The organism is Streptomyces sp. NPDC002573 (assembly GCF_042889625.1).
Taxonomy (GTDB): domain Bacteria; phylum Actinomycetota; class Actinomycetes; order Streptomycetales; family Streptomycetaceae; genus Streptomyces; species Streptomyces gibsoniae.
The window spans coordinates 1-57671 of sequence record NZ_JBIARC010000051.1 but is presented as its reverse complement, the minus strand read 5'-3'; the positions used below and the strand labels follow the sequence as shown (position 1 = coordinate 57671).

The following is a 57671-nucleotide window of genomic DNA, read 5'->3' as shown; positions in this document are numbered from 1 at the left end:
CCAGGGGCGTCGGGTGTGGCTTTCAACCTTCTGCTGCTCGTGGTTGAGGGGGACCCGGCAAACTTGCCGGGTCCCCCTCAACCACGGGGGTAGGTCTGGAAACCGAGCGGCTATCACGCGGCGGGGGCCACCCGGAGCCCTGGGCACACCGTCTCCAGCAACGGTCTCGGGTGGCGCCGCCATTGGTCACAGGGAGCAGGTGAGTGCTCCGGAGCGGCAGATGATTTGGTCGGTGCGGTCCCAGTTGCTGCGGATCCCGTTGAGGTAGTTCTGGGCGTTGGTGCCGGGGGACTGGCTGCCGTTGATGATGGGGGTGATGTTGTCGACCCCGGCGTTATAGGCCATCGCAAGCAGTTCGTCCCGGGCGTAGGCGGTCGGCCAAGTGGCGGGCATTTGGGTCTCCAGGGCCTTGAGGTACCAGGCCTCGGCTTCGACGTCGAGGGCGGGGTCGTGGGCGAGGTCCTGCCAGGTCCGGCCCGCGAGGAGGCCTTCGGATTGCTGCTGGGCCTGGGTGAACGCATTCTGGCGCATGTTGGCGATGCCCAGGCTGGTGGGCAGGTGGGACCGCAGCTCTTCGCACCACGCGGTGTGGGGCATGCCGGGGAAGTGGCAGCCGTCTTCGTTGCGCAAAATGTTCATCATCAACCGCGGGTCGATGGTTGCCTCGTTCGCGTACTTGACGACGAGACCGAGGTACTTCACCGGGCCGCCGCAGGTGAGGGCGTCCAGGGGGATGTCTCCGACCGAGCAGGTGGCCGGGATGTCCGTGGAGTGCTGTACCGGGTCGCCGTCGGTGAGCTGGGTGGCGGCCAGAGTGGCGATGTTCTTGTTGCCGGTGGTGCCCTGGTCGAGGCGGGGGTCGTGGCCGCCGCCGGTGGTGGTCTTGGTGGGGCCCTCGCACGGCGGAGCGGTCTGGTTGACGGGCGCGTTGGTGTGGACGAAGGCGTCTGGTACGACGACCACGTCGCCGAGCGGAAGCTGGCCGGGCATGCCGGCGTTGGCGGCGTCGATCTGGTCCCAGTAGGGGTCCGTGCCGCCGGGTCCAGCGGCTTCGGGACCACTGACCGGAGTGTGGGCGGTCAGGTAGCAGGTGATGTGGACCTCGGTGCCGTCCGGGAACTGTCCGACGGTGGGCAGGCTGGTGGTCAGGGCCGGGCCGTTGGGGTTGATCACAGCGCCGGAGGGATAGCCGTGAACGGCAAGAGGATTGCCGGCGTTGTTGACGATGCCGTTGTAGGAGGCGGTGGAAGCGTCGTTGGCGACGGTGCGGATGGTGTCGCTGCTGTGCGGCGCGAAGCTGCCGACGGTGTGCAGGTAGACGCCGGTGGCGGCGATGGCTCCGGCCGCGAGGACGGCCACGCTGGCACGCCAGGTGGGGCGAGGTGCCGGGCGGCGTCGGAAGAGTCCGGGCATGGTGAGTCTCCCTGATTGAGTGGGACGAGCCGGGTGAACGAAGCACCACGGGGTGCTCCCGGGGATGTCGGGGGCTTCGGGCTGGGCAGGCCACGGGGTGGGCGCGGGGCGGTCAGTACCAGGTGTGGGCTTGCCAGAAGGCCCAGGCGTTGCAGGCGTTGCCGTAGCGGGCGTCGATGTAGGCGCGCATCCAGTGCAGTTGGGTGGCGGGGTTGGTTCTCCAGTCGGCGCCGAAGGGGGCCATCTTCGCCCCGGGCAGGGCCTGGCCGAGGCCGTAGGCGCCGGAGGAGGCGTTGGCTGCGGTCGGGTCCCAGCTGGATTCGCGGGCGATGATCTGTGCGGCGCAGCCGTACTGGGTGCCGAAGATGGCGGCCGCGAGCTGCTGTGGAGGGTCGGTGGGATGGGTGGGGGTGTGGATGGGCGCGATGGTGATGGCGGAGTGGGGGGCGGATGCGGTGCCGGGGTGACGGTAGGTGTCGACGGCATCCGGTGGGGGCAGTGGGGCGTAGCGGACCGTGGTTCCGGTGTGGGCGGCTTCGATGACGTGGCCGCTGCCGGCGTAGAGCTGGACATGGCCGAGGTGATCGGTGAAGACCAGGTCCCCGGGACGGAGGTGGCTGCGGTCGACGGAGAGCCCGGTGGTGGCCTGGATGTAGGTCGGGCGCGGCAGGTCGACTCCGGCCGCGGCCCAGGCGGCCTGTACCAGGCCGGAGCAGTCGTACCCGTGCTTTCCGGTGCCGCCGAACTGGTAGGGGACGCCCAGCTGCCGCTGTGCAAAGCCGACTGCGGCCAGGCCGGCCCGGTCACGGGTCGTGGGTGTGCTGGTGCTCGCCTGGCTGCGGGCGGGCGCCGACGGCATCGTCGTGACTGGGGTGCGGGTGGGGGGCAGCAGCAGGTGGTGGCCGGCGTAGATGAGGGTGGAGTGCCCGAGGTGGTTGAGGGTTTGCAGGGTGGCGACGGTGGTGTGCCAGTGCTGGGCCAGTGCCCACAGGGTGTCGCCGCCCCGTAGCAGAACCTTCGTGGGATGTCCGGTGGAGGAAGCCGTGGCATGGGCGGGCGCGGCCGGCTGTGCGGGGACCGGGGTGGTGAGGGGGGCCGGCCGGGCCGTGGCAGGGGTGTGCCGGGATGTGGCGGCCGAGCTGCTACTGGTGGTGGTGCAGGCGATCAGGGCGATCAGAACGGTGAGGGTGGCCAGGAGGGCGCCGAGGAGCCGTGCGGCGTCAGCCGGCAGAGCGGGTCGGTGGGCCGGACGCCTGTGCGGCGAGGTGGCGGGCATGGCGGTCTCCTGAACCGGGGTCGGCGGGTGGGGTGCGACTCCAGTTCAGGGCCGGATTTTTTGACCAGCCAGGGGCTTTTGTTGACTAGTTGGCTGGTCAGCTTGGTGACGGTCAGTACGTGGGCGGGGTGACCGACAGGTCCTTGGTCCAGCCATCGGGGGCTTGGATGCGCCCGGATGCGGTGACGGAGGTGTTGGCGCCGTAGGCCATGTTGGTCCAGGTGCACGTCATCCCGGGCGTGATGGTGCAGGTCTGCCAGGTGCCCATGGAGGTGCAGTCGCCCGGGTAGCAGTTGGTGTAGCTGCCGTTGGTGATCTTCACGCGGCCCTTGTAGTCGGGCTTGAAGGCGGTGACGGCCCAGTTGGTGCCGCAGGTCTTGGAGTAGTAGATGTCCACGTAGCCGACGACTCCGTTTCGGTCGGCCTCGGCGCGCTGGACGCGGTAGGCGTTCATGTGGGAGCAGCCGCTGTTGAACGGATCCTGTCCCTGGCAGCCCCAGCCGTTGGCGCCGGAGCCGCAGTTGTAGGTCGGGGCCGGGTCGCGCAGCCCGGAGTTGGCACCGCCTCCGGAGGTACCCCCGCTGCCGGTGCCGCCCGAACTGGTTCCGCCCGAGCCGGCGGTCCCACCGCCCGTGCCGGTGGTCCCACCGCCCGTGCGGGTGGTCCCACCGGACGTGCCGCCGCCGGAGCCGCCCACGATGCCGCCCTCGGTGCCACCTGCCGTTGCTCCGCCGCTTCCTCCGGTCAGGCCACCATTGGTCGGCACCGCGGGCGTCCCGCCACTGGATGACAGGGAAGGGAAGGGCGGGCCGGAGCTGAAGCCGCCGGACGCCCCTGTGCTCTGACCCGGGAGGGGCGCCACCGGTTTGCTGGGGCTCGGGCTGAGGGTGATCGCCTGCTTCCCGAACCCTCCACCGTAGATCATCAAGGCCACCACGGTGGCCACCGCGAGGACGACCGGCAGCAGGGCCGCGCCGGTCAGCCACCCCCGCCGCTGCGACACCACGGCCCCGCTGGTGTGGCCGGCACTGCCCGCACCGGTGGCGGCGAGCTGACCGGCTGAAGGGTCGGCGGGAATCACGGCACGGGAGGCGGCATCGCGGGCCTCGGCCTCGCGGCGCGCAAGATCCCCAGCGAGGGCCTTGGGCAGCCAGCCGCTTGATCCCCCGACCTGTGGCGCATCGATGCGGGAGACGACGTCGGCCGGGGCGAGCCGCTGGTTGAGGTTCTTGTTCAGGCAGTCCTCGATCAGGGCGGCCAGATTGTTGTCCACGCTGGTCAGGCCCTCAAGGTCGGGCTCGTGGTGGACCACCCGGTACAGCACGGCGCTGGTGGAGCCCTCACCGAACGGCGGCCGCCCGGTGGCCGCGTACGCCAGCGTCGCGCCCAGGCTGAACACATCCGTCGCCGGCGTGGCCTCCGTGGTGCCTTCTGCTTGTTCTGGCGCCATGTACGACGGGGTGCCCAGCTGGGCACCGGTGACGGTCAGTCGGCTGGCGTCAGCGGCGCGGGCGATGCCGAAGTCGATGACCCGCGGACCCTCGGCGGACAGCAGCACGTTGGCGGGCTTCAAGTCCCGGTGCACGATGCCGGCGGCGTGGATGTCGGCGAGCGCCCGGGCGAGGCCCGCGGCCAGCACCCGCAGCGAGGTGGGCGGCAGCGGCCCGAAGACCTCGACGGCCTCCTGCAGCGTGGGACCGGGAATGTAGGGGGTGGCCAGCCACGGCTGCGCGGCCTGCCCGTCGCTGGCCAGCACCGGCACCACGGCACCGCCGTGCACCTTCTGTGCGGCACGTAGCTCCTGGGCGAACCGGCGCCGGAAAGCGGCGGAATCAGCCAGCTCAGGGCGCACCACCTTCACGGCAGCCAACTGCTCCTCGCCGTCGGCCACCCCGAGGAACACCCGGCCCATGGCCCCGGCCCCCAACAGCCCCACCAGCCGGTACGGGCCGGCCAGAACCGGGTCGGACGCCGACCGCTCCCCCACCACCGCACCCGGCACCAGACCCGGTTGCGGGCTCCCGCGTTCGTCCGGGTCGCCGTCCGGGGCAGCCGGTACCGATGCGGCCTGCGGTGCGGCATCGGGCGGCAGCAGGCCGGGATGGGTGGCGCGCAGCTGCTCAGCCAGTTCCTCCCAGCGCTGCCGCCAGGCCTCCATGTCACCGCCGCACGCCCCGACGTAGGCCAAGGTCACATCCAGCGAGGGGAGCCGGTCTGCGGAGGCAGCCGCCGACAGCGAGGCCGGGGAGAAGCCGGCCCTGGCAGCCAGCTTGCGATAGCTCGGCGCGCCCGGCGCCTGGCGGCGTAACTCGCGCAGATCGAAAGCGAACCGGTGCAGCCGACTCTCGTCCGGGTTGATCTCTTTTTCCGGCCTGCCCACAGCCACGTCTCCCGCCCCCTTGAACACCACTGTCTCGGCCCGAGATTGACCACCACGTACCGCCGCTGAACACCAAGGGGTCGCTGGTCAACAATCCGCGCCGTACCACGGGAGTCAACCAGTCGGCGAAGCCGCATGACAGGGCTTCACCAAGGAAATGGAGGACCTCCCCATGCGCATCGTGGCGCGCCCACTCACCCTGCGGTCCATCCGCCGCAAGACGCCGCCTGGTTTCGGTCGGCGCGGGCGCGAGTGGACCCTGGCCCTGGTCACCGCGAGCCTGCTCGCGGTCCTGATCGCCGTGATGCGGCCAGGTGCCGACGCCCCGTCCAGCGTCGTGCTCCAGGCGGCTCCGGCCGACTACGCGGCGAACGACTACCCCGCCGACCCCGCTCGGCCCGGCGCGCCGCATGCCGACTCCCTCGACAGATGGGGCTTTTTCACCGGCGAGTGCACCTCCTTCGTGGCCTGGCGCATCCGCCAACACCTGGGCGTGCCCGATTTCACCAACGGCTACCACGGCGGTCTGTTCGGCTACGCCTGGCACTGGGCCGACAACGCGGACGTGCTGGGACTGCCTGTCGACGCCACCCCCACCCCCGGCTCAGTCGCGGTCTTCCCGCCCAACACCGCTAACGCCGGGCCCTTGGGGCACGTGGCCGTCGTCCTGTCCGTGAGCCCTGCCGGGACGGCACTAGTCGAGGACTACAACTGGCGCGACGCCTGGGACAACTACCAAGAGCACGCCTACAGCCAGCACACCGTGCCCACCGCGCAGCTGCAGTTCATCCACTTCCGCCCGCCCTCCCCTTCAACGCCCCGCCCCTCCGTCAAGCCGCTGACGATGACGCCGAAGACCACTGCCCCGGTCAAGCGGCCTGCCCCCGCCGCCCAGCAGCAGCCGCGCCCCCACGTTTTCCACGTCTACGCACCCGCCGGCCTGAGTGAACGCGCCGCACCCACCCTCAGCGCCCCCATCCGTGCCCGCCTTGCCGCCCACACGGCCGTCACGGTCACCTGCCAAACGACCGGCGATCGGGTCTTCGGAACCGGCGACAGCAGCACCGTCTGGGATCGCCTCGCCGACGGCGGCTACGCCACCGACTACTGGATCGACACCCCCACGATCGACGGCTTCAGCCCCGGCATCCCCCGCTGCTGACCCGAGCCACACCTGCAAGCAACCGACACCACTCCCACACACACGGATCAACGGAGGACACCATGGCCATCCGTCTGGCGCCCGAAAGGCTCCACCAGGTCAACCGCACCACCCGGCACGGCATCGCCGCCGCCCTCGCCCTCACGACCGCCGGCGCGGCCCTGTTCGGCGTCGCCGAACTGCGACATGCGCAGACCCCCACCACCCTCACCACACAGAACGCCGCCGCCGCCCGCCAGACCACCACCGGCACCGTCCTCGCCACCCAACCCCTCACCATCCGCGCCTACAACCCCCAGACGACGCCCCACCCCTCCACCCAGCTCCCCGCCACCGGCCACACCCTCACCAGCCCCAACCAGGTCACCATCGACTGCTACTACATCGGCCAAGCCGTCCCCGGCCTCGGCGCCCGGGGCGGACCCACCGACTCCTACTGGGACCGTCTCAGCGGGCCCGGCATCCCCCAACTGCCCAACGGGTCCGTCCCCGTCGCCGCCGACGCCTGGATCGATACCGGCGCAGACGTCACCACCCGCGTCGGCCCCTGCACCGACGCTCCCGCATCACCGCAGCAGGCGACCACACCGGTCAAGATCCCCCTGACCCAGGATGCGAACGTTTCCGCCGGCCTGGACCGCAACAACGACCAGTCCCCCTTCGCCGGCGGTGGCTCGCTGTACTACCAGGTCAACGGAGGCCCCCACGACGGCGGCATCGGACGATGCACCACCGGCTTCGGCGTGCACAGCACCGTGGACAACCGCACCTACCTCCTCACCGCCGGACACTGCGCCGCGATCGGCCGCACCACGTTCCACGCTCAGCACAACGGCACCTCCGACATCTTCGGGAACTGGCACTACGACAAGACCACCGTCGGCACCTTCACCCACGCCGACGCCAGCCAGGACATCGCCATGATCGAAGCACCCAGCACCAACACACTCTTCGACGGCGGCGGCGCACCAAACGCCTTCCAAGGCGATTGGCGGCTCGGCGACGGCATGCCCGTCGCCCACCCCGGCACCGTCGACACTCGCCGCACCTTCCTCAAGCCCGTCGACGGCATCTCCCACCCCGGCATCAACGACACCGTGTGCGTCTCCGGATCCGCCACCGGGGTCGCCTGCGGACTGAAGATCGCCGCCACCGGCATCTCCGTCACCTACCAAGACGACAACGACCAGCCCTACGCCGTGCACGGGCTGATCGCCGCCGAAGTCCCCGCAGGCCAGCAAACCGCCACCCACGGCGACAGCGGCGGACCGGTCTTCACCCTCAACCCGACGAACGGCCACGCCTACGCCGCCGGCACCATCAGCGGCGACTGCACCGACGCCATCCCTGCATCGGTCAAAAAACCAGGCGCCTGGTACCTCTGCTACGCCCCCATGGACGCCTACAGCAACACCTTCCACATCACCGTGAACACCCCCACCCAACCCCCCACCATCGGCCCCAACTGGTAACCCCCTCTCCCCCGCCCCGGATAGCGAGCTCTCAGGGGCGCCGTCCTACCGTCGCCCGTCGCTCCGCGGGGTTCTGTTGCCCTCCGGGCACTGGGACGAGCTTGGACGCTGGCACAGCGGTTCCGCTGGCGGTCGAGCAGGCCCAGAAGCCGATGTCGCTGGTGATCACGGCCGGACAGCGCGGTGACTCCCCGCAGTTCCAGGTGGTCCTGGGTCGCATCCGGGTGCCTCGGCTCGGGCCGGGCCGTCCGCGAACCCGGCCGGACAAGGTTCGCGCCGACAAGGCGTACGGCTCCCGCGCAAACCGCGCCTACCTGAGCAAGCGCGGTATCCGATGCACGATCCCGGAGAAGAGCGACCAGATCGCCAACCGCAAGAAGCGCGGTTCCCGCGGTGGCCGGCCACCACTGGGGGCAAGTGGAGGAAGCCCCGCAGATCGCTTGATCACACGATCGCGGACTCCACGAAACTCGGGGCAGCTCAGATCGCTGGCCGATCCTGAGCCTGGCGTGCGCACCGGTCACCGTCGCCCTCGCTCAATGAGACAGGCCGGGCCGTCACTACGGGGGGAAGCGACGGCCCGGCCTGCGTCCACAGTGCCACACCAACGGATCAGATGCAGCACGTCCGGACGCGAGTCCGGCACCAAGTGGATCACTTTTGATCCGCCGTCAGAGGGTCAGCGTTTCGGCCGTCGTCGAGACATGTCGGCAACGGGTCCTCGCTGGGACCATCCCCGCGAGTGCGGGGAGCAGTTTCCGGCACCCTGACCGATCAGCCGGACCTCGGGACCATCCCCGCGGGTGCGGGGAGCAGGAAGCCCGCGCCGAGGCCATCGAGGAGGAGTTGGGACCATCCCCGCGGGTGCGGGGAGCAGCGTGCTCCACAACCTCCCGCCGGTCCACGGCGGGGACCGTCCCCGCGGGTGCGGGGAGCAGCCGTCCGTGCAGATGCGCACGATCCTGTGGCCGGGACCATCCCCGCGGGTGCGGGGAGCAGTACCAGACCATGTTCCGTGCCAGCGTCTCCACGGAACCATCCCCGCGGGTGCGGGGAGCAGCGGCCCCGAGCCTAGGCCCCGGCAGGACGAGCGGGACCATCCCCGCGGGTGCGGGGAGCAGCGGCCCCGGCACCAGAACCACCCCGGTACCGAGAGACCATCCCCGCGGGTGCGGGGAGCAGCGCTGCGGGTGATGGCTGATGGCTGCCAACGGGGGACCATCCCCGCGGGTGCGGGGAGCAGTTGGCGCCGTCGGGCAGCCTCCGATAGACGATGGGACCATCCCCGCGGGTGCGGGGAGCAGACGATGACGGCGTTCGCCCGCGCACGCTGGGCGGGACCATCCCCGCGGGTGCGGGGAGCAGTGACCCTGGTACGTGCCGCGGAGCGTCAGATCGGGACCATCCCCGCGGGTGCGGGGAGCAGAGCTCGACGACGTAGCTCCTGCGCCCGGGCTGGGGACCATCCCCGCGGGTGCGGGGAGCAGAAGGTGATGCACAGGCCGAGCCAGTAGGCGGTGGGACCATCCCCGCGGGTGCGGGGAGCAGCCCTCGTGCTTCGCGGGCAGCTGCCAGGTGCGGGGACCATCCCCGCGGGTGCGGGGAGCAGTCGGTGCGGTTCTCGTGGGCGTCCAGACGCCTGGGACCATCCCCGCGGGTGCGGGGAGCAGAACGGACCGCGTAAAAGGAGCAGTTGTGGCGAAGGACCATCCCCGCGGGTGCGGGGAGCAGCGTGCTCTGCCTGCACGCGCAGGAGCTGGCCGCGGGACCATCCCCGCGGGTGCGGGGAGCAGTCGGCGAGGCGGCTGCGGTCGCCGGGCGCGGCGGGACCATCCCCGCGGGTGCGGGGAGCAGGGAGGTGTACCGCGGTGCGTACGGGTCACCGGGGGACCATCCCCGCGGGTGCGGGGAGCAGACTTCGCGACCTGCGGGTCTATGACCGCAGGTCGCGAAAATTGAGCACTTTCACAGAATCCGGCAAATGTTGTGAATTTGAGCATATCGGGCGTCCGGTTGATCAGCGATTGCCGAAGCGGCGGCGTTTGGCCGCTTTGCTCCAGTCCGGGCGGGGCGTGGTCGTCGGGGAGGGGGCGGAGGCGCGGTCGTTGGGGCGGCGGATGACGGTGAGGCCCTCGTGGTCGACGGGGTGCCAGGCGTGCTCGTGGGTGCGGAAGGTGAAGCCTTGCTCATTGTTGGTGGTGTGGGCAAGCAGGGCGCGGCCCTGACCGGAGTACTGGCGGACCTCGTGCCACAGGGCGTCGCGGACACGGGCGGAGGGGTTGCTGATGAAGACGCCGGGTGAGATTTCGATCAGCCAGCGGGTGAGGAAGCCGCGTAGGCCGGCGGGGCAGTTGGTGAGCACGATGACCGTCACCAGGAACTCTCCACGTCGTGGTTGACGCCCGCGGCGACCTGCATGCCCCGGTCGGACTGGAGAGTGACCTCGTCGATGTCGTCGTCGAACGCGGCGGGCGTGGCGCAGTCGGGCAGGAGCAGGCGGTGGATGTCACCGACGACGCGGTCCAGCAGCCGTAGCTCGTGGATGCGGTCGCGCAGCGCGCGGCGGGTGCGTGCGCCGACGTCCTCGGGTGAGGCGGCTGCAGCGTCGAAGGCGACGGGAATGCCGACTTCGGTTTTGTACAGGTCGGCGATGTCCAGTACGAAGGAGAGCTCGTGCCCGGAATGGACGAATCCGAGGGCGGGCGAGCAGCCCAGTGCGGCAACCACGGCGTGGGCGACGCCGTACATCGCCTGGGCGGCGGCGGTGATGGCCTGGTTGACCGGGTCGCCGGAGGCGAAGTCGCCGGGGGTGTAGCGGCGGCCGTGCCAGGGGACGCCGGTGCGCTGGGATTGAGCGCGGTAGCAGTCCTTGACACGGTGGCCCTCACGGCCGAGCAGTTCCTTGCGGGTGCAGCCGGAGGGGTCCTCGTCGGGGAAGCGCAGCTGGTACATCGCGCGGGCGATGTCCAGGCGAGTGCGGCGGTTGGCCCAGCAGGAGGCCTGCGCTTCGGCAAGGGCGGCCGAGCGGGACAGTGCCCGCCCGGCCGCGTAGTAGCGCACACCGTGCTCGCCGACCCAGACCACACCGGCCCCGGTCTCGCCGAGCACGCTCATCGCCTGATGGGTGATGCGGGTGCCGGGGCCGAGCAGCAGAGTGCCGATGGTCGCGGAGGGGATGTGGGTGGTGCCTTCGGCGTCCTCGGCGGTGATGGCGTTGGCGTCGCGGTGGATGGTGCAGCGCTCGAGGTAGATGAAACTGGCCCGGTCGGCGGCCCGGGCCAGTTCGCGCGGGCTGCTCGCGGGTCTGCGGCCGACGGTAGTCACCGGCTCACCCCACCGGGGCGAGCGTCATCAGCCCGCAGCCGTAGGCCTTGGGCCCGATCCCCTCCACCTTGCCGAGGTGCTCGGACTCGATGAGAAGACCGCGATGCGTTACGCCGACTCGACCCGTCAGCTGCTTCTGGCCTCGCCCGGTGAGCCCCCCGGCGGAACTGTCAGAGAAGCCGAATAAAGTCCAGTGACGTCCGTATCCAGTAGGAGAGACCGTGGCTCTCGAGGCCGTTGAAGCGATCCGCCAGCTTCAAGACCGGAGTTCCGCCAAGCGCCGCTTGGCCGCGAAGCGACTTCGAAAACTGGGCGACTCAGATGCCGGTCCTGCCCTGCTCGAAGCCCTGAAGAATGAGGTGAGGGATTCGCGGACCTGGGAAACCCAGTACCAGATGACGATGGCGCTCGGTACTTGCGGCTCCCCGTCCGACCTTCCCTACCTGCGAGATCTCGTCCTTCAGCGCGACACTCTCCATGCGGTTCACACTGCCGGGGGCGACGCCATTGTCCGGCTGAGCTACATGGAGCACACCACACTGAGGCGATTCGCTGGTGCATGAGTACCGGTAACGAGACTCTTGTGGGCGGAGCGTTGCAGGCCGTGGCCATGCTCCGGCTTGCCCTGGATCAGGAAACCGTGACCGACGTCCTCGACTTCATCGAAGCTAGGTCCCCACAGGATGGGATCTACTTCTGGCCCGCTGTTGCCGCGGCCGGCTGGACGGGGCAGCGAGCGCACGCCTTCCTCACCTCATGCGTCTCCAGCCCCCGATCCGATGTCGCCGAAGCCGCCACGAACTCCCTTGCCGGGAACTACGGCACCTACCGACCCTTGTAAGCGGTGCCACACCCCGGGTTCGTCGTGAACCCGGGCCTCCTCGCCTGAGAATGGTCAGTTCAGGCCTAGCTTGGACAGGGCGGTGGTCCAGTCAGTGACGATGGCCTGCTGCGCGTCCGCGAGGGTGACCTTGCCGGAGCAGACGGCGGTGTGCAGTTTCGTCTCCACCGGGTCCTTCTTGTTGTTGATCCCGCCGCCCGGCTTGTGGCCCGGGTCCGCCGGCTCCACCCACAAGTTGCGGGCGTCGTTCGGGTCACCCCCGAGCTGCAGGGAGATCAGGTGGTCGTACTCGGCGTCCCCGAGGCTGCCCTTGTAGCCGTACGAGGCGGCGTTCGCCTGCTTCTCCTTACGAGTGATCGCCTCCGGCGGCCGGATGTTCTTGGTGTAGCCGCCCTTCCGGCAGATCGTCGTGGCCAGGTTCGCCTGCGTCACCACCGGAGAGACAGCGCCCGGGGTGCATGCCAGGTCCTCGAGGGGCTCGCCCTGCTCGTACCGGTAGTGACAGCTGCCTGCGGGCGGCTGCTGCTGCACCGTGTACGTCGTCTGCGGCCCCGCACCCACCGGAATCTTCGCCGCCCCCGCGGGCACGGCGCTTCCCGACGGCGCCTGCACCGACGCTCCGCCCTTCCCCGGAGTGTCCGACGCGGACTGCGAACCGGACGAACAGCCCGCCAGCAGCAGACAGGAGAGCAGCACCGGCGGCACCGCGCGGCGGATAGAACCCATGACGACCCCTCACGAACAAGCGACAACTGGGCCCATGCTCCCCCACACGGACCGCCTCCTACCGCTCATCGCCCGGCGCACAGGTGCGCGCCTGGTGACCCGAGCACGGGTGGCCCGCTTTCGCAGTGATGCTGGACGCGTTCGAGATGCGCCTATGCCCTCTCTTTCGGATCTTCCTGGGCGAGCGGCGTTGGGCACCCCGGCAAGATCCGAAAGAGAGAACCTGGGCCTCAGCCGACCCGGTCGAGGACAGACGCCAGCGCGGCGCGCAGTTGTTCGTCCTCGCGGATCATCGCGTGGTCGGACCCGGAGACGACCAGGCGGCGGTCCCCGGTGGCGAGCGCGGCCAGCCGGTCGTGCTGTTCCAGCGTCAGGGCGGCGGCGCCGAGGGCCCGCAGGGCGTCGCAGGCGCCCTTGAGGTCGGCGCGGGTCTCGGCCGAGTGCAGCACCGCCTCGGCGAGCCGGGCGCGGTCGAGGCCGGCCGGATCGGCGACGGCGAGCAGCCCGAGGACGGCCGAGGGTGCTTGGGCCGGGTCGTCGAGGAGAGCTTGGAGCCGGGCGGTCAGCGGGCGCCCGGCAGGGCCGAGCACGGCGATCTCGCGGGCGGCCCGGGCGGCCGTCCAGTGGAACCATTGTCGGCCCTCGCTTCTGTCGAATACCGAGGCCAGCACCGGGACGACCTCGGCGGCCTCACCGGCGATCTGCCACAGGGCGAGCGCGAGGGCGAGGTCGGTGTCCACCTCCGGCGTGGTGTCGCGGTCGTTGGTGCGGTCGAGCGCCGTCCGCAGGGCCGGGGTGAGGCGGGTGGCCGCCGGGCCGAGGTCGGCCAAGGCGCGGGCGCCCTCGACGCCGCCGCGCACACCGGTGGCGAGCGCCGCCTCGGCGGCGGCGAACAGCGGCCCGGTCTCGCCGGTCAGCTCGTGCAGTGCCCGCGCCACGACCAGCTTCCGGGCGCCGGCCCGCAGAGCGGTGGCGGCCTGCTCGCGCTGCTCTGGCCCGGTGCCGGCGGCAACGGCGGTGATTGCGGTGGCGGCGTACTGGAACCGGGGCAGGACGGCGCACAGTTCGGGCAGCGCCTCGACGGCCTGTGGGCCCCATTGCCGCAGCAGGTGGACCAGCTGGGCGGTGTCGTTGTGGTCCTCGGTCGTCGAGCAACCGCAGTCCTTGCACCCTTCGGGACGCTCCAGCGCCTTGGCGGCCAGGCGAGCGCGGACCGCGGCGAGCAGTTCCGGGTCGAACGGGAAGGGCGTATCGGCCGGGGCGTGGGACCCGGCGGCGCACTGCATGGCGCGCGGGCGCCGGCCGAGGGCCCGGGTCAGCAGCGGGGCGGCGGCCTGCGGCGCCACCAGGACGAGCGCGGCCAGGGCCTGGTCGGCCGCCTCGTCGTCCGGCTGCGCGGCGAGTTCGGCGAGGACGGGCGCGGCCTCTGCGGCGGCCGGGCCGATCTTGCCCAGCAGCCGGGAGGCCGCCCAGTCGGCGGCGAGCGGGGCGATCGCGGGGATCAACCGCTGCGGGGCGCTGCGGGACAGGGTGCAGGCGCGGTCGGCCGCCCACAGGGCCTCGGCCCGCACCTCGGGCCGCTCGTCACGCAGCGCGGCGTCGAGCAGCGCGAGGGCACTCTCGCGGTCGGCGTCGGTGTCCCGCCCCAGCAGGATCCCGACGATAGTGCGCAGCGGCTCCCGGTGCTCGTCCGCGTAGCCGGACCTGGCCGTCTCACGCGCGGGCAATAGGCCGAGGACGGCGTCGCGGTGCGCGGCGAGCCACGGCTCCTCGGCGTCCAACGCGGCGAACACGGCGGCCAGGCGCAGCGGCGCAGGCGTGTCCGGGCCGAGCAGGACGCGAGCCTCGGCCACGGCGCCCGCGCGGTCCAACCGACCGTACGCGGTGAGGAGTTCGGCCCGGACGGCGGGCGCGGTCTCGGCGGCCAGGCGGGCCCGGACGGCGGGCAGGGCGGTGCAGGTGTCCCGGGTGTGGCCGACCGTCCAGCCGGCCGCCTGCCGGACGGCAGCGTCCTCATCGACCAGCAGCTTTATGAGCAGCGGCAGTTGGGCGGTTACGGCGGCCCGGACGGCGCCCGGCTCGACGCCGTACTCGTCCTCGCTCTCGGCGAGGCAGCCGAGCAGCCGGAGCGCGTCGACGGTCTGCCGGCCGGAGGCGGCGATTCGGGCGAGGTACGGGGCGGCGTCGACGCTGGCCGCGTACACGGTGCCCTGGTGCACGATCGAGCCGTACAGCTCGTCCAGTGCCTCCTCGGCGTCCTCACCGCCCTCGGCGAAGGTGCGCAACAACCCGGGCAGGTCCTCGGCGGGGCCGTAGGCGTGGTTGACGGTGGCCCACGGGTGGGCGTCGAGCCCGGCAAGGGCGGTGGGGAGCTCCATGGCCGTGATCTTCGCGGGGACCTCCGACATCCGCTCAGGCCAGGTGCCGGAGGTAGGCCTCGGGCCGTTCGAGGAAGCGGCGCCAGCGGTCGCCGAGTTCAAGGTCCTGCCAGCGGGCGGTGCGGACCCCGTGCACGCCGACCTCCAGCACGGCCGAACCGAGGGGGCGAGCACCAGCGAGTGGGTGGCACAGACCACCCCCGGCGCCAGTGCGGCCAAGGCCGTGCAGCAGGCCGACCAGGGCCAGGGCCGCGGGTGCGGGGAGCAGCCGTCCGTGCAGATGCGCACGATCCTGTGGCCGGGACCATCCCCGCGGGTGCGGGGAGCAGGCCAGATGCCCGACGATGATGCGCACCTCATCGGGACCATCCCCGCGGGTGCGGGGAGCAGGTCCACGGCGCACGGATGGTGCGGTCGGTCTGGGGACCATCCCCGCGGGTGCGGGGAGCAGTCCGTGGTACGGGGCCGCAAGGCCCGGAAGGTGGGACCATCCCCGCGGGTGCGGGGAGTAGCTTCCGTAGGTCGTCGTGCTGCCGGTGACCAGAGGACCATCCCCGCGGGTGCGGGGAGCAGTGCCAGCCCGAACCGTAGGTGTGCACCGCGTAGGGACCATCCCCGCGGGTGCGGGGAGCAGACCTCGGAGGCCGCGAACGCGCGCATGCCTGAGGGACCATCCCCGCGGGTGCGGGGAGCAGCGGTTCGAGCTGCGCCACCGGGACCTCGACCTGGGACCATCCCCGCGGGTGCGGGGAGCAGTTGTCCCCGTCGTGGAACTTGACGACGGCCGGGGGACCATCCCCGCGGGTGCGGGGAGCAGGGCTGGTAGATCAGGTCATCCCGGTTCCCCCAGGGACCATCCCCGCGGGTGCGGGGAGCAGCAGCTGGACCAGGGCGCGCAGGCCGTCGTCACGGGACCATCCCCGTGGGTGCGGGGAGCAGTTCCTGATCTTCCGGTGGACGATGCAGATCATGGGACCATCCCCGCGGGTGCGGGGAGCAGCACCACCTACAACTGCACACCCGACTCGGACGGGGACCATCCCCGCGGGTGCGGGGAGCAGTGCTTGGCGACCGCGCCGGCCGGGACAGTCGCGGGACCATCCCCGCGGGTGCGGGGGTGCAGTCCGGCCTCACCCACCACGCGCCATGCACGTGGGGACCATCCCCGCGGGTGCGGGGAGCAGGCAGACCCGAAAAGGTCGAAGTTGCCGTTCGTGGGACCATCCCCGCAGGTGCGGGGAGCAGCCGATCTCGGCCGTGCCCGTGCCGTTCTGGTAGGGACCATCCCCGCGGGTGCAGGGAGCAGTCATAGACGATCTGCATGTCGTCGTAGATCTCGGGACCATCCCCGCGGGTGCGGCGCGGGTGCGGGGAGCAGGTCACCGGGGACACCGAGATGGAGTTCGTGAAGGGACCATCCCCGCGGGTGCGGGGAGCAGCCGTCGATGGACTCCGACCGGAGGCCCTGCGGGGGACCATCCCCGCGGGCGCGGGGAGCACGGGTCCCACACGAACCGGTAGCCGGCGCCGTTGGGATCATCCCCGCGGGCGCAGGGGTGATGGTCGTGGAAGCTCGACCAGGCTGTGGCCGCAGTGCTCATCCCTGCCTAGGGGGATGAGCACCCAGCTCAGGACGGAGGCCAGACATGGCTACCGTGCTCCCTGCGTTGGCGGGGGTGGGCCCACTGACTCCCGCGGCAAGGACGCCATGACTAGGTCCTCCCTGCGTGGGGGTGTGGGTTGGTGGTGGTCCCTGCCGACGCGGGGAATCGGTCGATGTCTTCGTGTGCATCTGGCCGATCTCCGCTTGCGCGGAGAATGTGTCCGGCCGGAATCAGGGAGCCGGGCCGGTGGGGATGCTACTTGCGTACGAGGACGAGGCCAACTCCGTAGGAGCGGGCCTTGCCGAGTCCTTCGCTGAGGGTTCGGGCGAAGGTGGCAGGGTCGGTGACGGTGAGGTGTCCTCGAACTTCGGCTCGGACGATTTTCAGGCCCTTCTTCTCCGTGGAGACGAGGGGCGGCAGCATCGTGGTGGTGATGCGGGCCGGGTCGGCGTCGGCACCGATCCGCTTGATGCTGGACGGCCCGATGGGGGGCTCGCCTTCGGGCTGGAGCCGCTGCGTGAACCACTCGGCCGCGTGGTGGGGGGACATGGTGGCCATACGCCGTCCGCGTTGGCCTTTCTTCGGGCCGTCGGTGTGCATGACGGCCCGGATGGGATTGATGAACGCGCGGAAGGTGTAGGTGTCGCCGGCCTTGATCGTCTGGTCGACGCTGATCAGGTGGGGGGCTTCCAGGCGTGCGGCGCGGGGGACGGCTGACCAGTCGGGGGTGACGCGGGCCTGGGTGATGAGGGTGAGGGTCTGGGTGCGCAGGTTGACGGTCCAGGCGGAGAGCAGGCCCATCTGCGAGCGTGCGTCGTCTTCGCCTTCGGGTACCCAGCCCCGGTGGCCGCTCATGACGAGGCGGTGCATGTCGTGGACGTCGTTCATGGCGCGGATGACGTCCGGGTGGCGGGTGTCGAGGGTGAGGACACTTTGAGTGGCGACGAAGCGCGTGGGTGTGCTCACGGGGTCGGCGTCCATTCGATGGTCGGGGTGGGGGTGATGCGGGTGCGGGTTTCCCAGCGGGTGGCGTGGGTGCGGTCGTCGGGGTGGAAAGTGACGGGCTGGTCATCGGCAGGGACGGCGCGGGGTGTACCGGGGGGTGCGTCGGTCCAAGCCCAAGGGCGTTGGGTGGCGGCTTCGGGGAGGAGGGGGGCGTGGGTAAGGACGTGTTCGAGAGTGCCGGGGTGAACGCCGCCGGAGAGGTCGCCGGTGGGCGGGCAGGACTTACGGCCGAGCCACAGCAGCCGCTGCGGGTGTTCGAGGTGGTGGGAGATGGTGTTGAGGAGGGTGCTGTCGTGGTGTTCGACGGCGGCGACGAACGCCGCGTCGGCGAGGTACCAGCGCTCGCTGACGGCGGGGTTGCGCAGGACGGCCTTGGCTGCGGTGAGAAGGTGACCGGTGTCTGGGTCGGCTTCGATGTACTTGGGGGCTCCGTACCAGCCGTCGATGGGGTGGTGGCCGAAGTGGGGGCTGGTGGCGTTTTCCAGAGTGGTGGCTTTAGCGGCGCGGCGATGGTCGGTGATGAGATCGCGGGGGCGTATGGGGTAGGGGCCTCCACCCACTACGTGGTAGTCGCGGTAGGGGGTGCCGGGGCGGTCGGCGCGGACGCCGTAGCGGAGTTCGGCGAGTCGGCCGAGGGGATCTTCGCGGTCGTAGCCGAGGGCGGCGGCGATGAGACCGATGACCGCGGATTTGGTGGGCCGCATGTGGGTGGCGCGACGCTCGAATGCGCCGGAGGTGCCCCAAGCTTGGAGGGGGCCTGCGAGGCGGATGAGAAGCGTGGCCACTTCCCTGCCTGCGCGGGGAGTAGTGCTGTTCATGCGGTGAGTTCCTCCAGGGTGGTGGCCTCAGAGGCGGGGAGAGTGCCGTCGGCGGTGAGCTGGTCGATCAGTTCCTGGATGTCGAGGTCGTAGGTGAGGATGCGGCCGGGAGTGGCGTCGGTGCGCTTGGTGGTGATGAGGCGGTGGTGGTCGAGGAGCCTCTTGGCGCCGGCGAGGGCGGCGGGGCCGTCGGAAGTCTCATCGATGTGGGACTGGAAGGCGGCGGCGTAGAAGTAGGGGCGGGCACCTTCATGGGCCAGGACGAGATTGGGGAGGGTGCCGGTGGATGCGGTGCTGTTGGCCTTGGCGCGGGGGACGGCGTCCACGAATGCCTGGATGAATTCGGCTTCGGCGGCCTGGGCGGCGGTTTCGGCTTCGTCCTCGGTCATGCCGGAAGTCCTGAGGTTCACTCGGAGCTTGTGCCGGTCGAGGGCTGCGTGGCGGTAGAAGGTGCCGGAGATGAGTGACTGATAGCCGGTCATGCCCGCTCCGGCGTTGTCAGCAGCGTCGAGGAAGTCGAGGGCGCTCAGCCGGCGCTCGAGCTTGGCGTCGTCGGCCGCAGCGTAAAAATCGTCGATGTGCTCGGCAGGGGCGATGGTGAAGGCCCAGGAGTGCTGGGCGGCGCCGTCCACGGTGCGCAGCTCGGCGACCTCGGCGAGGAACCGGCCGAAGACGGTGATGTCGATGGCGTCGCGGGGGGCGAACGCGGTGAGCATGCCGGTGCGGAGTTCCTTGGGCAGCGGCGGGATCTTGACCTCCTCTTCCTTGCTGTCCTTGGCGGCGGTCTCGGCCGGCTCGTCGGCGTCGGCGGTGGTCTTCTTCCGGGCGTTCTTCCGGGCGTTCTTCTTGGCCTCGTCCTTCGCAGCGGCTTCCGCCTTGGCGGCCGTGTACTCGGTCAGCCACGTGTTGAAGGCGTCGGCGTGGGTGTTGAGGTGGTTGGCGATCCGGTCGCCGGAGTCCTCGGGAGCGTAGATGAGCACCTTGGTGAGGAGGCTGGTGGATTCCTTCTCGCCGAACTTCAGGCCGAGTCCTTCGAGTGCGGCCTTGGCGGCGTAGATGGCCTGGTCGGGGTCCCAGTCGTGGTTCTTCACCAGGGCGTCTCGGGTGAACAGGGCCCATTCGCGGGTGCGCCTGCCGCTGCTGTAGGAGGCGAGGGGGCCTTCGCCCTGGTTGGCGCGGTGGCGGGAGTGGGTGCGTTCGGCGCGGCGGCGGGCCTGGGCGGAGATGGCGGTGCGTTCGGCACCGCCGTAGACGAACGCTTTCGGCTGGCCGTTCTCGTCGCGGACGGGAAGGGCGGCGGCGAAGGTCTCCAGGACGTGCAGGGACAGGTACTGGGGTTTGCTGGTGGTCACTTGGCGGCTCCGTTCGTGCGGGTGGTGGTGCGGCGGCGGGTGTAGAAGTCGTCGCCCCACGCTTGGGGGGTGGGGCGTCCACGGTCGGTCCATTGGGTGAGGTCGGTGATGAGCTGGGCCCAAGAGGGGGGCCTGGTTTCGCCGGCGCGGATGCGTTCGATGGCGTGCTGAAGGTGGCGCCAGGGGATCTGGCGGGCCGGGAGGATGCGCATCATGAGGCGTTCGGCCCCAGGGTTGGAGGGGCCTCGGGCTCCGTCGTAGCCGATGGAGCGGATCGCGGCGCCCATGCTGCCGCTGCCGTAGTGGGGCTTGGCTCTGCCCGCGTGGTAGCGGGCGAAGAGGAAGCCGACCTGACGGTAGAGGGCCCGGTGTTCTTCGGCGGGGGCATAGGCGCGGGCTTCGAAGTGGGTGGGGCTGTCGGCGGTCGCGGGGCGGCGCAGGTCGGCCAGCTTGCCGTACTGGTGGGTGTGGACGAGGCCGCCCAGCCAGGCGACGTACTGAACCGGCGCGGCCGTGGGTTCGGCGGCGGCCTGTTCGGCGTCGGGTGGGGGGCTGGGGTGGGGAATCTCGAAGAGAGGCAGGGTCATGCAGGCTGCTCCTTTCGCAGATAGGTGGGAGCCTTGCGGGGGTTGTTGAGGATGTCCTCGAGCTTTTCGCGGGCCTCGGTGGAGGCTTGGTGGCCCTGGCTGCTCGGGGGCAGAGAGCGGAGCCGGTCGGTCAGGAAGCGTTCGGCGTTCGAGCGGACCTCTGCGGCGTAGGCGGTGAGGGCCTCGGGGACGGGGGTGCCTTCGGCGGTCTCATCCAGGAGTTCGTGGAAGAGGGGTTCGGTCGCGGCGAAGTGGTCGCCGGCGGCTTTGAAGCGGGCCAGCTGGTGCTGCTTGTCGGCCGGTTTGGAGTTCGGGTAGGCGATCCGCCAGGCGGCGTAGGCGGCGTCGTCCAGGGCTGCGGCGACGTACTCGGCGATGGCGCAGCCTTCTTCGGATGCCTGGCGCAGGGCGGTCTCGCGGCCGGGGATGCAGGGGAAGGCGTCGTTGACCCAGGCGATGAGCTTGCCGGGCTTGGCGAGGAGGCCGACGGTCCACAGAGTGACGCGGTGGCCTTCGGGGAGCATGGCGAGGCGCCCGTAGAGGTCCATGCCCTTTTCCCGGCGTGCGGTGGCCGCGTACAGGGAGTGGGCTTCCCGCCACAGTGCTCGCGCGGCGGATGCCTTGAGGGGGGCGTCTTTTTCGATCACGGCGTCCTGGAGGGCGCTGGCGTGGGTGAGGTCCACGATGTCGCCGGCGCCCATGAGGACGCGGTCGACCCCCCAGCTGCCATCGGGCAGTTTGGCGGGGCGGGTGAGGATGGACCGGCCCAGGACGCTGTGCAGGTCGGCCGGGCCGTCGGGGATGCGGGCGGTGGGCTTGGCGGTGAAGGAGCGGCGCGGCCGGTCGGTCCACGTGCGGTTGTAGCTGCCGGGGTCGCCGTCGTGGGGGTGCAGGTTGAGGCGGAGGGTGTCACCGAGGGTCCGGCCGAGCGCGGTGACGTGGACCCGTTGCCCGGCCCGGCACATGGCCTGGTTGTTGAGGGCGGCACCGAGGAGATTGCCGGGGATCATGCCCCGGCCGCCGTTGCCGCAGACATGCTGGGTGATGACGGCCATGAAGGCATCGGCCGCGGTGAGGGGCTCACCGTGGTGGAGGTGGTGCCGGTCGAAGAGCTGCACGTAGTCGCCGACGTGGTGCATGACGACCTGCGATGTGCCGACGCCGTGTTGGTTCATGAACGGAGCCAGAAGCGCGTTCTGGAACAGCGGCCGGTCCGGGTGGAAAAAGTTCCAGTGTTCGTCGGACTGCTGCCTGAGCCAGTCCGCGACGTCCGTGAACGGGCGGCGGCTGGTAACCCACGTCCGCCACTCGCCACTGGTCTCCGGGTAGACGTCGGCCGCGTACGAGACGGCCTTGAGCAGCTCCAGCACAGCGAGGGTCTCACCGGGATGGCGTCCGGCCACGCCCTGGTGGTCGTCGGCCTTCTCGAACGCCTCGATGAGGTCGAGGCGGCTGGGAAGACCGGCCGTTGTCAGTGCCGGGATGCAGTCTTGGGTGCGGGGATCCCAGTACGGAACCACGTCACCTCCTTCAGATGTATCTCATCATGTGCATCGTTGGTTAGGCGTAGCGTGCCGGGCAAAGACGCTAGCAGCGCGAGGAGTTGATGGTGAGCCGATTCCAACTCTTGCTCCACGCCGTGGTATTGGCGTGGGGCAAGACCGACCAGAGCGGTGACAGCGCCCGGCGCGGCGACCCGGCGTGGACACCCCTGCTCGCTCACCTCCTGGACGTCGCCGCCACGGCGGGCGTCCTGTGGGACCGGCACCTTCCCCCGCACATCCGCCAGCGGCTCACGGAGGCCTTCGGCGCCGGAGACGAGGCGACCGCCCGGCAAGTGGTGATGCTGCTGGCAGCCCTCCACGATCTCGGGAAGGCGTCCGACTGCTTCCTCGGGCAGTGGCAGCACGGCCGGGGAAAGCCCCAGTTGAAGCCGCAGGCGAAGGCGTGGGAGGAACACGCCCGCACCGCGGGTCTGCCTCTCGGAGACGACCTGGCCCACGCCTTCTACGCCCGGCACGAGCACATCACCGCCGTGGTGCTGCCCCGGCTGCTGGGCTGCACGTGCACGGAGTGCGGCGGCACCGGCGAGCGGCATGAGGGCCTGCACGATGCCGGGGTGCTCCTCGGCGGCCATCACGGGCACATCCCGAACCCGGAGACCGTAGACCGGGCTCGAGGGGCCGCAACGGTCGCCCAGTGGGGCGACGTGCACGCGGCGATCGTGCAGACCGTGGCCGACACCGTCGGACTCGACCTCGGCACCGTGGCACAAGTGGTCGATCCGCGGCGGCCGTCGGCACGGGTCGCGTTCCTGTATCTGGTCTACCTGGCGGACTGGGTCGCCTCCGACACGGAGTTCTTCCGCTTCCGGGTACACACCACCCCGGTCACCGACTGGTGGCAGGCCGCCATGCAGGAGGCCGACCAGGCGGTGCGGGCCCGGCGGCTCGCCCGCTGGCAGGCCCGGCCCATGACGTGGGAGGAGATGTGGCCCGACACTCCCCTGCCACGTACGTTCCAGACCGACGGCGTGCGGCTGCTACCGGACGAGGGACAGGCCATGGTCGTGGTCGAGTCGGACACCGGCTCCGGCAAGACGAGGCTGGCACTGTGGATGGCCCACCATTTGGCGCGCACATGCGGGTACAGCGGCCTGTACATGGCGCTGCCCACAAGAGCAGCCGGCAACCAGGTCGCGAAAGAGCTACAAAAGTTCCTGAAAGCGGTGCTGGCGCCCGGCGAGGTGCGGGATATGGCGCTCGTACACGGCACGGCACAGGCCACAGACCTCGTGCACCAGCTGATCGACGCGCACCAAGCACAAGGGGATCCCCTGACCGACCTGTCCAGCACGGTGGAGGCGGCCACCTGCACCGACGACAGCGGCCTGGCAGTGCTGGACCCGTGGTACCTGCGGCGCTGCCTGGCCCTGGTGGCCGGGTTCGGAGTCGGCACGGTCGACCAGATCGCTCTCGCCCCGCAAGGGTCACGACACTGGGCACTCCGGCTGGGCGCGCTGATGTGCAAGGTCGTCATCATTGACGAGGCGCACGCCTACGAGCTGTTCCAGCAGGACCTGCTGGGCGCCGCGGTGGAGTGGCTGGCGGAGGGCGGCGCCTCGCTGGTGGTGCTGTCGGCGACGCTCCCCCGCAGCATCCGGGACGAACTGACGGCCGCCTGGCGGCGCGGCCTCGGGGTGACCGGCGACGATGACGGAAGCCGGGGGCCGATCATGATGATCGACGAAAACGGCCGACTCCGCCGCGGCGGACCCCTCCCCGAGGACCCCGAGACGCCGAAACTGCTGACAGACATCCAACTGACCGAGGACCCCCGCGAGATAGACCTTGTCCCCGGGCTGCTGGACCAGGCCCGCAACGGCGGATGCGTCGTGGTCCGCAGCACGCGGGTCGACCCGTGCCGCTCCCGCTACCGGGAAGCAGTCCAACTCGCCCGCGCGAGCGGCTGGCAGCCGGACGAGATTCTCATCCTGCACGGAATGCTGCTCCCCCGACACCGGCTGCAATTGGAAGCCCGGCTCGCTGACCTCCTCGGGCCCGGCCCTGAAGGGCAACGCAACCCCAACCGGCCGAGCCGACTTCTGGTGTTCGCGACGGGGGTGATCGAACAGTCCCTGGACCTGGACTTCGATCACGGTGTCACCGACCTATGCCCCATCGACGTGGCCGTACAGTTCCGCGGCCGGATCCACCGGCACGCCGTCAACAACCCGCACCGGCCATCCTGGTGCCGGACGGCACGCCTCACCATGCTGTGGCAGCAGGACCAGGAGGGCCTGCCGGTCGTGGAACCCCCGGACTTCCAGGCCGGGCGACCGACCGGCACCTATGACGGCCTGGTCTACGCTCCCTACATTTTGGCGGCCAGCTGGCACGCCCTCACTCAGCGCCGCGACGGTGACGGGGTGGTGCGGCTTCAGACCCCGCGCGACTCCGCGTGGGCGCTGGAGAGCGTCTACGGCGACCCCATCCAGGGCGCGGGGCCGGCGCAGCGGCTTTTCGACCGCACCCACGCCGCCTACCTGGACGCTCTCGCCGGCGAGGCTCTCCAGGCCGAAGCCCGGATGTTCCGGCCGTACACACGCCGTCGACGAACCCCGGTGGCCACCTACGACCTCGCATCCGGCCACCACCACGGCGACGGCGACAGCGGAGGCATGGCCGGGATCGCAGCCGTGTCCCGCCTCGGAGAGGAATCCGTCGACTGCCTGATCCTGTACCAGCAGCCCGACGGCACAATCACCTTCGACCACGAAGGCTTGCTGAAGGCCGACCTAGGCCAGCGCTCCCCCGGCCGGGACGTGACCGCGTACCGGCGCCAGCAGAAAGACCTCCTCGCCAACACTCTCGCCATCCCCGCACGCTGGTGGAACGGCCGACGCGGCCTTCACCCGATCACGGACTGGCCCAAGCACTCCGAGCCCGCACTGAGGAACAAGCCCGTCATCCTCGTTGCGCCAGACGGGACTTGCCTCAGCGGGCCTGTCGGCAGGCTCCGATACGACCACACCACCGGACTGGAACGCATGTAACTCCCCTTCCTCCCACCGCGCCGACAAGGAGGCACCCTCGGGTAAGAGCAAGGAGACTGAGCATGAACGGTGCTCCCCGCGCGTACGGGGATGGTCCCCGGGACGACACCGGCGCCCCAAAGACCGCCGTGTGCTCCCCGCACTCGCGGGGATGGTCCGATCTGGGCTGGCAAGATGGGCGCGTACGATGCTTGCTCCCCGCGCATGCGGGGATGGTCCCTCGTCCGCGTACACCGTCCACCCGCGCGATTCGTGCTCCCCGCGCATGCGGGGATGGTCCCGATCTGGTCATCGACATCGTGGCCACCAGTGGGTGCTCCCCCCGCATGCGGGGAGCGGTCCCGTAAAAATCGCACGTGACGCAGTCTGCTCCCCGCGCACGCGGGGATGGTCCCCAGCGTCCGCGAAGCCGAGGACCGCGTGCGTAGTGCTCCCCGCGCATGCGGGAATGGTCCCCGGACGCGGTTGATGGTGCCGGCGGTCGCCGCGTGCTCCCCGCGCATGCGGGGATGGTCCCCAGCACTGACATCATTGGGGAATTGAGCGAAGGGTGCTCCCCGCGCATGCGGGGATGGTCCCCCACGGTTTCCCATGAGCGGGTGCGGGAACCGGTGCTCCCCGCGCATGCGGGGATGGTCCCAACAACGCCTGGACCGCGATCACCCTGGACACGTGCTCCCCGCGCATGCGGGGATGGTCCCCCGCGCCGCAGTACCCCCACCCAGACGGCGATGGTGCTCCCCGCGCATGCAGGGATGGTCCCGCCCGGGCCTGCTCCTGGAAGTACACCGTGGTGTGCTCCCCGCGCATGCGGGGGATGCTCCCTGCTCGAAGCGGAGAATCGGCATGGACTGGAAGTGCTCCCCGCGCATGCGGGGATGGTCCCCCGCCGATCGAGCACCCGTGGATGTTCTGGCAGTGCTCCCCGCGCATGCGGGGATGGTCCCCATGGCTAGGTGGGGAATCGGCGGTCTGGGCAGTGCTCCCCGCGCATGCGGGGATGGTCCCTCCGTTCGGCTGGTGGCCGGGATGGGGTGTGGGTGCTCCCCGCGCATGCGGGGATGGTCCCGTGAAGGACTCGTTCGAGGCCTATACCGCCTAGTGCTCCCCGCGCATGCGGGGATGGTCCCCCGGTGTTCGTCCTCCCGACCGGCTACCGGCCGTGCTCCCCGCGCATGCGGGGATGGTCCCGCCCGACTCAACCGCCACGCCACCGTGATGTGGTGCTTGTCGGCGACGGCTCAATATGAGGCCAGCTTCGGCGCTTCAGTTGTGGGCCATCCGTAGTCTCGTTGGATGGTGTGTCCGTCAGTCGTTGCTGCTGGTGGATGTGCGGCCGAGTTCGCGGCCGCGCATGCGGTATGACTCGCCCTTGAGGGAGTGGACCTCGGCGTGGTGGACGAGGCGGTCGATCATTGCGGCGGCGACCGTCTCGTCGCCGAAGGTCTCTCCCCAGCGGCCGAAGGGCTTGTTCGAGGTGACGATCACGCTGGCCCTCTCGTAGCGGTTCGAGATCAGCTGGAAGAACAGGTTCGCCGCCTCGGCCTCGAAGGGGATATACCCCACCTCGTCGATCACGATCAGCGGGTAGCGGCCGAGTCTGACCAGCTCGTCCTGCAGCCGGCCGGTGTGGTGAGCGGCGGCGAGGCGGTCGACCCACTGGGCGGCGGTGGCGAACGCGACCCGGTGTCCGGCCTGGCAGGCTCGGATGGCGAGCCCGGTTGCGATGTGCGTCTTGCCGGTGCCCGGCGGGCCGAGGAAGACCGCGTTCTCCTTCGCGGCGATGAAGTCGAGGGTGCCGAGGTGGGCGAGCTGTTGGCGTGTCATGCCCCGCAGGTGCGCGAGGTCGAGTTCCTCGATGGTCTTGATCGCGGGGAAGCGGGCCTGCCGGATGCGTTGCTCGCCGCCGTGGCTGTCGCGGGCCGAGACCTCGCGCTGCAGGCAGGCGACGAGGTATTCGAGGTGGCTCCAGGACTCGGCCTGGGCGCGTTCGGCGAGCCGCTCGGCGGCATCCAGCAGGGCGGGCGCCTTCATCGCGCGGGCGAGGAAGGCCAGGTCAGCTGTGGTCTGACGGGTGGTGCGGGTCGCCGGACTCTTGGTGGGGGTCGTGGTGGTGGGCATCAGGTGTCCTCCTTTCCGGCACCGCCCTCGATGAGGGTGAAGAGGCGGTCGTAGGAGCCGAGCTGGCGCTGTTCGACCTCGACGCCCAGGTCGTCCGGGGCAAGGCCGGCCAGGCCTCGGGCCCGGGCGTGTGAGGCCCGCTGACGGATCGCCTGGCCGCGCAGGATCTCGGCCGCGGCGGCGTGCTCGGGGTCGGTGATGGTCTGGTGGCGGGCCCAGCAGCGGCTGTGGTGGGCGACGGTCTCGCCCGCGCGGGTGGTGGCGACGATCTCCTCCGTGTCCGCGCGGACGGTGATCTGCTGGCCGATCGCGCGCGGGTGGACGGAGTAGTCGCAGGTGTCGACGCGGATGTAGTGGTCGCGGCCCAGGCGGGTGTGCAGGGGCCACCAGTTCGGTGGGGCGACCGGCGGCAGGCCGAGCATCGCCGACCTGTCGGCCTCCCAGCGTTCAAGGGGCCGGCAGCCGATCGTGCGGTGGTGCCTGCGGTTGGCGACCTGCAGCCATCCGGCCAGCTGGGTGTTGAAGTCGCCCGGCCCGGCGAAGGTGCGGCCGGGCAGGAAGCTGGTCTCCAGGTAGCCGTTCGCCCGTTCTACCAAGCCTTTGGCTTCCGGGTCGCGGGGCCGGCACAGATGGATCCGGATCGCGAGCAGGCCCGCGAACGCCGCGAACTCGGACGTCAGCTTGCCCTGGCCCACCCCGGGTTCGTTGTCCCAGACCAGCATCTTCGGGACGGCCTGCCAGCCGGTCAGCAGCCGCCAGTGCCCGTCGATGAGGTCAGCGGTGGTCCGCGACGGCAGCATCCGGGCCGTGATCATCCTCGAGTAGCCCGACACCATGACCAGGACCGGAGGCCGTCCCGTCTGCCCGTAGCCCAGCGGGATGTCCGTCGGCGGGAACCACAGGTCGCACTGGGCGAGCTCGCCGGGTGAGTAGACCGTGCGCGAGACCGGGTCGACCGGCAGGTAGGCGGGCCGCAGCTCGCGCACCCGCTCCTTGAGGATGGTCAGGCCGCGGTCCCAGCCGATCCGCTCGGCGATCACCGTGGCCGGCATCGTCGGACTCTGCTTCAACAGCTCGCGGATGGCGGGCTCGACCGCATCAACCGCCGAGCCCTTCAGCGGGCGCTGGTAGACCGGCGGCCGGTCCGAAGCCAGGGCCCGCAGCACGGTGCCCCTGGAAATCCCCAACCGCCGAGCCACCGCCCGCGCCGACAGGCCCTCGGCCCGGTGCAGCCGCCGGATCTCAGCCCAGTCCTCCACGCCGATCACCTCTTCCCTCCTGACTCCCGTACCAGTGAAGTCAGGATGATTAAGAGATCACGCAGTGGCCCGCTTTTGATCCGCCGTCCGTGGCCCTCATTTCACCCGTCGACGACAGTGCTCCCCGCGCATGCGGGGATGGTCCCGCCCGACTCAACCGCCACGCCACCGTGATGTGGTGCTCCCCGCGCATGCGGGGATGGTCCCGCCCGACTCAACCGCCACGCCACCGTGATGTGGTGCTCCCCGCGCATGCGGGGATGGTCCCTTCACCTTCGCCACGGCGTCCAGGCCGGGCCCGTGCTCCCCGCGCATGCGGGGATGGTCCCCCCGCGGCCGACGCGATCGGCCTGGAGGGCGGGTGCTCCCCGCGCATGCGGGGATGGTCCCCGGACCCGGCGTATCGGGTATTCCTCGGCGGTGTGCTCCCCGCGCATGCGGGGATGGTCCCATGAGCCGGAAAACCCGAGGTCAGTTCGCTCAGTGCTCCCCGCGCATGCGGGGATGGTCCCTACGACAGCGAGGCGGCCGTCTCCACGTTCCTGTGCTCCCCGCGCATGCGGGGATGGTCCCACCGGCGTGAGCCTCGGCTCGGCCTACGCGACGTGCTCCCCGCGCATGCAGGGATGGTCCCGTCGAGCAGTCGACGGGACCGGCGACACCCGGGTGCTCCCCGCGCACAAGCTCCGTGAGTCCGCCACCTGATGCCTTGGCTGGCCGTTGCCAACCACCAGGCTGCCGACTCCTCCTGCACACCCGGGGGATTCCAGCAGTCTCTATTGCCTGCCTTCGGGGTTCGGCCCCCGATTGTCAGACTGGGACACCATCATTGGTCTATGACCGCACCTGACCCTGTCCAGCAGCTCGCGGCCCACGTTCGGACAGCTCTTGGCGACGGACCGTTCCCCCCGCCCGGCGGCTGGACACACATGGGCGCTGTCATCTGCGACGCCAGCTTCCAGGCGCGAAGTAAGTACGAGTTGACGATCCGGCCGCGGATCCTCCAGCTCCAGGTGGCGTGGCCCGATGCTGCGACGGTTCGCGGTTTCCAGGCGCGTCTCGCCACGGAAGACCTCGCCGTCGCTATGGACTTCAACAGTGCCCGCAAGGTCGCTCCTGCGGACGCGGAAGTGCTCCCCGCAGATGCGGGGATGGTCCCCCGTTCCGGCGTCGGACCGGGCCTCAGTCGCCGTGCTCCCCGCGCATGCGGGGATGGTCCCCTGAACATCACGGCCGGGTCCGGCACCACGGCGTGCTCCCCGCGCATGCGGGGATGGTCCCTCGATAGCCCGCTCGGAGGTGAGCCGGGCGACGTGCTCCCCGCGCATGCGGGGATGGTCCCGCCTGGCTGTCGTCGCCCTGCCAAGCGTGGTTGTGCTCCCCGCGCATGCGGGGATGGTCCCGGCATAGATGTCTCCTCGTTCCAGGACCCGAAGTGCTCCCCGCGCATGCGGGGATAGTCCCTCGCGTGCGGCCCTTGTTCTCGTCGTCCCAGCTTGCTCCCCGCGCATGCGGGGATGGTCCCGCCGCGCTGAGCGCTTCTGCGCTGGAACAGGGCTGCTCCCCGCGCCCGCGGGGATGGTCCCGGCAATTCCCTGCATGTAGCGAACGGGTCCGGTTGCTCCCCGCGCATGCGGGGATGGTCCCGTTCACCCGCGGCACCAAGACCGACGCTGGCTCTGCTCCTCGCGCCCGCGGGGATGGTCCCGGTTCCCGCACAAGAACCGCCCGATCGAGCGGCTGCTCCCCGCGCCCGCGGGGATGGTCCCTACGCGGAATACGTGGACGCGTACGGCGGGGACTGCTCCCCGCGCATGCGGGGATGGGCCCGACGTCACCATCTACGTCACCCGCAGCTTGTTGCTGCTCCCCGCGCACGCGGGGATGGTCCCAGCCGAAGAAGTCCCCGGTCGTCGAAGGCGGGCTGCTCCCCGCGGACGCGGGGATGGTCCCGAGGAAGCTGGCGAGGGTCTTACGGTCGTCACTTGGACTGTTGGGCGCGCTCGGCTCGGGCCTGCCGAAGTGCGGCAGCACGGGTGGGCATCGGCTCGCGCCTGTCCGCCGGACCACCCAGCCGGCCGTACGCGGCTTGGCCTTCGCCGTACGGCTGTTGCCTTTCTTCCTCGCCGCCTCCAGTGCGGACTGCAGCGCGCCCCTGGCCAGGTCGACGCCGGACAACTCCTCACTCATTCCTGCCCCCAGGGGGTGTAGCTGAGGCTGAGATGGCCGGGGTCGGCCAGACGTTTCAACCGGTCTACCAGCCGCCCGGTGAGACAGTCGTCGGAGTGCTCGCCCACCGCGGCGCCGGGGAAACGTAGCTGCTCACGACGATGCAGGGCGTGGCTGCTAGCTCCCACGGGGCGACCGTGGCGAACCCGGTCGTCGGTGACGTCGGGGGCGTGGTTATCGGTCTTGTCTGACCATTGCATGTGCTTCACCATCTGTGATCAGACGGATACGGCCGATGGTGGGGGTGGCGATGTCGTCGGGTACGGGTGGGGGTTATTGGGCGGACAAGGCGTTGCCCAGCGTTTTCAAGCACGATCTCCTCAAGCGGTATCTGCCGCAGTTCGGGGGGATGACGGGCACGCAGTCCCACGACAAGCGGGTGGTTTACCTCGACGGGTACGCGGGTGAGGGCCGCTACGAGAACGGCGATCCGGCGTCCGCGGAGATCGCGCTGAGGGTCGCCTTGTACCTGCGTGGTAAGCCCGGGCTGACGCTGGAGTGCTTCTTCTGTGAGCCCCAGATGAAGTCATTCGACCGGCTACAGACGGTCGTCCAGCAGTACCTGGCCCGCGGCGTACGGGCCCACGCTCACCGCGGAGAGGTCGACGGCGTCCTCGACCAGGTCGTCGAACGCGCCGTGCGGGAACCGCTGTTCCTCTTCCTGGATCCGTGCGGCCTGGTCCTGCCGCAGGACCGCCTGGTGGACGTCCTCGCCAGCAAGCGCCCGCAGAAACGGCCGGCGACCGAGCTGCTGATGAATTTCAGCATGATGGCCGTGTGGCGTCTGGGCGGGCACGTCCGCTCCCCGAAGGGCAACGAGAGGTCGCTGCAGCGGTTCGACGACGTGTGCGGCGGGACCTGGTGGCGGGAGTACTTCGCTGATGCGGTAGCCGCTCGGAACAAGGAGGGCGCGGCCGAGGACGCGATTGAGGCGGTGGCGGCCGAGTACGCCCGTCGCCTGGAACGGCGCACCGGGATGCTGGTGCAGTCGGTGCCGGTGTCGCACTCGCCTCGCAAACGGGCCGTGTACCGGCTGGTGTTCGCCACCCGCAGCCCGTATGGCCTGTGGGTGTTTGGGGACACGGTGGCCCGGGCCCGGGCCAGGTGGTGGGAGACGCTTGAGGAGCGCGAGGAGGACGACGGGGTGCTGTTGACCATGGCGTCGGTGACTCGCCCTGATCCGAAGGAGGTCGAGGCTAGGGCGGTACCGGAGATCGCGGAGAACTTGGCGAAGCTGCTGGCGCGGACCCGGCGGCCGGTCAAGGTCGTCGACCACACACTGGAGATCTTCGGGTCCTACTACGGGCAGGTCACCGAACCGGTGGTGCGCCAGGCCGTGCGGCTCCTGCACGAGCAGGGCAGGACGCCCAGCAACGGGGTGGGCGTGAGGAAGACCCGGGAGATTACGGTCTACCCCGGGAACCTCGCTGCCTGACATTGTGGCCGGGCCAAGGCTGGCCCGGCCAACGGGCGGATGGGGTCAGGCTGCGACGGTCAGCGGCATCTGGTCCCAGGTCCGGCCCTGCAGCAGGCGGCCGCCGGCCTTCGGGGTGCGGCCGCCCCACTGCTTGAAGAAGAAGGCGACGCCAGCGTCCTGACAGGTGTCGCGGATCTGGGTGAGCCAGGCTTCGTCGAGCGGCCGGTGGCCGGGGCCGGACTCGCCGCCAGCGATCACCCAGTGGATACCGTCCAGGTTCAAGCTGGGCAGGGGCCCCAGCAGCGGCTCGCACGACAGGAACCGGACAGTCGCGGGCACTTCACGCAGATCATCGACGCGCGGCAGTTCCTTCTCGGTCTCCACCGACACGCCCATCCAGAGGTTGTCCGGCCACTCCAGCTTCGGGGCGATCTGGCGCAGGCGCCGGGCTCGTTTGGTGAGGACCTGGTAGGTGTGCTGCGGGGTATCGGCCATGACCTGGAAGACCTGGCGGACGAAGCTGATCGGCACCTTCGCGTGGAACAGGTCGGACATCGAGTTCACGAACACCGTCCGCGGGCTCTTCCAACCGTAGGGAACGTCGAGGGCGTCAGGGTGCAGGGTGACACCGAACCCCGGCCCGGACGTGCGGGGATCACCATCGTTCTGGTACTTCGCCGCGCCCATCGCCTTCAGCCGCTTCGCCAAGGTCAGGGCGTAGCAATTGTCGCAGCCCGAAGAGACCCGGTCGCAGCCGGTCGTCGGATTCCAGGTCGCCTCGGTCCACTCGATCGAACTGCGGTCGCTCACCGGTCTCCTCCAGCCATGACGTACGCGGCCTCGCCCCCGAAGACAGCCGCAGCGTGCTGCCCAACGATGCCCTGCAGGCCGGGACACTGCACCAGCAACGCCGGTATCCGCACGCCCTCAGTCGTCTCTCGTAACCTCACGTCTCCATCCTCCGTTCAAGAACCTAGCTCTTGTGATCGACCACGATCGCTCGTCCGGTCGTGTTCTATGAGCACCCGCGGACACTGGCTGTGCGTCTCGCTGTCTGTTCCAGGTGCCGCGGCTCCGCCTGACGCTCGGCTTTCTCGGCACGGGCCCGGCGCAGCGCAGCGGTCTCGGTCGCCGCAGCCTGGCGGCGACGCTGGACGCGGGCCGCCACGATCGGCGTCGGCGCATCCTCCTGGACAGGATCGGTTTCGGGGAACGCCTTCCCGCTGAGCTCGCGCATCCCGGGAAAATGCCGCTCAACTGGCTCCGCGATGGCCAGGTCCACCCAGCGACGGCAGGGCCGCCGGCTCGGCGTCGGCAGGCTCGGGCGCGGGAACGGAACCAGGCACGAGGATCCGCAGCGCGCGCGGCCGGCGCGGGCCTGCTCCAGGCGGACTTTCGTCGCCCAGGCCGACGACTTCGGGCACACCGTGAGCTGCCCGAAGTCCGCGTCGTAGCCGATGGCCGCGACGTGCCCGGCCAGCTGCGGGGCGACGGCCGCCCACTGCTCGCGCAGCGAGGCGCCGGCGGCCGGGAGCTCCCACGCGCGCTCGGTGACCAGCGCGCCGATCGCGGCACCGAGGCTCATCGACTCGCGCCTGTCTCGCCGGACCACCCTGCCAGCCGTACGCGGATTCGTCTTCACCGTACGGCTGTTGCCTTTCTTCCTCGCCGACTCCAGCGCGGCCCGCAGCGCGCCCCTGGCCAGGTCGACGCCAGACAACTCCTCACTCATTCCTGCCCCCAGGGGGTGTAGCCGAGGCTGAGGTGCCCGAGGCGGGACAAGCAGGTCACCTGCGCGACGAACACCCTGGTGAACAGGCGCTGTGCCGAGTGCTCGCCGTAGCGCTCGATGTGGTCGAAAACGACCTGGTGGTCCTTGGCCGCGCGGATGCGCCAGTCCAGGACCTGCTCGCGGGTCAGGTCCTCGAGGACCAGGTCCTGGACGACGTCCTCGCCCTGCGGCTCCGACGCGGGAACAGCGGGTACCGGGCGTGGGGCGAGCAGCACGGCCGGGGCCGATGGCACGGACGCTTCACGGGCAACGCTCTGCGCGGCCGCACCTTCGGCACGGGCCTGAGCTGCGGCGGCCTTCCGGGCACGGACCTGCTCCCACCGGTGCTCACGGGCCCATGCCTCGGTGGTCACCGTCTCGTGCAAGTGTCGCTCGGTCACCGCACGCCGTTCCGCCTCGGAGGCGTACGGCATCGCGGCATCGACGGCGGCCGCCACCGCGTGCCGCTGGGCGCGGCGGTCGGCCTGCCGGTCCTCACAGCGCGGGCAGTCCCGGCCGGAGCCGATCAGCATGCGGTCGTCGCACAGAGCGTCGCCGCACTCCTGCCGCTGAGGCAGGGCCCAAGCGAGCAGCCAGCCCACCGGGTCGTTGATCGGCCCGTTCAGCCGCATGTGGTCGTCCAGGCGCCGGGCGAGCCGGTCAGCGAGGACATGCGGCGCGTCAGCCCGACCGACGAAGCCCCTCACCTTGTCCAGCTCGGCACGGGCCGCAGCCTCCACCAGCTTCCGGGCAGCCGCACGGCCCAGCCGCGCCCACACAAGGTCAACCGGTGCCAGAGCCGCCCGCAAGTCCTCCGGCGGCAGGGGCACCTTTCTCCGCTGCTGCTTGCCCTGGCCCGCACCGTCCAGGACCCGCATCGAAACGCCGACCACCGGCCCGCGGTCGCCTGTCACGCCTTCGACGACCGACTTCTTCGGCTGTTCCCCGCGTCGCGGGCCACCGTCCTCGCGCACGCACACGCGGTCCGGCAGATCACCGGACCCACCACGGCCTTCGCCGGAAAACCCACCAGAGAGCGCAAGCGAAGAGACAGAGGTACCCACAGGAGGGTGATCAGTGTGAAGGGCTGCCGTAACGTCGGGCTCTGCCACACCAGGCCCATCTGCCACCGCCAGGTCGTTGACCTGCGACTCTGCATCCGGCTTCGGGGCCTCACTACCCCCTGCCGCAACATCGGGGTCTGAAAAATCGGCGCCGGGGGCCGTCGCACGGTCCTCCCGCGCATCGGCGGCACCATGCCTGCCGTGCGCGGCCGCGACGGCCGGCACCAGCAGCCGCGTACGGTGCGCGAGACCTGAGGCCGTCGCCACCCGGACCCGCTGGACCAGGCCCCGGTCCTCCAGGCGCTCCAGCACGCGCTCGCCCGTCGACGCCTTGCAGCCCAGCAGCCGGGCCACCGTCGCCGCCGCACGGCCGCGCTTGCTATCCACCGTGCCGCCGCACTGCCGCACCCGCCCGGTCTCCCGCGCCTCCAGCACCAGCAGAAGCAGCGCCAAACGATCCGTAGCCGCCCCGCGGCCCGTACGGTCCCCGATCAGCCCAGCCGGAGTCACCGACCCATCCCGGTGTACCCAACCCGGCGCCATCACGGCTTCCAACAGGCGCAGCAGCGTCGCGAACTCTCTCTTCTCCAACGCCAGCGGATGCCCGACCAGGCTCCGCGCGGCCCACACCGGCAGCACACAGCACTCCAGCCCGATGTCTTGGCCGAATTCCCCCTCAGCCGTGTCGATGGCCACGAGGCCGGACCGGCGGAGCGCCGGAATCACGTCCGAGGCGACGTACGACGCCGACAGCCCCAACCACCGACCCAGCTCCCGCGTACGGATCTCCACCACACCCGACGCAGACGGCGTTCGGGACACCAGCACGATCGTGGCCAGTCGGACCGCGTCCGACGCACCCTCCAGACCCTCCGCGTCCAGCAGTGCGCGCACCGCGCCCACCAGCCGGGCACGGGCGTCGCGACCCAACACCAATGGGTGCGCTGGACCACGCTCCGGTACTGGACCAGCCTGCGTGGGCACCGGCCGCAGTCGACGGCGCGGAAAGCCATCGATGGGTTTGGTGACGTTCGACGGGGCGCCGGCCGACGCCGCCACGGCGCTCACCCGCACGCCTCCGTGCACATCAGGCGAGCTGTGAAGAGCGACCCGGCCCAACACTTTGTTGGCGAACTGGCGCTCTGAGACGAAAACTGTGACCGAATAGAATTCGCAAAATGCGCCAATCGGGCACAAGAGAGCTGACAAAGGGCAGCACGATGCTGCAACATGGCACTTGCCTTCCCGCGAACGCGAAAGAGGGCACAACAAAGCCCCGTGTGGGCTTCGTGGTTCTGGGTGAACCAAAGATCGAACCGCTCGCAGCCGGCTGGCACCGGGACGAGCAGCTCCTCCGGCTAGGCCCTGGCAGGCTGAAACGGAGAGCAGATGGGGCACCGCGCCTAGGTGACTGGCATCACCGTGAGGCCGGGCCCCGGGCGGCTTGAAGTCCCGCGGAGCGGGCGCCGCCGATCGCGGCTACGCCATCTCGCCCCCTTCCGGGGCTGAGGTGCGTCCGTGCGCGGATCGGCACGGGGAGACAAAAAGGGCACCTTGCTGGAGCGACGGGCGGGTCGCTACTACGGCGGGTGCCTTGGTGCGTGTCTGTGGGTGGGTACGGGTACCCTGCTGCATGTCGATCACCTTGCTCGCTGAAGGGAAGGGTGGTCGGCTGGCCTCGGGACTCCCATCACAAAGTCCCTGGCCTGCCCCCTCGACTTGCCTAAGGTCTTGGGGGCCTTCTTGCTCTATTGGATCAAGCTCGGGGACACGATACTCCCCTGGCGCGACCTGCGTTACGGCCGGGGAAGACGTGTCGTCAGGGCCGCCTAACCATCCGGTTCTCGAAGCTCGTACACCTGATTGCGCTTGAAGAGGGGCAGGTGCCAGGAAGTCCATTGACACCGGGGCTTTCGAGGCGACTACCTGGGGCTCATGAGGCGCAACCGCGTGCCTCTCACGCTGCAGCAAAAGGGACTTCACTCCGCCACCTGTTTCCGTGCGTCGGCCAGCAGCTGGAGCAGCGGCTGGCGCAGTCCTGGTGCTACGGCGATCGTCGCTGCAGACAGCAGGTCGTGGTTCTGGCCGTCTGCATCCAAAACAAGAGCTCCCGCCTCGCGGGCGATTGCCGTGCCGGCAGCCATGTCCCAAGGGTGGTTGCTGAGCGCGATGCTGCCGTCCAGCCTTCCAGAGGCGACCCATGCCAGGTCGATCGCGGCAGAGCCGAGCATCCGGACTCGCAAGGCACGTTCAGCAAGGAGCTGGGTGATCGCGAAGCGGAGCTCGTTGCGCTTCTGAGCGTGCGCACCCACTGCGTAGTCGCCGATCGCGATCACCGCCTTGGACAACTCATCACGCGTACTAGGAGTGAGGCGCTGCTTGTCAGCATGTGCGCCGAGTCCCTGCGCCGCCTTGAACCGCTGGCCTAGAAACGGCAGATCGATCACTCCGAGCACAGGCGACTCGCCCGACACTAGCCCCAGAGATACCGCGCACAGAGGGATGCCGTTCACGAGGTTAGCTGTGCCATCCACGGGATCCAGGGCCCACGTGAGCTGTCGAGCTGGTTTAACAGATCCCTGCTCTTCACCGAGAAAGCCAAGTTCAGGCGTTTCACGTGACAGGAAGTCTCGAAGGTCCTGCTCCACCGCCAAGTCGATGTCCGAAACCATGTCTCGGTCACCCTTAGGCCTGACCTCCCCGACGGCCATCCGGCTGACCAGGGAAGATGCCCGGTCCACCGCGGCCGAGGCGATCTGAAGAAGCGCACCCAAGTCGCTCACGCAGGCTCACGCCTTTCCCACATGGCAGAAAACACTTGCTCGAACGAGGCGTACAGACCGCCGGTAGGGCGGCGCTTGCGGATCACAAAAGTTGGTGAATCAACGCCACGGGCCTGTGGCAGATACGTCTGCGCCACGCACAACTCGGCATCGATAAGTAGTACGTTGAAGCGGATTGGCTCGTCATAGACGCCAATTTCAATACGCCCTTGAGCTTCCGGCGATACGCGTGCTGCGACGTGCTCGCGTAAGATCATAAGGTTCATCGCCGTCAGATCGGACAGCCGGTTCTCTGGGTACCCCTCCTCCTGTTCCCGCTCTCGAATGAAGTGACCGTATGGCTTGAGGAAGAGGCAGCGCAGTGTGGTTCCTTCCTCGATGAGTTCACGAAGCCGCACGTCTGAGTACGACTGGCACAGCATGTTGAGAGAGAGCCCACATGCGCGAATCTCCTTGGCACCCTCGAGGAGATCGGAAATTGGCAACTTTGCTTGGAATTCCGACCGAGTCGAGTAGACGGCTTCGAGGTCGACGAACCGGTCTCCCATGACTTGTGCCGCAGCATCGAACGCCTGGCGGTTACTGAGATCGGGCGGGCTCTGGCGGACGATCAGTTCGCACGCAACGAGCACGTCTCCCGGCGGTGCTGCGTTCTGCTCCCAGGCTTTGACCAGCCCAGCACCGACCGGCCAGCCGAGGAGGCTCTCAAGGAGTGCTGCGAACTCCTCCTCAGTCATGCTGCGGGCGGATCGGGCGGCGGCTACCTGGTTTCTTGCAACTTCGCCCAGGTCCAGGCGATTGGGACCGGAGCCGAACATGGAGATAACGGTCGCCTCTTGACCGGTTGTCATCGCATTCCTCCTAGGCCTCAGGCACCATTTGTCTTCCGGGTACGACCAGCCTCGTTCGGCGGCTCGACGTCTCGCGGGTAGAGCTGGCCCAGCCGGCCGTACAAGTCCATGAGGCGTGACTGCAGGAGGTCGACCGAACGCTGGAGGGCGCCAACTTCACTCCGAAGCGCATCGAGGGCACGGGTGTCCGGCGCCTGCAGGCTATCGATCTGGGACCGAACCTCCGCCAGTCCTTGAGCCAAGCCCTCCAGCGTGAACTGCTCTTCCCGGACCTCATCGGGTTTGGCAAGCACGAACACGGCCTTGCCTGGCTGTCCTACCAGAACGCCCTCTTGAGTCAGCTCCCTGACCGCACGACGGATCACAGTGCTCGATACGCCGTACTGGGCCGAGAGCGTGGCTGTGGAAGGGATCGGCTGGCCCACCTCGAGCTGCTCGCTGGAGATCTGTTCAAGGAGATCATCCATGACTCTCCGGTACTCCGGCCGTCCGACTTTCTCTGCCACGGACTCTCCCTTGCCCTTGTGCACCATGTTGTACAAGCCGCCCCTAGTCCAGCACATCGTTGGCAGGGGAAGAAGCAGGGCTTCGGATCCGGTCATGTGTGGCCACCTCCTTGACAACCATATACACATGGCTCAGCTTTGTGTATATGGTTGCAGCCAGCCGGTCACGCCGAGAGGACCGAAACCATGCAGACCCCGACGCCTTCCGAGTCACCCACGGTGACGTCACCACCTGGTCCAGCGCCGACATCGAGAGCTACGAGCACACGCTGGAGGCCGCGAGCCCGGCCTACGCCGAGGCCATCGCCTCAGGCCGCTTCGTTCTCGTCCGCAACGTCGCCCGGTGGAGAGGTGGTTGTCGTGCTGGGCACCGCGGAGGACCTGGCCAAGCACTTCAAGCCCAGCACGCTGCAGCCGCTCATCGGCGGCACGACGCGTAGCGGCCAGACCAGCTACGCGCTGCTGCAGCAGATGGGCCACGTCGCCGGCTGATCCCGTTCGACGCCTTCTATCGGGACCGCGTGGCGGATCGGTCCCTGTGGTGGGCGCCGAACCTGATGGTCCAGCCCCTCAACTTCATACGTCTGGTTGTCCGTGCTTACACGCCGGTCCGGGGTGACGAGTTCGACGCGGTCCTCCGAGAGCAGCAGCCAGTTGCGCGACCCGCAGCCGTTGTGCTGCCCGTCGGCCAGGAGCAGGGCCTTGTCCAGCCCCTGTCCGGCGGAGAACGCAACAGCAAGGGAGACGACACAAAATGCGTCACAACGGACGTGCCCCCATCAAGGCCAGCACGATGCGGCCCGAAAACCTCAACCTCCGCGAGAACGAGCCCCGTATGGCGGTCTGCCCGGACTGTCAGACCTGGCGCCGCCTCACGCGATCGATGATCGCGCCGCACCGCGACGGCGTCGACGTCCCGAAGTCCGACGCCCGACGCTACTTCGGCGACAAGCCAGCAGGCGGACGTCGCTGCCCTGGCAGCGCGCAGCGCATCGATATCGACATTACCCCGGAGCAGTGGAGCGAGAAGCTGCTGACGGCCGAGACCACGACCGTCAGCCGCCGCACCACCCACCCGATCCGCAAGCCCCGCCCGGAGGCGGCGCCCGCGCCGTTCCAAATGCCCGCCGCTACTTGCCCGCTGCGCGAGCAACTCGCCGAACACCTTCAGAGTGGCTGCCCCCGCTGCCGCGCTGGCCGCTGCGCCCGCGCGATCGAGCTGCGCCAGCGGATCCGTCGCACGGCCCAGATCGTTGCCGCTCCGTCTACCCCGATCTACGGGCAGCTGCGGACCGCCATTCGTGAGCACCGCGCCTCCTGCACGCCGTGCACGAACGGGGCCCGGTGTGACGCCGGCCGCCAGCTCGCGGCCCGCATCGCCAGGGACCACCTGAGCCGCACCGCCTGAACCGAACCGCGACGAGCAGCCACGGCCGCCCCACCTTGTCTCCTTGGTGGAGCGGCCGTGGCTGCTCGTACGAGAACCACCCTGACGACTTGGAAGCTCGCAGCCTGCGCTGCCTCACAGGGCCGTCGTCCCTCAACGCGGCGGCCGTGTGGGAGTGCGCAGGGCGCACTGCCCCGCTGCTGTGCGGGGCCCGTACGCGACGAACCCCCAGGGATTGGCCCCCTGGGGGTTCTTGTCGCAGGTCACCTTCCGCGAAAGGACGACCCGCATGCACAGCATTACATCTGCCGTTGCCACCACACAGCGGCCCCCGCTACCGATTCGGCCGACGCCGCACGAGCGGGACGGGCGACAGCCCGCGCCCGCCGGCGGCCGCCCGCACCCGCAGCGGTCCGCCATCGCGGACACCGATCCGATGATGAGCGAGGCACTGCGTCGCGTCATCGACGCTCAGATCGGCCCGCGGAGGCCGGGCGCGCTCTACCGGAACGTGGACGGCGCGTTCGAGGTCCTGGTCGTGGTCCGCGACCCGGACCGTGCCCGTGCTCTGCTGAGGCGCCGGTGCGCGCAGTGGGCGCTGATCGTGAAGGACGTGCTCAGGCCGGGTGCGGAGCCGTTCGCGATCGGGTCCGCGTGGACGACGTCCGACTACCTGGTCCGTGAGGGCAAGGCCGCCGCGACCGTCACTGTTGGGGGGATGCGCTGATGGACTGGCGTCACGACGCGGTATGCGGGGAAGACCCCGAGCTCTTCTTCCCCATCGGCAACACTGGCCCGGCGCTCGTGCAGATCGAGGAAGCCAAGGCGGTCTGTCGTCGCTGCCCGGTCATCGAGCAGTGCCTTCAGTGGGCGCTGGAGTCCGGTCAGGACTCCGGTGTCTGGGGTGGCCTGTCCGAGGACGAACGCCGTGCGATGAAGCGCCGCGCCGCCCGCCGCCGGCTCCAGACGGGGAAGTAGGCGGCCTGATGCGTACTCGTCTGGCCGTGATCCTGCGGCACCTATGGCAGTGCCCGGTGTGCGGCTGCTGGTCCGACACCCAGGAGTGCCAGCACTGCTGAATCCGTCACTCATACAAGCGGCCCGGGCGGCGCATCATCGCGCGGCCCGGGCCGCCCGCTCGGTCGGTCCCGCACACCCGCTTACCCGCCTGCTCCTGGCCGCCGCCGCGGTGACTGCCGTAGCGGCGTGGGAGGCCGGGTACCGCGTCACCGATGTTCACCTGCCCCGCCCGCACGATCACGAAAGACGGTCGCGTGCCTGACGACCTGCTCCAGCGCTACCAGGCTGCACGCCGCGCATACCTGGCCCACACCCGTTCCTGCACCCGCTGCACGGACACCGCCCACTGTCCCGACGGCGAGCGGCTGTACGCGAGCTTCACGCGGCTGCAGGACGCCTACCTCGCCAAGCAGCGGCGAGACTGACCGCACGGCGGGAGGCAAGTCGAACTCCCTTCCCGCCCCGCGTTGTTCGACCAGGCCGGTCGCCTGCACGACGGGCGGCCGGCCTTTCACACGCCTCCAGCCCGGGAGGTCATCTCGGGCTTCCCCCGGTAGGAGAACCCATGCGCAGCAGCACCCAGCCCGACACGGCGGCGACCACCGGCACCACCCGGCTGCCGGACTCGCTGTGCACCCACACGCCGAAGTGCCCGACCGCCAGCAGCCCGGACCGAGAGGCCGCGCACACCATCGCGTCCCACCCGGAGCAGGGCTGGAGCCTGCTGTGCAACGGCGTCCTGGTCTTCGACGACACCGGGGACCTTCTGCCCGACGGCCGGGTCATCGCCCCGCGCCGTCCCCTCGCGGTCACGGCCTGAGGGCTGCCTGATCCGCTCGCACCAGCCGCCATCACCACGGCGGACCGGGTCGGGTGGTGACGGGGAGTCGGACAGTCCTACTTTCGCTCCCGCCCGGCGGGGGCCACGGACAGTTTCGAGCCCGCCCCCCAGCACTACCTGGGGCCTGCCGCCCGCACCGCGGGCGGCAGGCCTTTCAGCACGGCCCGCTCCGGGAAGGCATCGGCCCTTCGGGGCCCGTTTCGGCTCCGCAGGCCGTCGTTTCGGGAGCAGCCGCTCGCGTTTCGGGAGCGGTCCCCACCGTTTCGATCACGCCCTGAACCGCCCCTTCCGGAGGCCCTCATGACGATCAGCGACATGTCGCGGAACGCGGCCAACAACATCCCTGTTTCGCGGACACCGGCCGCAGTTTCGGACGCACTCGAGTTCGCTTCGGGGCCGCCCGGGTTCGTTTCGGAGACGCAGAAGCGGAACGCGGTCAAGCCCCGGCGGGACCGTTTCACGGCCGCCCTGCCCTACGTCGCGGCGATCTTCGGAACGCTGGTCGGCGGCATTGGCTTCGCTACGTCCTACAACACCCTCGCTGAAGTCGCTTTGAGCTGGGGCTTCGGCGAGGATCTGGCCCGCTGGTTCCCGATCGGCGTGGACGCCTCGATCCTCGCCTTCCTGGCGCTGGACCTGTACCTGATCCTGCGGGGAATCCCGTGGCCGGTGCTGCGTATGGCCGCGCATGGGATGACCGGCGCCACGATCTGGTTTAACGCCAGCGCCCAGGGCGACATCGGCGCCGACCCGGTCAAGAGCGCCAGCCACGGCGTCATGCCGATCCTGTTCGTGATCGGCGTGGAGGCGGCACGCCGCCTGTTCATCCAGAAAGCGCAGCTCGAAGCTGGTACGGCCACCGACAGGATCCCGCTGCACCGCTGGATCCTTGCCCCGGTGGCCACGCCCCGCTTCTACCGCCGGATGAGGTTGCACGGGGTGACTTCCTACCCGGAGATGATCCGCCGCCAGCAGGAGCTGACCGCTTACGAGCAGTGGCTCAAGCGCAAGCACGACGGCGATCTGTCCAAGGCGAGCGACGACGAGAAGCTGCCGATGAAGATGGCCGCCCATGGCTACACCGTCGCGCAGGCTCTCGCCATGCCTGAGCAGCAGGAACGCGAGGCGGAGAAGCGGGCGGAGGAAGCCGAGCGCCGGCGCCTGGACGCGGAGACGCGCCGGGAGGTCGCGCAGAAGAAGGCCGAAGCCGACCGGCTGGAGGCAGACGGTGAGCTGGAGGCCGTCCGCGCCCGGGTGGAAGGCAAGACCGCCCAGGCCCGCGCCCACGCCCGAGCCCAGGCCAGCGCCGCTGAGCGGGCCGCTGAGCTGGAGGAACAGGCCATGGAGACGGCCCTGGTCGCTGAGGCCCGGGCCCGGCAGGCCGAAGCCGAGCGCAAGGAGGCCCAGGAGCGCGAGGCGCGGGCCGCCGCGGACGTCAGTGCGGCAGAGCTGGAGCGTCAGGCAGCCGAGAAGCGGAAGCTCGCGGCGGAGGCTGACCGGGTTGCCGCGGCGGAGGACCGGGCAATCGAGACGGCCAAGATCGCGGAGGCTCGCAACCGTGCTGCCGAAGCGGACCGGGCTGCTGCCGAAACGGTGAGGGCCGCTGCCGAAACGCGTCGCCGTGCCGCCGAAGCCGACCGTCTGACGGCGGAGGAAGAGGAGCGCACGGCGACCGCTCGGGCCAACATGCAGGCCGCCCGTGAGCGTGAGGCCGAAACCGAGGTCCGTGCCGCCGAAACGCGGCTCGCCGCCGCCGAATTCGAGCGGCGCGCGGTCGAAATCGAGGACGCCGCGAAGCTCTCCCCGCGCGAGCGGTCGGTCCGCAAGGTCGCGCGCATGGCGCTCGCGGCCGGCGTGGTGACCGTCGGCCTGGAAGCCGATGGAATCCACCGCGAGCTGTGCCGGGTGATCTCGATCGCCGACATTCAGCGGGAATTCGACGTGTCGTCCACGGACACCGCCTCGAAGTACCGCCAGGAGGCCGTCGCGCTGCTCGCCGGCGGCTACCGCCCCTGATCCACCTGTCCGGCACACACCAGTGAGGGCCAGCCCATCGGAAGTGGGCTGGCCCTCACTGCGACTGCCGGAAGGCAGCCGACAGCCCCCCAAGTACACCAGCCAGATCCCCAGCACACCAGGAGGAGTACCACCGTGACCAGCAAAGACATCGCTAGCCGCGTGAGCACGGGCGTGCAGTCCCTCGCGCTGCCCGGGCAGCGCGAGGGCTGGCAGGACCAGCACCGAGGATCCCTGCTCAACGACGCGCAGACCTACGACGCGCTCGCCGACGCCGTTCAGGCCGACCTCAAGGCCCGTCGTCTGGACGGTGACCTGCCCTGGGGTATTTCGGCTGCGCACCGGGCCCGCAAGCGGGTCAAGCCGTTGCGGCAGGCCGCGAGGGCCATGCGGCAGGCCGCGAGGGCCATCAACGGCACGGTCGCCGCCTATGAGGAGACCCAGCCTGAGGTGGTGCTCAAGCGCCGGGAGGACAAGGCGTTGAAGAAGGCCCAGCGCAAGCAGCAGTTGGGGGTATCCGCCCACAACTCCGCGCAGCAGGCCCTGCAGCGGCTCGCGCCCGCCGACAGTGACGGCGGGCCGGCCGGGCAGCCGAAGCTGCTGGGTGACTTCTTCGGCCCGAACGGTCAGCAGCGGCGGGGTGCTTGATGACGCAGCCGTCTATGTCGCCGAAGAAGGCGGCGCACTGGAACTCCCGGTTCGAACAGGCCCGCGCGCACCCGTCGCGTGGGCCTGAGGAGTTCTTCCGGGTCTGGCTGGACCTGGTGAAGGTCTCCGCGATCCAGAAGGTGGGCCGTACCGGCGACCATAGGACGTTCAACGAGCTGTCGGCGGAGCTGGAACGCCTCTACCGGAATCACTGTCAGTAATCGTCATCGTCATCATCATCACCGCCGGAATACGGGTTGACGGGGGTTCCAACCACGCGTACGCGTACGCGTGCGAGGCGGCCCCCTCCGCTCACCGGCAGTCACCACGAGAGGAGGGCACGTGTCCGACGACGACACCCCGGACAACGTGCGCCGGCTGCCCCGGATCGGCTCCCCGCCGCCCCCGCCCGTCCCGCCCCGGCCGGACCTGGACGGCGCTGGCGGCGATGCCGAGCCGGGCGGCGGGCATGTTCGAATTTCCGCCTTCGACGCCCCCGACGTGCCCCGTGCGCCGCGTGCTTCCGGCGCGGTGCCGGCCACGCTGCGCAGCGAGCCGCTGAACGGGCAGACGCCATCGCCGGATGCGGGTCCGCCGCGGGCGGGGGCACTGTCCCTGGCCGCGATCCTCGCGATCGCGCTCGCCGCGTTCGAGGGCCTGCACTCCTGGATCCAGGAGTCCGGGCCGCGCCGGGCCGAGGCCGCCAGGCACCAGCGGGAGCTGGAGTTGCTGGCCGCGAAAGCCGGTGCGGACGCCCACCGGATGGGCGCGGAAGCCGACGCGCAGCGCGCCAGGTCGCAGCGCCGGATTCCCTCCAGCCACGAGTACGGCAGGGGTGCCCTGGGGCGGGGCTCTGGCGGGCAGGGACGTCTTGGTGGCGGCCATGTTCCGGGGGGCCCCCGAAGGGACGGCACAGGGCCTTATAGCGGTTCCGGGAGCGGTTCGGGACGGGGTGGCGGGCGCTCCGGGCCTGGCGGAACGTTTGGAGGCCGGAGCGGCAACGGCCAGAACAGCGGCTCCACATCGCGCGGCGGCTGGGGAAGTGGTGCCGGCAGCCGCGGCGGTTCGGGTGGCGGCAGCCGTGGGGGCCTGGGCGGCGGCAACACCCGGGCCGGTACGGGCGGCGCCGACGGCCGGAACAACGGCAGCACCGGTGGCGCCGGAGGGCCGGGCGGGCGGCGCTCGCCGCGTCAGGCAGTCTCCGACTGGCTGCACGGAAGGAAGCGCACCGGCAAGGGCATCGGCTCCGGGTCTGCGGATACGGCGGCCCGGATCCGTGACACCGTCAGGAAGCAGAAGACCGGGCCGACGTTCTGGGACCAGGTCGGTTCCCGGGCCAAGGACCGCTGGAAGAAACGCCAGGGCGACGACTCCGGTGGTTCGGCGACCGGCGGTAAGGGCGGCAAGAGCGGCAACGTCAACGGCAAGCCGGACACGAACGCCGGGGACTGGACGCCACCCGGTGACGGGGAGCGGATCAAGCTCAAGGACGCCGCCTACAGCGCTTTCCGTGCGCGGTGGGAGAAACGCCGCGAGGGCTGGAAGGCCCGCGGCGGCCCCCGCCGCACACCTCCGCCCCGCGAGCCGAAAGCCCCCGGCAGCTCCCGCCGCGCCGGATCCGGCCGGAAGCGGAAACCGAAGAACCCCTCCGGCTCCGCCGGCCCGGGGGCCGGGCCGCGGTCGTCAGCGTTCGACGCCGACGACGACTCCGGCGTGACCATCACCTACGAGCAGATGGACCCGCCCGGCGCGCACGCCAAGCGCTGGGAGCCCGACGCCATCACCACAGGGCGGCAGCAGCTGCCGCGCCAGGCCACGCCCGTGCTGCCGCGGGCCCCGCAGCGCCCCGGCGGGCAACGGCCCGGCACCACCCGCAGAAAGGACCCCATCCCTATGCCCGCGGCCTCCCCACGCCCCGGCGCCCCGGCACCCGTGACGGCGACGGTGCCGGCCTCCGGCGGCATGTCCGCCCGGCACGCCACCGACATCCGCCTGGACGACGTCCTCAAGGCCCTCACCGTGCTGACCACGGCCGGGATGGAGACCCACGACGAGTGCGCGGAGCTCGCACGGCATGCCCGGCGCCTGCTGGGCGAGCTGGAGACGATGGCGCACGACCTGGCCGAGAACCACAACGTCAACGGCGCCAAGACGATGCGGGCCGTGGCGGCGCTGATGGAAAGCGTCGGCACCCTGATCGTGCAGGCCGAGCGCATGGCGAAGGCCTGCCTGACGGCCGCGGAACTCTCCGAGGCCGAAGAGCAGGCGATGGCCCGCGACCACCGGCCCATGCAGGCCGCCTACATCGACGCCGGCGTCGCCGCGCCCAGTGCCCGCATCCACAACGAGAACTGACCACGCAGGAGGTCTTCATGGGGCACCCCGCGCCCGCTATCGGCGCAGACGGCGCCAACAACGGCTACATCGCGCTCGTCACCAAGTTCACCGCCCTGCAGAAGGCAGCGGCCGGGCTGATGGAAGAGGCCGAGCTGGTCGCGCAGCGCATGCGCCGCAACGCCGATGCGGCCGTTACGGTCGCCGACCTGTGCGCCAGCGCCGACGTCGACCCGACCCACGTCGCGGCCCTCGCCGACATCGGGGAGGCCTTCGGCCGGACCGTCGGCGGCTGCAAGCAGCTACTCGCCGCCGCCGACTTGATGCACCAGGCCGCCAGCCACCTCAAGACCCAGCACCAGGCCGAGTACGGCGGCATCCACGCCGCCGCCACGGCCTCCCGCGCCCGTCAGGCACGTCCCGGCTTCTACCAGCTGCCCTGACCACACCCCCTTTTTCCGGCCCGCCTGTCCGGGGCCGCACCTGCTGAAGGTGCGGCCCCGGACGCGTTCCCCACCCCTTTTGATGCAGGAAGGAACTGATCCGCTGTGATGCGCCAGATGCCCACGCGGGCGAAAGTCGAGATGGCCGCCTACGGGGCATCCGCCGCTGCTCTCGCCTACGTCCCCTCCATGAACGCCGTTCCCGCCCATCTCACCGCTCTCGCGATCAGCGGTGGCAGCACGTGGTGGCTCTACCGCAAGACGAAGACCCGCGACTTCCGCCGCACCCTGCGCTCCGCGCAGCGCATGCTCGGGCCGATCACGGGCGGCGCCGTCTACGCGGCCAACGCCATCGTCCCGGGTCGCCCCTGGTGGGAGCCGGTCCTGGCCGGCCTGTGGGGCGTGGGCATGTCCGCCGCGCTCCCCATCACCCGCTCGACCTGGACGCCGCCCGCCGACATCGCGGCCGCCTACCCGCACGGGTTCCGGGGCCTGGTCATGCGGCTGTGGGACGAATCCGAAGTGGCGCCCGGCACCTGGCTGGAGAGCATCGAGCAGACGATCTCCGCCCAGCATCCCGACTTCGAGTGCGACGTCGTCGCTCCGGCCGGCAAGCCGGTGCCGCGGCTGAGCGACACCGACATCGCCGCCGCGTTCGGTGTGCCCACCGGCAGTGTCCTGCTCACCGACAAGTCCGGCCACGGCCCGGGCCGCATGCGCCTGTCCGTCACGCCGACCCGCCGCCAGAGCGAGGACATTGAGGACATGTGGGCGCAGCGTGTCGCCCGGCCCGGCGGCGCCGCTCCCGGCAGCCGCATCACGGCCGTCAAGTCGTTCCCCGCACAGGGCGACCTCCCGGCCCGGGGCATGGTCCTCGCCGAGGTCGAACCGGGCGAGGTCATCCGCGTCAACCCCGCGCAGATGTGCTCCGCGTTCGGCGTCAAGCCCGAAGAACTGCGGCTCGTCGTCGAGGCCCGCGGCTCCGAGGCACTCGTGACCCTGTACGAGACGGCCCCGCTCAAGAGCGCCCGCCGCGCCACCCGTGAACTGCTCACGCTGGACGCCTACGGCCGCTACACCATCGGCACCGCCCACGACGGCAGCGACGCCAAGGTCCACATGCAGTCCGCGGCCGGCACCCTGCATGGCTTCCTGGTCGGGGTCACCGGCTCCGGCAAGACCGTGGCGCTGGCGCTGATGTGCGCGGCGTGGGCGCTGGCCGGCCTGACGAACTGGGTGACCTCCGCACGGCCCGACGCGCAGATGTCCGCGGTCGGCCGTCACATCGACCGCCAGGGCGCCGGCCCGGTCTTCACCTGGTGGATGCTCAAGGCCGCGATCGCCCTGATGGACATCCGCGGCCAGATCAACGCCGAAGCCGGGCACGACTTCTCCGCCCATTCCCCCTACCCCGGCCTGGTCCTGGTCCTCGACGAGTTCAACTCACTGGTCGGGGACGACCTGCTCGGCGACGACATCGCAGAGATGACGGACGTCCTGGCCCGCGAGGGCCGCAAGTTCGGCATCGGCATCGTGTTCGCCGGACAGTCCCTGAACCTGGCCAAGCTCGGCGGCCAGTCATCGCTGCGCGACCAGGTGCAAGGCGGCATCGGCGTGGTGCTGCGCATCGCCAGCGCCTCCGGCGGCATCGCCGCCCGACAGGCCACCGGAGGCCTCGCCGGCGATATCGACCTGGCGGAGATCCCCGACCGGTTCAACGCGGCCACCTCGCTGCTGGACCGCATGAACGGCACCATCACCGACGCCCCCGGCGAGACGACCCAGGGCGTCGGCCACACGGTGACCGGCTCCGAAGCGACCATGATGCGCACCCTGTATGTGCATTTGCCCAAGGACGGCTCCCCTGATGGGCTGGGCGCGATCTTCCCGGAGGGCGGGACCATCAACACCCTCACTGACCGGGAGATCGAGGCCCTGACCACGCTGGGTCTGAGGCACGACTGGACCATGCCGCCCCCCACCGGCAAGGAGGACGACGACAGCATGGCCGGCGGCTACGGCGGCATGGAGGCGGGCATCGGCTCCTTCACGCCGCCCCCGGTGGCCAAGGTGAAGAAGACCACCGTCAAGGAGCAGATCCTCGACGTCGTCGAGGGGCAGATGACCGCCAAGGAGATCCGAGGCCTGGTCGACGCCGCTGCCGGCACCGTCCGCAACGCCCTGAGCGACCTCGTCGCCGACGGCCGCCTGCTCCAGGTCGACCACGGCGTCTACGCCTCGGCCTCCCCCACAGCCGCCGCCAGCGCCGTGCCCGATGACGGCGACGGTCGGCAGCTGCCGGAGGGGGTCGACCCGGAGCTGCTGGTGATGGCCGCCGACCTCGTGGTCACCACCCGCTTCGCCTCGCAGTCCATGCTCCAGCGCAAGCTGCGGGTCGGCTTCGCGCTCGCCGCCACTCTCCTTGACGCGCTTGAGGCCCGCGGCCTGGTCGGCGCAGCCGACGGCAGCAAGGCCCGCGAGGTCCTGGTGCCGGTCGGTGCCGAAGACGACGTCCTGCGTGAGCTGCGCGCCGACCTCACCGTCAGCGCCGACAGCTAACCCCGCCTCAACGTGCGGCGCCCGCCGGCCAACAGCCGCGGGCACCGCACGCGATCACACGCCTCGCCTATCCGGGCGGGGTTTCTCACTCCATCGGAAGGTTCCCATGAGCGTCTCCATCCCGCTCGCCGTGCTCATGCTCATCGTGGTCATCGCCCTGATGCGCAGCGGCTACGTCCGGTTCGGATCAGCCCTCGCCTGCGCCCTGTTCGGGTTCTTCCTGGCGTCCACGAACATCGCGCCGGCCATCAGCGCCGCCGTCCGCTCCGCCGCCGGCGCCCTCACCGCGATCCCCTTCTGACCCGTCCCGCCGGCCAACCTCTCCTGGAGACCGTCGTGTCCACCACTCCCGCCCCGGCCCGGCACCAGTCTGCTCCCGCCGCCGACCAGCCGGCGGCGCGAGCAGACACGACGCTCAGCCTGGACGCCCGGCTCGCCGCCATCGACGCGGCCATGGCGGTCCAGTTGGACGTCGCGGCCGTCGCATACGAGGTACGCACCGCCCACATCCACACCGACCCCGTCGACCTCGCCGACATCGTCACGGTCCCCGTCGACACCGAACCCGCCCCGCTGGCGGACCTGTACCCGACGCCCGTGGCCGCGCTCCTGCAGCGCGCCCACCACCGCCTGATCAGCGGCGGCTGGTGCAAGGACGCCTTGGTCGACGAGGACGGTGCCCGCTGCATGCTCGGAGCCATCCGAGCCGAAGCGGGAGGCAACCGCGGCCTGGAGACCGACGCCGTGGCTGCGCTCCTGGACGCGATCCGCCGCGAGTTCGGCGCCGACGTCGACTCCGTCCCCGGCTTCAACGACGCCTGGGCAAACGGCCGCGTCCCCATCCGCATGGTCGACCGCGCCGCCCGCCTCGCCGACGCCCGCAGCCTGTAGCCGACAGCCGACAGCCGACAGCCGACAGCGTCAGTCCAGCTCCACGATCAGATACCCGGCGTCATCCACGTACGCCGGATACACCACGCCGCCCACGATCGCCCGGTCCACAACCACCGGCACCTCGGTGAGGACCCGCCCCGCGTCGTCGTACGTCGTGCGCCACGTGAAGCCGTCGATGTCCATGACGGAATCGACACGCACCGAATCGCTGCTGAACCACCCCATCGCAGCCCTCTCCCCTCTCTCCAGGCCCCGTCGCTCACAGCTTGGCCCACTCGCACGCCCCGCGAACACCGCATCGACACCAAGGAGTTGCCCCGTGCAGTCCAACGACAACGCCGGCCAGGAGCACGCCCACCTCCCGGTGCCCTTCCCGAAGGCGCCGCCCAAGGAGCCGCGGTTCCCCCGGCTGCGCACCTGGTGGAAGGAAGCCTGGGAGGAGGACGGCGTCCTGCACGAGATGTGGCAGGACATCCTCAGCGCCCCCGAGGACGGCTTCCGGGACATGGCGCCCTGGCTCCGCGCCGTACTGATGGTGGCCGGAGTCTCCTTCGTCGCACTGATGGCCAAGGCCGCCGGCGAAGCCGTCCTCCAGACGCTGCACCAGCTCCTCACCGCCGTCCCCAAGGTGCAGGTCGGCGTCGACACCTCCACCGAGGTGTTCGCCGTCGTCGACCAGCCGGTGCGCACGTACATCGCGCAACACACGGCCGGCCTCCCGGTCGCAGGCTCCACCGTCTACACGCTGTGGCTGCTCACCGGCATCGTCGGCCTGGTCCTCGGCTACCTCTCCCGCAACAACGGGGTGCGCGCAATGTGGACCGGACACGGCGCGGCCACGGTCTGGATGGTCTGGACAGTCACCCCGAACACCAGCCGCCCCGTCGCTGCCGGGCTCGCCGTCCTCGCCTGGACGTTCCTGTCGGCGTTCGCGATGCGCGGCCTGACCCTGCGCCGCCGGGTCGTCGCCGGGCGTCCGGCGAAGGTCACCGTCCGGCCCGAGATCCACGTCCCGGTGCAGCCCCCGGCCCCGCCCACCGAACAGCACCGGCACACCGGCTGCCCGTTCCGTGACTGACCGGACGCTCCGCCTGGTCCTCGCCCACCCCGCATCCGGCGCGGTGGGCGAGGACCTCGGTCCCGCCAACATCCACCCGCTCCAGCGCTGACCCACGCTCCGTCCCCATCCAGCACCACTACCGAGCACCGAAGGGGAATCCGATGAAGCCGCAGCTGCAGGAGACCGAGTGCTGGGTCGGCACCTTCCACGGGAGCCACGACGGCACCCAGGCCAAGGTCACCGCGACCCGCGACGACACGCGCCCCGAGCCGTACGACTGGACGTGTACGTGCGGCGCGTCCCGCTCCTTCCCTACCGAGTACGACGTGTTCCCCACCGCCTGGCGGCACACCCACCCAACCCGCTTCGACCGGTTGCGGTCGTGGGTCGCCCGCCGCCTCCGCATCGCCCGCTGACCTGACGCTCTGCCTGGCCCTCGCCCGCCCTGCTCTGGGGTCGGCGAGGGCCAGGCAGGCCGCCCGGCCGCACGCACCACTCCAACCGCGAGCGAGAAGGAGACCCCGTCTTGGCGAAAGCCCCGACCGTCATAGACACCTCAGGCGTCTAACTCGTCAAGCCGGGGCGGTCGTTGTTCGAGAGTGCGGCGATAGCATCCTGGACATGCCCGATGTGTGGATCGGCTTCAGCTCTGCTGATCGGCAGAGGTACTGGTGGCGGACCGGCATCATGATGCTGGCGCTCGCAGGTGTGACGGTGGCGGCGGGCCTGACCACGCCTGCACCTGACCGTTGGTGGTTGATCGGTGGCTTCGGGGTCTTCTTCGTGGCCATGGTCTTCAGCATGATCAACTCGATCTATGGTCGGGTGCTTCTGACCGCGACGGGGGTGGAGTTCCGCACCTTTGTCAGCAAGCGCTCGATCCGCTGGAGTGAGGTCGCCGGTATCGAGAAGCGGCAGCGAGTGTCGCGAAGCGGAACCTGGTGGGACCTGCGGGTCGTCAGGGTTCGTGGGCGTTCCCTCACGATTCCGGGGACCTTCACCAACCGGAGGACGGATGCGGAGCTTGAGCGGAAGCAGGCCGTCATCCAGGAGCACTGGTTCCGCGCAGTCGGCGGCTGAGGGATCTCATGCCGCGAGAGCCTCGGCTGCCGCAGGGAAGGCGACGCCCTCGTCGTAGCACTGTCCGCGCTGGAGGCAGTGGTAGAGCTGCCCGATCATGCGGTTGAAGAGGTTGCGCTGGGCTGAGGCGTGCCAGTCGCCCTGGTCACGGCGACGCCGGTAGTGGGACTTGGCGCCGGGTGAGGCAGTGATGGCGGAGAAGGCCCAGAGGTAGCCGGCGTGGTTGAGGCGGTCGTTCTTCACCCACCGGCGGGTGATGCTCGACTTCTTGCCGGAGGCCCGGGTGATGGGTGAGGCGCCGGCGTATGCCTTCAGGCCGCGGGCGTCGGCGAACCGGTTGCGGTCGTCTCCGATCTCGGCGAGCACCCGGGCACCGAGCTGGATGCCGAGTCCGGGGAAGCTGAGGATGATCTCAGCGTCCGGGTGCTGAGGGAAAGCTTCCTCCACCGCCTCGGCCAGATCGTCGGCGGCGGTGCAGGCGGCCTCCAGCTGGACCAGGAGCGCGAGCATCTGCTTGCCGAGCGCGTCCTCCACCAGCGATGGCTGGTGCGCCCAGTCGGCGCGGAAGATCTCCCGGAGCCGTTCGGCCTCGGCTTCGATGCCACGTTGGCGACCGGCGCGCTTGAGTGCGGCCTGCAACTGCGTGCGTGTCAGCCGCGAGGCCCGCGTCGGTGTCGGAGCCGCCTTGAGGAGTTCGTGCGCCTCCCGGCGGCACAGACCGTTCTTCCAGGACTCGAAGGCGGCCAGCGCGGACGGGTAGTACTCCCGCAGCAGCGACCGGAGCTGGTTGGAGATCTGCTGCCGGTTCCACGTCGCGTCCTGCTGAGCCCTGGCAAGGACGGCGACCGCGCGGGCCAGGTCGCTGTCCTGAGGCAGCGGCCGGTGGGCATGCATGTCGGTGCGCAGGATATTGGCCAGGACCAGAGCGTCTCCGGGGTCGGACTTCTTGCGGGACACGGAGTGCCGGTCTCGGTAGCGGGCGGCGGCCATCGGGTTGATTGCGAACACCGGCCTCTTGCCCGTCCGCAGCACGGCGACGACCAGGCCGCGGGCGGTCTCGATCGCGACTGGGATCGGGTTCTCCTCGGTGTCGCCGTATTCGGCGAGCAGGTCCAGCAGGATCTTGTAGCCGGCCGCGTCGTCGGTGATGTGCCGCTTGGCCAGTAACTGACCGCTGTCGTCGACCAGGGCGACGTCGTGCGTGCGTTCGGCCCAGTCGATACCGCAGTAGATCAAGTCATTCCCCTCCATCGTGCTGTCCCCGCTGGTCACGAGCTCATGCGGGCCACGCAGCGACCTAATCCCAGGACTCGGCCCTGCGGCCGGTCCGCCACCTCAGTAGCCGTTCGTGGCACCAGCTCGTCCCACGGGCCTCGGTCTCTGCAGGAGCTCGTATGGCTCGGGCTTCACAAGAGGTCACCGTGGAGCGGGCTCGCACCACCAACACCAACGAATGATCTTCAGGCGGGTGCTGCCACCCGGCGGCGCCGGACGGCGCCGAACTCTCGGGAGGCATCGCGTGCCGGAAGGTCCCCCCAGGCTGGGTAGGTAGAGACGTCCGTTCGGCACCCGCGCAGTTCCCACGCCACCCAGAGGATCCAGTGGTGGCAACTGCGGAGACGCCGGATGCTGCCTCTCTATGACTAGGCGTACGTCGGGCCGGCGTGCTCAAAGGCATACGTCCGGCGCCCGCGCAGCTGCCACCACCATGAGTACGAGGACCGCGCGCCCGCTCTATGCGGAGGTCTCAGCAGACCCGGTTCGCCGTAGGCATCGCAGCCCTCTACTCGAACATCCCCAGAAGCTTCCGCTCCATCGGGACGCCCTTGACTACGGATTAGGAATGCTCACCGAGCCCCCGGCACCGACCTGGTGGAAAGCCAACCGCCACAAGGTCTTCGGCGTCACCGGGCTGCTGATCGGCTACCTGGTCGGCACCCACCTGCACGGCGCCCCCCCCAGCAGCCGGACCACCCCCTGCCGGGCCACACCACGCCCGCACCGACCGCGCCCGGTGAGCACCGCACGGCCCACGGCCTCGCCGCATAACCAAGCCGCACCACCCGCCGCGCCCCGCCGACACCAGCACAACGTCGGCGGGGCGCAGCGCTGTCCACCGACGACCGGAGGAGATCGCCCGTGCTCATCCCCCGCCCGCGCCGCCGGATCGGCCGGCCCCGCCCACAGCGGCCCGGCCCCCGCTACCCGCACCGCCCCGACCGCCTGACCGGCGTCTGGAGCAAGTGATGCCGCGCCCAAGGAAGAAGCGCCGCCGTGAGGTGAACCGGGTGCCGCGCAGCGACGCACTCCTGCCCGAGTTTGACCGCAGCGCTGTCCCCGAAGGCTTGGTCACCAGACGCCAGTTACGGGACATGGGCCTCAGCCCCGGTGACAACAAGGAGCCGGTAGCGATCCTGCGCTGCAAGCTGTGCGCCACCCGGCCGCAGTGGTCGTGCACCCACCCCACCCGAGGCTTCCTGCTCCGCGTCGGCCTGGCGAAGCCCAAGCGCGTTCCGACGCTCGCTCAGGAACGAGCCTTGGACCAGGCGATGTCAGCCCGGCAGACCTGTGGCGAATGCGGGAGGCGGTTTTATATCTGCCTCTCGAAGAAGCTCGGGTGCTGCCTGGAGTGCTTCGACGGCACTCCCGTGGACCCCAACAGCTACATGGCTCCCCCGGCCTCCAGCACGCACCGGCTGGCCGCGTGAGCCGAACCCCGTCCCAGCGACATGGGCCGGGACGGGGTCCGCATATCCGGGCGGCCGCAGCACCGGCAAAGGGCCGGCCGCCCACTCCTTCACCCCTTCGAGATCAGGAGACATCCAGCATGCCCCGTCTGCCCCTGACCACCGAACGCCTGGCCCTCTTCGGCACCCTGCTGGCGACCTTCGGCGAGCTGCATCCTTTGTGTGACCACTGGGTGCAGGGGTCGAAGACGGCTATGCGCAAGCGGCTGTACGGCGAGGACCTGGTCCACGCCGACGGCACGCCCGCCGACCGGGCCTCCACTCGCCCGACCATGACTACCAGCGCGCTCGGCAGGCGTGCGGTGGCCTGCCACGTCGCGTCCTACACCGCCGTGCAGCTCGGGGCGACCATCGCGGTCACCCGGACTTTCGGCTACCGCGTCACCCCCACCGCGCTGCTCGCCGGCGCGGCCGTCAACGCCTCCACGCACGCCGCGATCGACCGAGGCGCCGCTCTGCTGTGGCTGGCGAAAAAGACCGGCAAGACCGGCTACATCGAGCACTGCAAGGCCGCCCGCGTCGACGACGACGGCAAGGCCACCTCGGAACTCACCGGGCCGGGCAGCGCGTGGATGGAGCTGGACGTTCTCTGCACCAACTACAGGGATGCTGAGCCGGTTCTATGTGGTGGACGTGGTCGTAGGTGCGTGGACTTCCAGGACGACTGCCGTGCCAGCGACGGTCTGGTCTTCGTGCATGGCGATCGTTTGGCCAGGCAGGAGGTGCCGCCACTGCGAGGGGTCGAGAGGCGCAAGTCGCACCGAGGACCGCTCGCCAGGCCCCAGGAAGGGGGTGAACTCGACCCAGAGGGCTGCGATGTTGAGGGTTGGCTCCCCGGTCGCGGTGCGGTTCCCGATGTTCCACATCGGCCGGAGAACGCCGGCGCCGGAAAAGGGAGTCTGCCGTCGGCTCTCGCTGGCCGACCGGAGGGAGAGATCAGCTCGGATGATCCCGTTGCGGACTTCATAGCAGCGCCAGTGACACCAGGCTGCGCTGCTCTGCAACTGCATCTGCTCAGCGGCCGTGGCGAGAGTCACCCAGAAGCTGAGCGGAAGCGGCTGGACGTCGCCAAGTTCCTCCAGCAGTCCGAGAGCCACCTCCCACTCATCGTGCGTGAGGTAGTCCCAGACATCGTTGATCGTGATGTCGTTCTCGGTCGCGATCTCTTCGGGGACCAGCAGGGAAGCGGCTTCCAGCAGCTTAGTGGTCCGGTCCGGAAGTCCTTCGGGGGTTGATCATGTGGCTGGCCCGGCGGAGGATTCTTCCTGGTGATCGGTGGTGTGCCGGTCGATCCTGGCCAGCAGATCGTCCAGGTCGGAAGTGGTGAACTTCCACTGGAACGGCTGTGCCGTGGCGTTGTAGCGGTCTTCGAAGGCTCGGAGTCGGTTCCCGACCTCGGTCAGGTCGGTGAAGTCGTTGGGCGAGACGACCTTGCGCTGGACGACGGAGAAGTAGATCTCCACCTGGTTCAACCACGAAGCGTGGACCGGGGTGTGGACCATGACCGCGTTGGGGAAGGCTGCGGTCAGCCGGTCGGCGGCCTTCTTACCGCGGTGGGAGGAGCCGTTGTCCACGATCCAGAACACGCGCTTCGCGCTGGCGTACGGCTCCTGGGCCATGACCTGGGCGACCAGGTTCATGAACGGGTCGATGCCGGTCCTGGGCTCGGTGCGGCCGAACACTTTCGCGGCGTGGACGTCGTAGGCGGCGAGGTAGGCCACCGCTCCGCCGCGGCCGTAGGTGTGGTT

At 70.2% G+C, this 57671-nt stretch carries 49 protein-coding genes, 1 pseudogene and 5 CRISPR repeat arrays; of the genes and pseudogenes, 26 read left to right on the top strand and 24 right to left on the bottom strand.

All coding sequences use genetic code 11. From position 1 onward, the window contains the following. Positions 1–186: 186 nt before the first annotated feature. From ACFYX0_RS34500 to ACFYX0_RS34490, 3 genes are all read right to left on the bottom strand, one after another. Positions 187–1413: a hypothetical protein gene (locus ACFYX0_RS34500; protein WP_355924387.1), complete on the bottom strand. Its 1227-nt coding sequence runs from the start codon at positions 1411–1413 to the stop codon at positions 187–189. A 112-nt stretch (positions 1414–1525) separates the two neighbouring features. Continuing rightward, positions 1526–2689, bottom strand: a complete 1164-nt coding sequence (locus ACFYX0_RS34495; protein ID WP_388976425.1) for an NlpC/P60 family protein — start codon at positions 2687–2689, stop codon at positions 1526–1528. A 112-nt stretch (positions 2690–2801) separates the two neighbouring features. Beyond that, positions 2802–5075, bottom strand: coding sequence for a protein kinase (locus tag ACFYX0_RS34490; RefSeq protein ID WP_388976423.1), 2274 nt, complete (start codon positions 5073–5075; stop codon positions 2802–2804). A 166-nt stretch (positions 5076–5241) separates the two neighbouring features. On the opposite strand from ACFYX0_RS34490, the gene ACFYX0_RS34485 reads away from it, so the two are divergent. The 3 genes and pseudogenes from ACFYX0_RS34485 to ACFYX0_RS34475 form a co-directional block, all read left to right on the top strand. Then, positions 5242–6231 carry a CHAP domain-containing protein gene (locus ACFYX0_RS34485; RefSeq protein ID WP_388976420.1) on the top strand — a complete coding sequence of 330 codons (990 nt, stop codon included), beginning with the start codon at positions 5242–5244 and terminating at the stop codon, positions 6229–6231. A 62-nt stretch (positions 6232–6293) separates the two neighbouring features. Next, positions 6294–7703 (top strand): hypothetical protein, encoded by a 1410-nt coding sequence (locus tag ACFYX0_RS34480; RefSeq protein ID WP_388976417.1) that lies wholly within the window; start codon positions 6294–6296, stop codon positions 7701–7703. A gap of 164 nt (positions 7704–7867) precedes the next feature. Continuing rightward, positions 7868–8107 (top strand): annotated as a pseudogene (locus ACFYX0_RS34475) (transposase); the annotation flags it as partial. 322 nt (positions 8108–8429) lie between these two features. Continuing rightward, positions 8430–9618: a CRISPR direct-repeat array (repeat unit 28 nt; unit sequence GGACCATCCCCGCGGGTGCGGGGAGCAG). 102 nt (positions 9619–9720) lie between these two features. On the opposite strand, the gene cas2e reads toward ACFYX0_RS34475, so the two are convergent. Beyond that, a complete protein-coding gene (cas2e, locus tag ACFYX0_RS34470) occupies positions 9721–10077 on the bottom strand; it encodes a type I-E CRISPR-associated endoribonuclease Cas2e (RefSeq protein WP_388976415.1) in 357 nt (118 codons plus the stop codon). Beyond that, positions 10074–11027, bottom strand: a complete 954-nt coding sequence (gene cas1e / locus ACFYX0_RS34465) for a type I-E CRISPR-associated endonuclease Cas1e (protein ID WP_388976412.1) — start codon at positions 11025–11027, stop codon at positions 10074–10076. Before cas1e ends, cas2e begins: the two co-directional genes overlap by 4 nt. 221 nt (positions 11028–11248) lie before the next feature. Here cas1e and ACFYX0_RS34460 point away from each other — a divergent pair, with 221 nt between their 5' ends. Together ACFYX0_RS34460 and ACFYX0_RS34455 are read left to right on the top strand one after the other, a co-directional pair. Beyond that, positions 11249–11590 (top strand): HEAT repeat domain-containing protein, encoded by a 342-nt coding sequence (locus ACFYX0_RS34460; RefSeq protein ID WP_388976409.1) that lies wholly within the window; start codon positions 11249–11251, stop codon positions 11588–11590. Continuing rightward, on the top strand, positions 11587–11868 hold the full coding sequence (locus ACFYX0_RS34455) for a hypothetical protein (RefSeq protein WP_388976407.1): 282 nt from the start codon (positions 11587–11589) through the stop codon (positions 11866–11868). The genes ACFYX0_RS34460 and ACFYX0_RS34455 overlap by 4 nt, the downstream gene beginning before the upstream one ends. Positions 11869–11922: 54 nt before the next feature. On the opposite strand, the gene ACFYX0_RS34450 is transcribed toward ACFYX0_RS34455, so the two are convergent. From ACFYX0_RS34450 to ACFYX0_RS34420, 7 genes are all read right to left on the bottom strand, one after another. Further along, a complete protein-coding gene (locus tag ACFYX0_RS34450; RefSeq protein ID WP_388976405.1) occupies positions 11923–12594 on the bottom strand; it encodes a hypothetical protein in 672 nt (223 codons plus the stop codon). A gap of 230 nt (positions 12595–12824) precedes the next feature. Then, on the bottom strand, positions 12825–15002 hold the full coding sequence (locus ACFYX0_RS34445) for a hypothetical protein (RefSeq protein WP_388976402.1): 2178 nt from the start codon (positions 15000–15002) through the stop codon (positions 12825–12827). Between the two features lie 209 nt (positions 15003–15211). Continuing rightward, positions 15212–16528: a CRISPR direct-repeat array (repeat unit 24 nt; unit sequence GGGACCATCCCCGCGGGTGCGGGG). A gap of 303 nt (positions 16529–16831) precedes the next feature. Further along, positions 16832–17542, bottom strand: a complete 711-nt coding sequence (gene cas6e / locus ACFYX0_RS34440) for a type I-E CRISPR-associated protein Cas6/Cse3/CasE (protein ID WP_388976400.1) — start codon at positions 17540–17542, stop codon at positions 16832–16834. Then, positions 17539–18399, bottom strand: coding sequence for a type I-E CRISPR-associated protein Cas5/CasD (gene cas5e, locus ACFYX0_RS34435; protein ID WP_388976397.1), 861 nt, complete (start codon positions 18397–18399; stop codon positions 17539–17541). Before cas5e ends, cas6e begins: the two co-directional genes overlap by 4 nt. Beyond that, positions 18396–19751, bottom strand: coding sequence for a type I-E CRISPR-associated protein Cas7/Cse4/CasC (locus tag ACFYX0_RS34430; RefSeq protein WP_388976394.1), 1356 nt, complete (start codon positions 19749–19751; stop codon positions 18396–18398). Before ACFYX0_RS34430 ends, cas5e begins: the two co-directional genes overlap by 4 nt. Then, positions 19748–20338: a type I-E CRISPR-associated protein Cse2/CasB gene (gene casB, locus ACFYX0_RS34425; protein WP_388976392.1), complete on the bottom strand. Its 591-nt coding sequence runs from the start codon at positions 20336–20338 to the stop codon at positions 19748–19750. The genes ACFYX0_RS34430 and casB overlap by 4 nt, the downstream gene beginning before the upstream one ends. Continuing rightward, positions 20335–21858 (bottom strand): type I-E CRISPR-associated protein Cse1/CasA, encoded by a 1524-nt coding sequence (locus ACFYX0_RS34420; protein WP_388976389.1) that lies wholly within the window; start codon positions 21856–21858, stop codon positions 20335–20337. The genes casB and ACFYX0_RS34420 overlap by 4 nt, the downstream gene beginning before the upstream one ends. Positions 21859–21944: 86 nt before the next feature. Between ACFYX0_RS34420 and cas3 the strand changes: the two genes are divergently transcribed. Further along, the gene (gene cas3, locus ACFYX0_RS34415; protein ID WP_388976387.1) at positions 21945–24893 is read left to right on the top strand and encodes a CRISPR-associated helicase Cas3'; all 2949 of its coding nucleotides are present in this window, start codon (positions 21945–21947) and stop codon (positions 24891–24893) included. Positions 24894–24962: 69 nt separating this feature from the next. Continuing rightward, positions 24963–26084: direct repeats of the CRISPR family, unit length 29 nt; unit sequence GTGCTCCCCGCGCATGCGGGGATGGTCCC. Between the two features lie 117 nt (positions 26085–26201). Here cas3 and istB read toward each other — a convergent pair. The 3 genes from istB to ACFYX0_RS34400 form a co-directional block, all read right to left on the bottom strand. Continuing rightward, the gene (gene istB, locus ACFYX0_RS34410) at positions 26202–27014 is read right to left on the bottom strand and encodes an IS21-like element helper ATPase IstB (protein WP_355925446.1); all 813 of its coding nucleotides are present in this window, start codon (positions 27012–27014) and stop codon (positions 26202–26204) included. Beyond that, complete coding sequence (gene istA / locus ACFYX0_RS34405) at positions 27014–28282, bottom strand: IS21 family transposase (protein WP_388976384.1); 1269 nt, start codon at positions 28280–28282, stop codon at positions 27014–27016. Before istA ends, istB begins: the two co-directional genes overlap by 1 nt. Positions 28283–28390: 108 nt before the next feature. Continuing rightward, a CRISPR array of direct repeats spans positions 28391–28968; the repeat unit is 29 nt; unit sequence GTGCTCCCCGCGCATGCGGGGATGGTCCC. Positions 28969–29403: 435 nt separating this feature from the next. After that, positions 29404–30226: a CRISPR direct-repeat array (repeat unit 29 nt; unit sequence GTGCTCCCCGCGCATGCGGGGATGGTCCC). A gap of 233 nt (positions 30227–30459) precedes the next feature. After that, positions 30460–30630, bottom strand: coding sequence for a hypothetical protein (locus tag ACFYX0_RS34400; RefSeq protein WP_388976382.1), 171 nt, complete (start codon positions 30628–30630; stop codon positions 30460–30462). Between the two features lie 164 nt (positions 30631–30794). On the opposite strand from ACFYX0_RS34400, the gene tcmP reads away from it, so the two are divergent. Beyond that, positions 30795–31937, top strand: a complete 1143-nt coding sequence (gene tcmP, locus ACFYX0_RS34395; protein ID WP_388976379.1) for a three-Cys-motif partner protein TcmP — start codon at positions 30795–30797, stop codon at positions 31935–31937. A 45-nt stretch (positions 31938–31982) separates the two neighbouring features. On the opposite strand, the gene ACFYX0_RS34390 is transcribed toward tcmP, so the two are convergent. From ACFYX0_RS34390 to ACFYX0_RS34365, 6 genes are all read right to left on the bottom strand, one after another. Continuing rightward, positions 31983–32729, bottom strand: a complete 747-nt coding sequence (locus ACFYX0_RS34390) for a DUF5131 family protein (protein ID WP_388976376.1) — start codon at positions 32727–32729, stop codon at positions 31983–31985. 205 nt (positions 32730–32934) lie between these two features. Further along, on the bottom strand, positions 32935–33639 hold the full coding sequence (locus ACFYX0_RS34385) for a DUF721 domain-containing protein (protein WP_388976373.1): 705 nt from the start codon (positions 33637–33639) through the stop codon (positions 32935–32937). Between the two features lie 8 nt (positions 33640–33647). Then, a complete protein-coding gene (locus ACFYX0_RS34380) occupies positions 33648–35963 on the bottom strand; it encodes a hypothetical protein (protein ID WP_388976372.1) in 2316 nt (771 codons plus the stop codon). Between the two features lie 770 nt (positions 35964–36733). Then, positions 36734–37537: an inositol monophosphatase family protein gene (locus tag ACFYX0_RS34375; protein ID WP_388976369.1), complete on the bottom strand. Its 804-nt coding sequence runs from the start codon at positions 37535–37537 to the stop codon at positions 36734–36736. Continuing rightward, positions 37534–38388: a DUF5919 domain-containing protein gene (locus tag ACFYX0_RS34370; RefSeq protein ID WP_388976367.1), complete on the bottom strand. Its 855-nt coding sequence runs from the start codon at positions 38386–38388 to the stop codon at positions 37534–37536. Before ACFYX0_RS34370 ends, ACFYX0_RS34375 begins: the two co-directional genes overlap by 4 nt. Before the next feature lie 17 nt (positions 38389–38405). Continuing rightward, positions 38406–38990 carry a GntR family transcriptional regulator gene (locus ACFYX0_RS34365; protein WP_388976365.1) on the bottom strand — a complete coding sequence of 195 codons (585 nt, stop codon included), beginning with the start codon at positions 38988–38990 and terminating at the stop codon, positions 38406–38408. A gap of 255 nt (positions 38991–39245) precedes the next feature. Here ACFYX0_RS34365 and ACFYX0_RS34360 point away from each other — a divergent pair, with 255 nt between their 5' ends. From ACFYX0_RS34360 to ACFYX0_RS34295, 14 genes are all read left to right on the top strand, one after another. Continuing rightward, entirely contained in the window at positions 39246–39386 is a 141-nt protein-coding gene (locus ACFYX0_RS34360) for a hypothetical protein (protein WP_388976362.1), read from the top strand. Between the two features lie 262 nt (positions 39387–39648). Next, entirely contained in the window at positions 39649–40302 is a 654-nt protein-coding gene (locus ACFYX0_RS34355; RefSeq protein WP_388976360.1) for a hypothetical protein, read from the top strand. Between the two features lie 268 nt (positions 40303–40570). Beyond that, on the top strand, positions 40571–41008 hold the full coding sequence (locus tag ACFYX0_RS34350; protein WP_388976357.1) for a hypothetical protein: 438 nt from the start codon (positions 40571–40573) through the stop codon (positions 41006–41008). Further along, entirely contained in the window at positions 41008–41259 is a 252-nt protein-coding gene (locus ACFYX0_RS34345; RefSeq protein ID WP_388976354.1) for a WhiB family transcriptional regulator, read from the top strand. The genes ACFYX0_RS34350 and ACFYX0_RS34345 overlap by 1 nt, the downstream gene beginning before the upstream one ends. Positions 41260–41555: 296 nt before the next feature. After that, positions 41556–41726: a hypothetical protein gene (locus ACFYX0_RS34340; RefSeq protein ID WP_388976351.1), complete on the top strand. Its 171-nt coding sequence runs from the start codon at positions 41556–41558 to the stop codon at positions 41724–41726. 203 nt (positions 41727–41929) lie between these two features. Continuing rightward, positions 41930–42121: a DUF5999 family protein gene (locus tag ACFYX0_RS34335; RefSeq protein ID WP_388976432.1), complete on the top strand. Its 192-nt coding sequence runs from the start codon at positions 41930–41932 to the stop codon at positions 42119–42121. A gap of 321 nt (positions 42122–42442) precedes the next feature. Then, complete coding sequence (locus ACFYX0_RS34330; RefSeq protein WP_388976349.1) at positions 42443–44158, top strand: DUF2637 domain-containing protein; 1716 nt, start codon at positions 42443–42445, stop codon at positions 44156–44158. Between the two features lie 135 nt (positions 44159–44293). Beyond that, complete coding sequence (locus ACFYX0_RS34325) at positions 44294–44806, top strand: hypothetical protein (RefSeq protein WP_388976347.1); 513 nt, start codon at positions 44294–44296, stop codon at positions 44804–44806. Further along, positions 44806–45027 carry a hypothetical protein gene (locus ACFYX0_RS34320; protein ID WP_388976344.1) on the top strand — a complete coding sequence of 74 codons (222 nt, stop codon included), beginning with the start codon at positions 44806–44808 and terminating at the stop codon, positions 45025–45027. The genes ACFYX0_RS34325 and ACFYX0_RS34320 overlap by 1 nt, the downstream gene beginning before the upstream one ends. Before the next feature lie 121 nt (positions 45028–45148). After that, on the top strand, positions 45149–47161 hold the full coding sequence (locus ACFYX0_RS34315; protein ID WP_388976341.1) for a hypothetical protein: 2013 nt from the start codon (positions 45149–45151) through the stop codon (positions 47159–47161). Positions 47162–47178: 17 nt separating this feature from the next. After that, entirely contained in the window at positions 47179–47583 is a 405-nt protein-coding gene (locus ACFYX0_RS34310; protein WP_388976338.1) for a hypothetical protein, read from the top strand. Between the two features lie 108 nt (positions 47584–47691). After that, the gene (locus tag ACFYX0_RS34305) at positions 47692–50142 is read left to right on the top strand and encodes a DNA translocase FtsK (RefSeq protein ID WP_388976336.1); all 2451 of its coding nucleotides are present in this window, start codon (positions 47692–47694) and stop codon (positions 50140–50142) included. A 106-nt stretch (positions 50143–50248) separates the two neighbouring features. Further along, positions 50249–50443: a hypothetical protein gene (locus ACFYX0_RS34300; RefSeq protein WP_388976333.1), complete on the top strand. Its 195-nt coding sequence runs from the start codon at positions 50249–50251 to the stop codon at positions 50441–50443. Positions 50444–50478: 35 nt separating this feature from the next. Continuing rightward, entirely contained in the window at positions 50479–51033 is a 555-nt protein-coding gene (locus ACFYX0_RS34295) for a hypothetical protein (RefSeq protein ID WP_388976332.1), read from the top strand. Positions 51034–51063: 30 nt separating this feature from the next. Here the strand turns inward: ACFYX0_RS34295 and ACFYX0_RS34290 are convergent, their stop codons facing one another. After that, positions 51064–51237, bottom strand: coding sequence for a hypothetical protein (locus tag ACFYX0_RS34290; protein ID WP_388976330.1), 174 nt, complete (start codon positions 51235–51237; stop codon positions 51064–51066). A 118-nt stretch (positions 51238–51355) separates the two neighbouring features. On the opposite strand from ACFYX0_RS34290, the gene ACFYX0_RS34285 reads away from it, so the two are divergent. From ACFYX0_RS34285 to ACFYX0_RS34275, 3 genes are all read left to right on the top strand, one after another. Beyond that, positions 51356–52114, top strand: a complete 759-nt coding sequence (locus ACFYX0_RS34285) for a hypothetical protein (RefSeq protein WP_388976326.1) — start codon at positions 51356–51358, stop codon at positions 52112–52114. A gap of 143 nt (positions 52115–52257) precedes the next feature. Continuing rightward, complete coding sequence (locus ACFYX0_RS34280; RefSeq protein WP_388976324.1) at positions 52258–52512, top strand: hypothetical protein; 255 nt, start codon at positions 52258–52260, stop codon at positions 52510–52512. 205 nt (positions 52513–52717) lie between these two features. Beyond that, a complete protein-coding gene (locus ACFYX0_RS34275) occupies positions 52718–53176 on the top strand; it encodes a hypothetical protein (protein WP_388976321.1) in 459 nt (152 codons plus the stop codon). Between the two features lie 6 nt (positions 53177–53182). On the opposite strand, the gene ACFYX0_RS34270 is transcribed toward ACFYX0_RS34275, so the two are convergent. Next, complete coding sequence (locus ACFYX0_RS34270; RefSeq protein ID WP_388976318.1) at positions 53183–54427, bottom strand: IS110 family transposase; 1245 nt, start codon at positions 54425–54427, stop codon at positions 53183–53185. A 995-nt stretch (positions 54428–55422) separates the two neighbouring features. On the opposite strand from ACFYX0_RS34270, the gene ACFYX0_RS34265 reads away from it, so the two are divergent. Beyond that, entirely contained in the window at positions 55423–55884 is a 462-nt protein-coding gene (locus ACFYX0_RS34265; protein WP_388976315.1) for an RRQRL motif-containing zinc-binding protein, read from the top strand. 119 nt (positions 55885–56003) lie between these two features. Next, entirely contained in the window at positions 56004–57158 is a 1155-nt protein-coding gene (locus ACFYX0_RS34260) for a hypothetical protein (RefSeq protein WP_388976312.1), read from the top strand. Here ACFYX0_RS34260 and ACFYX0_RS34255 read toward each other — a convergent pair. Further along, a partial coding sequence (locus ACFYX0_RS34255) for a transposase (protein WP_388976309.1) occupies positions 57159–57671 on the bottom strand: 513 nt, incomplete at its 5' end.

Coding starts and splice junctions, on each gene's coding strand:
- ACFYX0_RS34500 (WP_355924387.1), bottom strand. CDS start 1,413: ATGCCCGGACTCTTCCGACGCCGCCCGGCACCTCGCCCCACCTGGCGT.
- ACFYX0_RS34495 (WP_388976425.1), bottom strand. CDS start 2,689: ATGCCCGCCACCTCGCCGCACAGGCGTCCGGCCCACCGACCCGCTCTG.
- ACFYX0_RS34485 (WP_388976420.1), top strand. CDS start 5,242: ATGCGCATCGTGGCGCGCCCACTCACCCTGCGGTCCATCCGCCGCAAG.
- ACFYX0_RS34480 (WP_388976417.1), top strand. CDS start 6,294: ATGGCCATCCGTCTGGCGCCCGAAAGGCTCCACCAGGTCAACCGCACC.
- ACFYX0_RS34455 (WP_388976407.1), top strand. CDS start 11,587: ATGAGTACCGGTAACGAGACTCTTGTGGGCGGAGCGTTGCAGGCCGTG.
- ACFYX0_RS34450 (WP_388976405.1), bottom strand. CDS start 12,594: ATGGGTTCTATCCGCCGCGCGGTGCCGCCGGTGCTGCTCTCCTGTCTG.
- ACFYX0_RS34445 (WP_388976402.1), bottom strand. CDS start 15,002: ATGTCGGAGGTCCCCGCGAAGATCACGGCCATGGAGCTCCCCACCGCC.
- cas5e (WP_388976397.1), bottom strand. CDS start 18,399: ATGAACAGCACTACTCCCCGCGCAGGCAGGGAAGTGGCCACGCTTCTC.
- casB (WP_388976392.1), bottom strand. CDS start 20,338: ATGACCCTGCCTCTCTTCGAGATTCCCCACCCCAGCCCCCCACCCGAC.
- cas3 (WP_388976387.1), top strand. CDS start 21,945: ATGGTGAGCCGATTCCAACTCTTGCTCCACGCCGTGGTATTGGCGTGG.
- istB (WP_355925446.1), bottom strand. CDS start 27,014: ATGCCCACCACCACGACCCCCACCAAGAGTCCGGCGACCCGCACCACC.
- ACFYX0_RS34370 (WP_388976367.1), bottom strand. CDS start 38,388: ATGACAACCGGTCAAGAGGCGACCGTTATCTCCATGTTCGGCTCCGGT.
- ACFYX0_RS34365 (WP_388976365.1), bottom strand. CDS start 38,990: ATGACCGGATCCGAAGCCCTGCTTCTTCCCCTGCCAACGATGTGCTGG.
- ACFYX0_RS34355 (WP_388976360.1), top strand. CDS start 39,649: ATGCGTCACAACGGACGTGCCCCCATCAAGGCCAGCACGATGCGGCCC.
- ACFYX0_RS34350 (WP_388976357.1), top strand. CDS start 40,571: ATGCACAGCATTACATCTGCCGTTGCCACCACACAGCGGCCCCCGCTA.
- ACFYX0_RS34345 (WP_388976354.1), top strand. CDS start 41,008: ATGGACTGGCGTCACGACGCGGTATGCGGGGAAGACCCCGAGCTCTTC.
- ACFYX0_RS34330 (WP_388976349.1), top strand. CDS start 42,443: ATGACGATCAGCGACATGTCGCGGAACGCGGCCAACAACATCCCTGTT.
- ACFYX0_RS34320 (WP_388976344.1), top strand. CDS start 44,806: ATGACGCAGCCGTCTATGTCGCCGAAGAAGGCGGCGCACTGGAACTCC.
- ACFYX0_RS34310 (WP_388976338.1), top strand. CDS start 47,179: ATGGGGCACCCCGCGCCCGCTATCGGCGCAGACGGCGCCAACAACGGC.
- ACFYX0_RS34305 (WP_388976336.1), top strand. CDS start 47,692: ATGCGCCAGATGCCCACGCGGGCGAAAGTCGAGATGGCCGCCTACGGG.
- ACFYX0_RS34300 (WP_388976333.1), top strand. CDS start 50,249: ATGAGCGTCTCCATCCCGCTCGCCGTGCTCATGCTCATCGTGGTCATC.
- ACFYX0_RS34280 (WP_388976324.1), top strand. CDS start 52,258: ATGAAGCCGCAGCTGCAGGAGACCGAGTGCTGGGTCGGCACCTTCCAC.
- ACFYX0_RS34275 (WP_388976321.1), top strand. CDS start 52,718: ATGCCCGATGTGTGGATCGGCTTCAGCTCTGCTGATCGGCAGAGGTAC.
- ACFYX0_RS34270 (WP_388976318.1), bottom strand. CDS start 54,427: ATGGAGGGGAATGACTTGATCTACTGCGGTATCGACTGGGCCGAACGC.
- ACFYX0_RS34265 (WP_388976315.1), top strand. CDS start 55,423: ATGCCGCGCCCAAGGAAGAAGCGCCGCCGTGAGGTGAACCGGGTGCCG.
- ACFYX0_RS34260 (WP_388976312.1), top strand. CDS start 56,004: ATGCCCCGTCTGCCCCTGACCACCGAACGCCTGGCCCTCTTCGGCACC.